The following is a 57,671-nucleotide window of genomic DNA, read 5'->3' on the forward strand; positions in this document are numbered from 1 at the left end:
CCAGCACATCCAGTCCCAGCTCCAGGGCCAGGTCATTCAGGCTGGTGAGCTGCGCATCGTCCAGGCAGGCGGCAATCAGCAGGATACAGTCGGCACCGATCGCGCGCGCCTCGTACACCTGATAGGGATCGACGATAAAATCCTTGCGGATCACCGGCAGGCGCACCGAATTGCGGGCCTGCTGCAGATACTCGTCGGCACCCTGGAAAAAGTCCACATCGGTCAGCACCGACAGACAGGCGGCACCGCCCTTTTCATAGCTGGTGGCGATTTCCGCAGGGATAAAATCTTCGCGGATTACGCCCTTGCTGGGGGATGCCTTTTTGATCTCGGCAATCACCGCCGCCTCACCGGCGTCGCGTTTGGCTTCGATGGCCTTTACAAAACCGCGGCAGGGAGGCTGCTGCAGTGCGCGCTGCTGCATTTCATCCTGGCTGACCAACTGCTTGCGCTCGGCCACTTCTTCCCATTTGCGCTCGACGATGGTCTTCAGAATTGTTGGTGTATTCATTACTTCACTCTTTGAATGCACTGGTAAAGGCGGCCAGCTCGTTTATTTTTTCCCCGGCGAGACCACTGTAAATGGCGTCCTGAGCCATGCTGACTCCCTCTTCCCGGCTCGCGGCAACGCCACTCACATAGATGGCCATGCCCGCATTGAGCGCAATGATATCAGCTGCCTTGCTGCCAGCGGCAGTTTCGCGCTTGCCGAGCGCATCGCGGATCAGCGCGAGGGACGCCTCGGAACCGTCCACACACAGCCCGTCGAGGTTCTGGCGCTCGATACCGAAGTCTTCCGGCGCAATGGTCACTTTTTCCAGCTCACCGTTCCTCAGCTCCCAGCCACGGGTCTCCGCAGCGAGACTGATTTCGTCGAGGCCGTCATCGCTGTGCAGTACCAGCACGTGCTCGGAACCCAGTGTCTGCAGGACTTCCGCCAGCATACGGCAGTAGTGGGGGGCGAACACGCCGATCACCTGGCGTTTTACCCCGGCGGGGTTGGTCAGCGGACCCAGCAGATTGAATATGGTGCGCAGCCCCAGTGCCTTGCGCGGGCCAATGGCGTGGCGCATGGCACTGTGATAACTGGGGGCGAACATAAAACCTACCCCGACGCCGTCGATACAGCGAGCGACCTGCTCCGGGGTGAGCGGCAGATAGATACCAGCTTTTTCCAGCAGGTCGGCAGCGCCGGAAGAGGACGATACGGAGCGATTGCCGTGCTTGGCCACGCGCGCGCCGGCGGCGGCGGCGACAAAACTGGATGCGCTGGAGACATTGAACAGGTTGGCACCGTCACCGCCTGTGCCGACGATATCCACCGCATTGGTCAGATCCACTTCGACCTTGGTGGCCAGTTCGCGCATCACTTCCACCGCACCGGTGATTTCCTCAACGGACTCACCGGCCATACGCAGCGCTACCAGAAATGCACCAATCTGCGCATCATCCGCTTCCCCGCGCATGATCTGGCCCATGGCCCCGCGCATTTCTTCGCGGGTGAGATGTTCACCTTCGACCAGTTTGGCAATGGCCTGCTGGATATTCATTATTCTTCCCCTTCCCTAAGCTTAGTTTCCTGGGGTTCGCAATTTCTCCGGTACTCAAAGCTAAGGGGCTGATACCGGGATCCGTTTGCGAGACCTTCTAAAACAGGGATGTTTTAGAAGAGCCCCCATGGACGGGTTCACGGCGTGTCTCGCAAACGGATCCCGGTAGCAGCATCGCCACCAGACCATCCACGGAGCACACCAGCTAAAACCTCAAGACTCCAAAAAGTTCCGCAACATATCGTGCCCGTGCTGAGTCAGGATCGACTCCGGGTGGAACTGCACTCCTTCCACCGGCAACTCGCGGTGACGCAGGCCCATGATCTCATCGATCTCACCGTTAGCATTTTCGGTCCAGGCGGTGATTTCCAGGCAATCCGGCAGACTGCCCTTGTCCACCACCAGCGAGTGGTAACGGGTCGCCTCGAACGGGTTCGACAGGCCGTGGAACACCCCCAGGTTATTGTGAATAATCGGCGAAGTCTTGCCGTGCATTACCTCACCGGCACGCACCACACGGCCGCCGAATACCTGGCCAATACTCTGGTGGCCGAGACAGATACCAAGGATCGGCACCTTGCCCGCGTAAGCGCGAATGGTATCCATGGAAATACCCGCCTCGTTCGGCGTACAGGGCCCCGGAGAAATCACGATTTTTTCCGGGTTCAGCTGTTCGATATCCGCAACGGCAATTTCATCGTTGCGCTTCACCACGACGTCTGCCCCCAACTCCGCAAGGTACTGCACGATGTTGAAGGTGAAAGAGTCGTAGTTGTCGATCATCAGGATCATGATTCGGTTCCTTTATCCTGTGTCGCCTCACCCAGTCGTTTCTGCAAACGGGCAAGGGAGTCCTGGGTTGCGCGCAGTTCGCGCAGAATTTCGGTCTGGCTCGGCGGCATCGCCAGCTCATCCAGACGGCGCAGCTTGGCCTCTTCCAGATTGTTCAGTACCACCCCGATAAACAGGTTGATCATCACAAACGCGCCCATCACCACAAAGCTGATAAAGTAAATCCATGCGTAAGGCATGGCATCCATCGCGGTGTACATGATGTCCGTCCAGTCCTCAAAGGTGACGATACGGAACAGGCTCAACAGCGCGATAGGCAAAGAACGCCAGTGCGTCGGATCAATCTCGTGGAACAGGAAATATCCGGCCACCCCGTAGATATAAAAAATAATTCCCATCAGCAAGCTGATATGAAACATGCTCGGCAGGCTTCTGAGCAGCGTATCCACCAGCAGGCGCAACTCCGGGAAAGCCGACACCAGGCGCAGCACCCGCAATACGCGCACCAGTCGCGCCAGCGTTGCCATGGGGCCCGCCGCCGGGATCAGGCTCAGTACGATGATGGAAAAATCAAAGCAGTTCCAACCATTGGCAAAGTAACGCCACGGGCGATTGCCGTGGGCGAAAATCTTGATCGCGGCCTCCACCATGAACGCGCCGAGAATCAGCTGGTTGATCCCATGCAGGCCGCCACTGAACCGCTCCAGCACCCAGGTGGAGGTTTCCAGGCCCACCACTGCGGCATTTACCGAGATCAGGGCAATGATGACCTGATTGAATATCGGCGCATCGACCAGGCGGCGGCACTGTTCAGCAAAACTGCTTTTCTGTCCTACTGAAATTTCACTACTCATCGGTTTAACTGCTTCCAATGGCTCAAAACAATTTGGTTATTTTCCGGTGGCGATGGCCACGGCGCGGAACAGTGCCCGCGCCTTGTTCATGGTTTCATCCCACTCGGATTGCGGATCGGAATCCGCCACCAGGCCGGCACCGGCCTGTACATAAACTTTCTCGTCCTTGATGACCGCCGTGCGAATGGCAATCGCGGTATCCATATTCCCGTTCCACGCCAGATAGCCCACGGCACCGCCATAGACACCGCGCTTTTCCGGCTCCAGCTCGTCGATGATTTCCATCGCGCGAATTTTCGGCGCACCGGACAAGGTGCCCGCCGGGTGCGCCGCGCGCAGGGCGTCGATAGCGGTAAATTCCGGGCGGATCCTGCCGGTTACATTGGACACGATGTGCATCACGTGGGAGTACCGCTCCACCACCATTTTATCGGTCACGCGGACACTGCCGGTTTCCGCCACCCGGCCCACATCATTGCGGCCCAGGTCGATCAGCATCAGGTGTTCGGCCACCTCTTTGGGGTCGGCCAGAAGATCTTTTTCCAGTGCCTGGTCCTGTTCCTCGGTGGCGCCGCGACGGCGCGTGCCGGCAATCGGGCGTACGGTCATATCGCCGTCTTCCAGGTGCACAAGAATCTCCGGACTGGACCCCACTACCTGGTGGTCACCGAGATCGAGGAAGTACATGTAGGGAGACGGGTTGAGGCTGCGCAGGGCGCGGTAGAGGTTGAGCGGCGGTACGGTAAACGGCGCGGACAGGCGCTGCGAGGGCACCACCTGCATCACGTCACCGGCGAGGATGTAATCCTTGACCTTGTGCACGCCCTGCTTGAATGCCTCCTCGCCGAAATGGGAGGTGAATTCCTCCTCCGCGGTGTGGTCGCCGTCGATTCCCAGGGGTTCTACCGCGGCGAGCGGCTGCGACAACTGCCCTACCAGTTCGTCCAGACGGCGCTGGGCCGCGGCAAACGCATCTTCCTGCTCCGGGTCGGCGTGCACGATAAAAATTACCGCACCGGCGAGGTTGTCGAATACCACCACTTCGTCGCTGACCATCAACAGGATATCCGGATTGCCGAGGGTATCCGGTGGGCAGCTGTGGGCCAGCTTGGGTTCGATATAGCGTACACAGTCGTAACCGAAGTAGCCCACGAGACCGCCATTAAATCGCGGCAGGCCTTCGATTTCCGGCACTTTGTAGCGCCCCTGGAATTCCTCGACGAAGGCCAGGGGATCCTCAACCTCGGCCTGCTCGACAATCTTGCCATCGCGCTCGACCGTTACCTCATGACCGGTCACCCTCAAGACGGTGCGCGCGGGCAACCCGATAATGGAGTAGCGCCCCCACTTTTCCCCGCCCTGTACCGATTCAAACAGGTAGCTGTAGCGGCCACCGTCGCGGGCGGCGAGCTTCATGTAGGTGGTGAGCGGGGTTTCGATATCTGCCAGTACGCGGCGGACGACCGGTATGCGGTTGTATCCTGCAGACGCAAGCTGGGTGTATTCGCTGGGGGTCATGGCGACTCCGGGTCTATGCAATGCTTAATTTTTTGTAATGGGGCCTGGATTTCGCTTCTGTTGTGGAATCCTACCCGCGGGAAAGGCGCCCGGAAGACCATTTGGCCTGCAGGCTTAGCGGATCAGTGGCGCCATCGCCAGCTGTTATTGAGGTGGGCAGTGCAGTTCAATGTCACTTTCTCGCAGCGTTGGGGTCGCAGCGTCGAGTTGCTTCCCTGTATTCCGGCGAGCAAGTTTACAAATGTCTTGTGGGGTGGGCAAGCGCCGGTATTCCGGCGCTGTCCGTGCTAGCCGTGGGGCTCAGGCCTGCGCCAGCTCCGTGCGCATGGCCTTGATGACTTCCGCGTAGTCGTCCTGGTTGAAGATGGCAGAGCCGGCAACAAAGCTGTCAGCGCCGGCCTGGGCGATTTCACGGATGTTGTCGCGGGTGACGCCACCGTCAATTTCCAGGCGAATATCGCAGCCGGAGTCGTCGATCAGCTCGCGTGCTTCGCGGAGCTTGTCGAGGGTGGCGGGGATGAATTTCTGGCCGCCGAAGCCGGGGTTCACAGACATGAGCAGGATCATGTCGAGCTTGTCCATGACGTATTTGGCGGCGTCGAGGCTGCTGGCCGGGTTGAATACGAGGCCGGCTTTACAGCCCAGGGATTGGATCAGCTGCAGGGAGCGGTCGACGTGCTTGCTGGCTTCCGGGTGGAAGGTGATGTAGCTGGCGCCGGCATCGGCGAACATACGGATCATGTCGTCGACGGGTTCGACCATGAGGTGCACGTCGATAGGGGCTTCCACGCCGTGGTTGCGCAGGGCTTTGCAGACCATGGGGCCGATGGTGAGGTTGGGAACGTAGTGGTTGTCCATCACGTCGAAATGCACCCAGTCGGCGCCAGCGGCGAGGACGTTGTCGACTTCTTCACCCAGGCGGGCGAAGTCGGCGGAGAGGATGGAGGGTGCAATTTTGTAGTCCGGCATTTTCTCGTCTCAGTGCTTGGAGGTTTTTTGCCCCGGAGCTTTGTTTGGGCCCGGTGGCGGCCGGACACCGGGTGGAGCTTTTCGGGACCGCTGTAAACCCATCCCTGGGCGCTTCGGCGCAAACATCCTGTTTGCGACGATCCCGAAAAGCTCCACCCGGCACCCGACCTTCAGTTTGTGCTTTTTCGCTTCGTTAGCGTTTTGGCTATTCCGACGTCAATCTCTCTTCCAGCTTTCTCAGCCTCTCCGGTGTCCCCACATCACACCAATCTCCCTCGTACACTTCCGCCTGCATCAAATCTTCGTTGTGGGCGAAAACCTCGCCGAGGCCGTAGCGCTCGCGGGTATGGGGATAGGCGGTGAGGATTTCCGGGCGCAAATAACTGATACCGGCAAAGGTATAGCGCGGTTTGGTGGTGCCGGAGAGCAACCCGTTGTCGATGCCGAAATCCCCCTCGGGATTGTGCGGCGGATTGGGCACCATCAGCAGGCGACCGGGACAACCCTCTGGCAGGGGAGTACTGACCCACCGGGAGAGGTCGAAGTCACACCAGACGTCGCCGTTGACCACCAGGAACGGGGCGTCGCCCAGCAGCGGCAGGGCTCTGGTGATGCCACCCGCAGTCTCCAGGGGCTCGTCTTCCGGTGAGTACTGGATATCGAGGCCCCAGCGATCGCCCTTGCCCAGATGTTCGCGAATCTGATCGCCGCGATAGGCAAGGTTGATCACCACATGTTTGATGCCGGCAGCGACGAGCCGCTCGAGGGCGTATTCGATCAGCGGTTTGTCCAGCACCGGGATCATCGGTTTGGGCATGCGATCGGTGAGCGGGCGCATGCGCTTACCGAATCCGGCGGCGAGCACCATGGCGGCGGGGACGTTGTTTTGTCTGGCAGTCATCTTCGCGCTTATTCGGGGAGTTCGGTTTCCACCGCCTGCCGTTCGCCGGCGGTGAGATAGTCGCGGTACCAGTCCTGCTGCTCGATCAATGGCAGGATTTCTTCGCGAAACCAGTTCGCGAAGGGCTGCAATTCGGCGTATTTGTCACACACTTCAAGAGTGTAACGGATCACCAGCGGCAGATCCGGCAGGTAGCCGTGTTTGCCATCACGCAGGTAAAGGCGCGGGAACAGGCCAAGTACTTTGAAGTGCCGCTGCAGGCCCATCCAGTCGAACCAGCGCAAGAAGGTTTCCGGAGCCACCGGCGGGATGACGCCAGCATCGACCGCCGATGAGGCGTAGGCGAGGGCCCAGTTTTCCACCTGGTCCTGTGGCCAGCGGATGTAACAGTCCCGCAACAGGGATGCCAGGTCGTAAGTGACCGGCCCCCACACGGCATCTTGGAAATCCACCACCCCCGGGCGCTCACCGTCGCGAATCATCAGGTTGCGGCTGTGATAGTCGCGGTGCACCAACACCTGCGGCTGGGCGCTGGCACTGTCCAGCAGGAGGGCGAAGGTACGCTCCAGCAGCTGGTTCTCCGCGTCACTCAGCTCCCGCTTCAGCAACTTGCCGATCAACCACTCCGGCAGCAGGCGCATTTCCATGTGCAGGAGTTCGCGATTGTAGGGAGGGAACAGGCCTTCGGCGCGCGTGATCTGCTGCAGGCCGAGCAGCTCGTTCATCACTTCTGCATACAGGCCGGACACGCTGTCGGCATTCAGCTCGCGTAACAACTGGGTGTCCCCGAGATCTTCGAGCAGCATGTAGCCCTGCTCTATATCCGCGGCGATCACCAGCGGGGTGTGGATACCGTTGCGACGCAGGTAGTCCGCCAGGGCGACAAAGCGCTTCACATTGGTTTTTTCCGGCGGGGAATCCACTGCGATCAGTGTCGGGCTGGTATCGGTGCGGAAATAACGGCGAAAGCCGGCGTCGCCGGAGAGCGGCAACAGGTGCAGACTATTCTCCAGCGGCGGCACTTGCAGTGCGTCGTGCCCGGATTGCAGGGCGCGCGCGGCCCACAAGCGCAATTGTTCGCGGCGCTCATCCGGGGCCTGGGTTACACATTCATTCATCCGCCACCTGTATACATCTTTACTATTTTCGACAGGCGTTGGGCCCGCCCGGTGCTCCGGCCGCCTAAAAACTGCGCATTGTAACTGCGCTGGCGCGACGGATCACCCGCTATTGTTTCCATGGGTACGGCCATTCAAGTAGAATCGACCGCTGATTTTTGCGCACCAGCCTTGTCGGCATCGTCACATTTTGCGGACTTCACCGCAGATTCTGTCTCACTGGCTGGAGTTCCCTGCAAACTCGGGAAGCGCAACCGCGCACTGACCGCGCAATCTCGCCAACGGAACAGACTCTAAAGATAGCTGGAACCAATCACTCGATGCTGGAAGCTTCCCGCTGGCGCCGCCTTGCGCTAGCCATTGGACAATTATCACGCCCGCGCTCCCTCGCTTTCGGCCTGCTCGCTGCCCAACCCCTGTGGTGTTCGGCAGCGGCAGTCGCAGAAGAGACCGCTGCGCCCCAGGCCACCCCGGACTCTGGCAGCGTACAGCAGGACAACGCCTACCTGTATCTGGACTGGTTTCCCAGATCCCAGCTGGATCCGGCCTCCCGCAGCACGCTGGCACCGATTTGTGGCGGTGCGTTTATCGAACCGCAGCGCTTCTACCCCAATTCGGACCAGTTACCGGAAGACGCCCCGCTGCGTGCTACCGCCGACAGCTCAAACTGGCTGGAGGACGGTACCGCCCAGCTGCGCGGCAATGTGCACATCACCCAGGGCTACCGCCAACTGTTTGCCGACGAGGTGAACGTCAACCGCGCAGAGAGCACCGCCTACCTGAGCGGCGCCATCGAAATGCGCGAGCCCAGTCTGCTGGTGCGCGGCAAGGCCGCGGAGGTCCACACCGACAGCAAGGCCGCTTCCATCGAAGACGCCACTTATGTGGTTCACGATGAGTTTGTGCACGGTTCGGCCCGCTTTGCTTCCCGCGAAGCCAGCGGGGAGCTGATTCTGACCCAAGGCAACTACACCCGCTGTGAACCGGACGACGTTTTCTGGCGAATGGTTGGCGGCGAAATCTCCATCGACAGCGTTGAGCGCCAGGGTACCGCGCGCAATGTGCGCCTGGAAATCGCAGATATCCCGGTGTTCTATTTCCCCTACCTGCGCTTTCCCGTGGGCGACGAGCGCATGTCCGGGCTGCTGTTTCCCGCCATCAGTAACAGCGAGGAAAATGGCTGGGATATCGCCATCCCCTACTACTGGAACATAGCCCCGCAGCTAGACGCCACCATCGTGCCGCGCTACGTGCAGTACCGCGGCACCGGCCTGGAGCTAGAGACCCGCCACCTGAGCAGCAAGTTCAATACCGAGTTGCGCATGGCCGGCCTGCCCAATGACAAGGGCGGCAACGATGAAGACGCCCGTCGCCTGATCAACGAGGGCTTTCCGGAAGACCTGGTGTTGCCGGCCAAGGGCGAGAATCGCTGGTACCTGAACCTGGATCAGGCCGGCGGCGACGGCGGCCTGTGGCGCACCCGCATCGACTACACCAAGGTCAGCGACCCGGACTATTTCCGCGACCTCGACAACGCCGACGTGCAGTCGCCCAAAAATGTCAGCTCGAGTGCCCTTACCAGCCTGAGCCAGTCGGCCCAAGCGAGCCTGACCAGCGAGCATTGGAACGCCAGTGTCCGCGCCCAGGAGTACCAGCAGCTGGTCAAGGACCGCTACGATACGTTCAGCCAGTTGCCGCGGGTGAATGTGAACGGCAACTACAAGTGGGGCGACTGGCAGCTGCTGATGGACCACGAGATCACCAGCTTCGATCACGCGGACACCCAAACCATCCGCTTTATCGATAATGTGGACGACCCCGATAGCGTCGTCGAACGCACCCGTAACTTTATCAACGCGAAACGCACTCGCGTGGATTACAGCTTCGGCTGGGACAAGCAGTGGCTGTGGGGCTTCTTCAACCCGGAGATCACCGGAATCTACCTGGGCTATGAACTGGCGGACACTTTCCTCGCGGATCCTGCGATGGACACTCCGGAAACCTCCGCCGGCCAGATCACCATCGACAGCGGCCTGTTCTTCGAGCGCAACGGCAACCTGTTCGAGCGAGAGTATGTGCAGACACTGGAACCGCGCCTGTTCCTGATGGGCAGCAGCGAAGCGGACCAGACCGATTTCCTGTCCGTCAGCGATATCCGCGGCACCGACCCCAAGAGCAACAACCTGCTCTACGATACATCGCTGTTCACCTTCAGTTATGACCAGCTGTTCCGCAGCAGCCGCTTCAACGGCAACGACCGTATCGACGACGCCGATCGCGCCGCCATCGGCCTGACCACCCGCTTTGTGGATCCGCGCAGCGGTCGCGACCTGTTCGCCGCCAGCGCCGGACAGATTTTCTATTCCCAGGCCAGCCGCATTGAACTGGCCCAATTTATCGAAGATGTGCCGCGCTCCGAGTTTGCCGCGCGCCTGGAGAGCCGGCCAACCGACTCCCTGCGTATCAGCAGCGAGGTCATCTACCACGACACCGACCACACCATCAATCGCGGCAACTTCACCCTGCGCTATCTGGACGACGACTTCCGCCTGTTCAACGTGGGCTACCGCTACCTGCGCAAGGAAGAGGTTTTCGACGCCACCAACACCTTCCTGATCCGCGGCCCCGTCCGGCAGGCAGACGTTTCCACTGCCTGGCCGATCAATGACCGGCTTTCCATCCTTGCCAGGGCCAACTACGATTTCACCTTTGACAGGGAACTGGAGTACCTTGCCGGACTCGAATATGACACCTGCTGTTACCGCACGCGTGTGCTGTGGCGGCGCGAGCTGGATAACGACCTGGCAGATGTGGTGCCCCCGGAAGAGCTGAAATACGACGAAGGCATCTATATTGAATTGCAATTGAAGGGACTGGCCGGCCTCGGCGGCTCGGTCACCCGTATGCTCAGCCAGGGCATTGCCAACTTTGAACAGAGAGAAGTACTGAAACAGTGATGACAATAATGCAGATGTTCACCTCCTCCCGCCGCGGACTGCTGACCCTGGCAGCCCTGTGCGCCCTCGCCCTCCCCGCGGTCGCGCAGGTGCAGAAACTCGACCGGGTTGTGGCCGTGGTGGACGACGATGTCGTTATGGCCAGTGAGCTGCAGCAGCGTCTGAATACCATCGCCCAGCAAATCGCCGCCCAGAACGTACAGGCGCCGCCGATCGATGTACTGCGCCGTCAGGTGCTGGAACAGCTGATTGTCGAACGCCTGCAGCTGCAGATGGGATCCCGCGCGGGTGTCACCATCTCCGAGGAAGAGCTGGACCAGGCCATTGCCCGGGTGCAGCAGAATATGGGCGCGTCACCGGAAGAGTTTCAGCGCAAACTGGAAGCCGACGGCATCTCCAACAACGCCTTCCGCCAACAGATTCGCCAGGAACTGATCATCCGCCGGGTCGAACAGGGCAGCGTGAGCCGCCGTATCCAGATTACCGATCAGGACATCAACAACTTCCTGCGCTCCAAAGAGGGCGAGTTCTGGAAATCCCCCCAGTACCAGCTGGGACATATCCTGATTGCGGTCAACTCCAGCGCGCCCGCCGAAGAAGTGACACAGGCCCGCGCCAAGGCCGAATCCATCTATGAAAAATCCAACGCCGGCGAAGACTTCCGCGCCCTGGCGATTTCCAACTCCGCGGGCCAGAACGCCCTGCAGGGCGGCGACCTGGGCTGGCGTAAAACCGTAGAATTGCCCACCCTGTTTGCCGATGCGCTGGAAGGCCTGGGTGTGGGCGACACCACCAAGCCATTCCGCAGTGATGCCGGCTTCCACCTGCTCAAGATCCACGAGCAGCGCGGCGCCACCGAGCAGGTGGTGGAGCAGACCAAGGTGCGTCATATCCTGGTCAAGACCTCCGCCATCCGCGATGACGATGCCGCCTACAAACTGCTGATGGACCTGCGGGAAAAAATTGCCGCCGGCGACCTGAAGTTTGAAGACGCGGCCAAGGACAACTCAGAAGACATCGGCACCATGTTGCAGGGTGGTGATCTGGGCTGGTCCAACCCCGGCCAGTTCGTACCCGAATTTACCCAAGCCATGAACAACACCCCAGTGGGTGAACTGAGCATGCCATTCCGCAGCCAGTTTGGCTGGCACCTGCTGCAGGTAGAAGGCCGTCGCCAACAGGACATGACCGACCAGTACATCCGCAATCAGGCGGCCAACCTGCTGCGCAATCGCCGCTATGAGGAAGAACTGCAGAACTGGCGCCAGGAAATCCGCGATCAGGCCTATGTGGAAATCAAGCTGCCGGAGCTGAAAGAGTCCGGCGAGAACCAGACTGAAGGTGAGGGCGAAAGCCAGTAACCGGATGATCCCGCGTATCGCATTTACTCCCGGCGAGCCCGCCGGAATCGGCCCGGAGCTGGCAGTCAAACTCGCCAGTTCCGGGCGCACTCCCGACATTGCAGGCACACAGATCGTCGCTATTGCCGATCCGGAGCTGCTGCTGCAGGAAGCCGCCCGCCAGGGCAAATCCCTGCAGCTATTACCGTTCGAGCCAATCGAACCCGCCACCGCCACTCCCGAGGGCGCCCTGCATATCCTGCCGGTATCCCTCGCCGCGCCTGCCAGTCCCGGGCGACTCGACGCCGCCAACGGCCCCTACGTACTGGAAACCCTGCGCCGGGCTGCCGAAGGCTGTACAGACCGCACCTTCGATGCCGTGGTGACGGGACCGGTACACAAAGGCGTGATCAATGACTCCGGGGTGCCGTTCAGCGGCCATACCGAATTCTTCGCGGAACAGGCGGGTGTGGAAAAAGTAGTGATGATGCTGGCCGCAGATGATCTGCGGGTAGCCCTGGCTACCACGCATATCCCGCTGAAAGATGTCAGCCAGGCAATCAACGGGGAGTCCCTGCAGCAGGTCCTCACCATTCTGCACCGCAGCCTGCAGCAGCAGTTCCGGATCGAGCGCCCGCGTATCGGCGTCTGCGGGCTCAACCCCCACGCGGGGGAAGGCGGCCATCTCGGGCGAGAGGAAATAGAGGTCATTGAGCCGGCACTGGATACCCTGCGTGCCCTGGGTCTCGAGCTGATCGGCCCCCTGCCCGCCGACACCCTGTTTACCCCACCACAACTGGCGCGCTGTGATGCGGTACTTGCGATGTACCACGATCAGGGCCTGCCGGTGTTAAAATTCAAGGGATTCGGGCGCGCCATCAATATCACCCTGGGACTGCCGTTTATTCGCACCTCCGTGGATCACGGCACCGCACTCAATATTGCCGGTACGGGAATTGCCGATACTGGCAGCCTCAACGCCGCCCTGAGCCAGGCCGTCGAGCTGGTACGACTGCGCGCCATTTGATTTTTGCGGCGCGCTGCAACCTATTACCCACACGAAAAGTTTCATGGACAATTTTTTCCAACACAAAGCGCGCAAGCGTTTCGGCCAGAATTTTCTCGTCGATGAGAACATCATCGAGCGCATTGTGCGCGCCATCGGCCCCAAGGATACCGACAAGCTGGTGGAGATCGGCCCTGGCCAGGGCGCAATCACCGCGCTGCTGCTGGACAAGTGCCCATCACTGACCGCTGTCGAACTGGACCGCGACCTGATCCCGATGCTGGAATTCAAATTCCGCGACTATCCGGATTTCACCATCATCGAGAAAGACGCACTGAAATTTGATTTTGGCAGTCTCGCCGAGGGAGAGGGTGATCAGCTGCGCATTGTGGGTAACCTGCCCTACAACATCTCGACGCCCCTGCTGTTCCACCTGCTGAGTTTTCGCGGCAAGATTCAGGACATGCATTTCATGCTGCAGAAGGAAGTGGTGGACCGCCTGAGCGCGGTGCCCGGCGTAAAATCTTTTGGCCGCCTGAGTGTCATGGCGCAGTACTACTGTCGGGTGCAGGGCCTGTTCCCTGTACCGCCGCAGTCCTTCCGCCCCGCACCCAAAGTGGACTCGGCCATTGTGCGCCTGGTACCCCACCAGACACTGCCGCACCCGGCACAAGATGAGCAGCTGTTGGAGCGTATCGTCAGCGTCGCCTTCCAGCAGCGCCGAAAAACCCTGCGCAATGCATTAAAGCCCCTGTTCCCGAACCTCGATCCGGAGCAGCTACCGGTGGACACCAGCCGCCGCCCGGAAACACTAAGCGTGAAAGAGTATGTGGAACTGGCCAACTACTGCAGCCAGATGACACCGCCAGAGTCTGCGACAGAATAACCGGGGAAAGCTTTTGGCCACCTACGCAATTGGCGACATCCAGGGTTGCCTGGAACCGCTTCAGAGACTACTGAAGAAAGTCCGCTTCAACGCCGACAAGGACAAGCTGTGGCTGGCCGGAGATATGGTGCACCGCGGTCCGGATAGTCTCGGCACCCTGCGCTTCCTGTACGAGCACCGCAGCCAGGTCACCGCAGTGCTCGGCAACCACGACCTGCACTTGCTCGCCATCGCCCACGGCGCCAAACGCCTGACCGATAAGGAATACGATCTGGCCGAAGTCCTGCGAGCCAAAGACGCAGATAAATTGCTCGGCTGGCTCCAGAAACAGCCGCTGATGGTGCACAAGAAAGTAAACGATAAATACTTTTCCATGGTGCATGCGGGCATCCCACCCATGTGGAGCATGAGCAAGGCACTGGAGCTGGCGGGAGAGGTACATCGGACCCTGCAGGATCCGGCCATGGCGGAGGCCTACTTCTTTGGCATGTACGGCAACGAACCGCACCTGTGGAGCGACCATCTGATCGGTCTGGAACGTCTGCGCTCCATCACCAATTACTTCACCCGCATGCGTTTCTGCAAGGAAGACGGCACCCTGGATCTGGTCACCAAACAGGGACCACTGGCCGCACACCATGACTACAAGCCGTGGTTCAGCTACAAAAACCGCAAAACCAAAAACGACCGGGTTATTTTCGGGCACTGGGCGGCCCTGGAAGGCGAGGCCAACACAAAGAATGTTTATGCGCTGGACACGGGTTGTGTGTGGGGTGGATATCTCACCGCCATGCGGCTGGAGGACGAAGCTTTTTTCTGCGCGGACTGCACAATTTAATCAAAAACCCATTCACTGCTGGCAAACGGCGACATACCGCCTGCCAGACTTATCTACTCAGTGGGTACTTACAAGACTCCCAGATAAAGAACCAAAACCGCTGCAGCAAGGTTGTTACCCAAGTGCAGCAACATCGGCAGCAATACCGAACCACTCTTTTCCCGCGCAAAACCCAAAATCAATGCGAGAGTGAATACAAAGCTCAGCTGAGCCAAGCTGTACTGCCCCCAGTGCAGCAGGGTGAACAACACAGAAGTCAGCAGCAGGGTACCGCTGAAGCCGAGCCGGGTATGGCGCCAGGCGCGGAACAGATAGCCGCGGAACACCAGTTCTTCCAATAGTGGCGCGGCAAATACGAGCACCAGCGCCAGTAGCAGGTGCTTGCTACCCGCCAGCATTTCCATGAACTCGCCCTGCTCGATATTGAACACGCGAGCTGCGGTAGTCTCCACGGCCAGAAATACCGCCAGTACACCCAGCCACGGCATGACCTGCTTCATTGAGAATGACTGAATACCCAGTGTCTGAGCCGCTGTCTGGCCGTTAAAACGGGATACCAGCAGCAGCACCGGCAGTATCAATACAAACTGGGCAAGGTACATGCCCGCCATGGCGCCCGGCTGGGTAACGTGCTCAGCTATCTGCGCCTGCACAGCCACCGGATCAACCACTTCACCCTGGGCGCCCAGTTGCGCGCCGAGGTAACCACCGTAGCCCGCTATGTAAAAAAACACCCCGAGCACGTGTAACAGGGCAAACACAACCAACCAGCCGGTCGCGCGCCAGGGGTTCGGCTGGATGTTCGTCGCAGCAGTGGCCTGACCCACCTCTCCCCCCGTTGATTCTTCAGTAGCTATTTCCATACTCAATATCCTTGTTTTATTGTGAGTTATCGTTTCGCGCCCGATGATTAAGTGAATTCTCTCGGAGATCAATAGTTCTGCGGTTACACGACATTACACGCCCCCTTTCAGCTGCGGGCGGATTTCACGCACAAAAAAACGGGCCTTGTGGCCCGTTTCTCTAACTGCGTTCAATACCCGGCGATCACTTCACATAGCCATTCGGGTTCTGTGATTGCCAGCGCCAGGTATCTTCCACCATCCGCTGCAGGTCCAGCTCGGTTTTCCAGCCCAGCTCCTGTTCGGCATAATTGGGGTCGGCATAACATTCGGCGATATCACCGGGACGACGGGGAACTATCTTGTAGGGAATTTCCCGGCCCGCCGCATCGGCAAACGCGCGCACGATTTCCAACACAGAGCTGCCGCGACCGGTGCCCAGGTTGTAGGTGTAACAGCCGGTTTCGGTTTCTGCTTTTTGCAGCTTGTTGAGCGCTGCCAAATGGCCGCGGGCCAGATCCACCACGTGGATGTAGTCGCGCACGCCGGTACCATCGGGCGTCGGGTAATCATCACCGAACACCTGCAGGCGGGGCAGACGCCCCACCGCAACCTGCGCCACATAGGGCAAGAGGTTATTGGGAATGCCCGCAGGGTCTTCGCCTATGGTGCCGCTCTCGTGGGCACCGATGGGGTTGAAGTAGCGCAACAGGCTGACCTTCCACTGATTGCCGGGTGCTTTGCACAGGTCCTGCAGGATCTCCTCAACCATCAATTTGCTGGCGCCGTAGGGGTTGGTGGCGCCGGTGGGGAAGTCTTCGCGGATGGGAACCGATTCCGGATCGCCGTAAACGGTGGCGGAAGAACTGAAGATCAGCTGGTGAACCCCGAACTCCGCCATTACCTCACAAAGGGTCAGGGTGCCGGCAACATTGTTCTGGTAATAACGCAAAGGAAGGGAAACGGATTCGCCAACGGCCTTTAGGCCAGCAAAGTGGATTACGGCAGACACGCTGTGCTGGCGAAAAACTTCCCGCAGAGCGTCGGCATCCTTGATATCCACACGGTGGAAGGGAACCGATTTTCCGGTAATGGCTTCGACCCGCTGCAGAGCCTCCTCGCTGCTGTTGCACAGGTTGTCTACCACCACGGGCTCGTAGCCCGCCTGCAGCAACTCGACACAGGTGTGGCTTCCAATATAGCCGGCGCCACCGGTTACCAGAACTTTCATGATCTTCCTTTGTTGTCCGTTTGTCTGTCGCGAAATGCATGCCAGGCGCAGTGATCGTCGCCCATCCCAGCAGGCCACATCACTTTACAACATATTTTACGCCGCGAACCAGCTTCGCAAAAATGGCGCCCCTCTCAACCCATCTTGTGCGGTTTACCCCTTTGAACCCGGAGCGCTGACTATCCTGAAAGTGCGGGACCTGATAGCAGGCCCCCTGTTGCGACAGCAGCATCGTCGCGCAATCCAATAGGTAATAAAGATAGCGTTCTCGCGCGTCAGCGCTCTTCAGCATTCGTTGCGAGATGTATTCGCGGTCATCACTACGCTGCAGCGCAGTAGGTACTCCACGGCAGGAGGCCGGTTACTGACGCGGTACGCTACAGGGAGTCGTACACCATGTCGATATTCAATCACTACCTGGAACGCTACGAGTCGATTCAGGAGGAAGAACTCACTATCCAGGAGTACCTGGAGCTGTGCAAAAACGACCGCAGCGCCTATGCCTCTCCCGCAGAGCGCATGCTAATGGCGATCGGTGAAGCCGAGCTGGTCGACACTTCCCGCGACCCCCGACTCTCGCGTATTTTTTCCAACAAGGTCATCAAGCGCTACAAGGCATTTGCCGAGTTCTATGGCATGGAAGATGCCATCGAGCAGATCGTGTCCTTTTTCCGGCACGCGGCCCAGGGCCTGGAAGAGAAGAAACAGATTCTGTACCTACTCGGCCCGGTAGGCGGCGGCAAGTCCTCGCTGGCGGAGCGTCTAAAGGCCATGATGGAGCAGATCCCCATCTATGCCATCAAGGGCTCGCCGGTGTTTGAGTCTCCACTGGCCCTGTTTTCCCCTTCCGAAGACGGCCAGATTCTGGAAGAGGATTACGGCATTCCGCGCCGCTACGTAAATACCATCATGTCGCCTTGGGCAGTGAAGCGCCTGCACGAGTACAAGGGCGACATCAGCAAATTCAAGGTCGTAAAGATCCGTCCGTCGATTCTCGATCAGGTGGCCATCGCCAAAACCGAGCCCGGCGACGAAAACAACCAGGATATTTCTTCGCTTGTGGGCAAGGTGGATATCCGCAAGCTGGAAGACTTCCCGCAAAATGATCCGGATGCCTATAGCTTCTCCGGCAGCCTGTGTCGCTCCAACCAGGGCCTGATGGAATTTGTGGAAATGTTCAAGGCGCCGATCAAGGTGCTGCACCCACTGCTGACGGCCACCCAGGAAGGCAACTACAACAGCACCGAAGGACTGGGGGCAATTCCATTCAACGGTGTGATCCTGGCGCACTCCAACGAGTCCGAATGGCAGTCTTTCCGCAACAACCGCAACAATGAGGCATTCCTAGACCGCATCTATATCGTGAAGGTGCCCTACTGTCTGCGGGTGAAGGAAGAAATCAAGATTTACGACAAACTCCTGGAACACAGCTCGCTGTCAAAAGCACCCTGTGCACCGGACACCCTGCGCATGCTGGCGCAGTTCTCGGTGCTTTCACGCATCAAAAATCCGGACAATTCCAGTGTGTTTTCGAAGATGCGGGTGTACGACGGGGAAAACCTGAAAGACACAGACCCTAAAGCAAAAACCATCCAGGAATACCGCGACAACGCCGGTGTAGACGAGGGCATGAATGGCCTCTCCACGCGCTTCGCGTTCAAAATTCTGTCCAAGGTATTCAACTTCGATGCCACGGAAGTAGCGGCCAACCCGGTACACCTGCTGTATGTACTGGAACAACAGATAGAGCAGGAGCAGTTCCCACCGGAATTGCATGAAAACTATCTGGGCTTTATCAAGGAATACCTGGCGCCGCGCTACGTCGACTTTATCGGCAAGGAAATCCAGACCGCGTATCTCGAGTCCTACGCAGAGTATGGCCAGAACCTGTTCGACCGCTATGTGACCTATGCCGATTTCTGGATTCAGGATCAGGAATACCGCGATCCGGAAACCGGCGAGATTCTCGACCGCGCAGCGCTGAACGAGGAACTGGAAAAAACCGAGAAACCTGCGGGCATTTCCAATCCAAAAGATTTCCGCAACGAGATCGTCAACTTCGTTCTGCGCGCCCGTGCCGGCAATCAGGGCAAAAACCCGGATTGGAGATCTTACGAGAAGCTGCGCGCGGTTATCGAGAAGAAAATGTTCTCCAATACCGAGGATCTGCTGCCGGTAATCTCGTTCAACACCAAGGCCTCTGCGGACGACAAGAAGAAGCACGCCGACTTCGTCGCCCGCATGGTCGAACGCGGTTACACCGAGAAGCAGGTACGACTGCTTTCCGAATGGTATCTGCGGGTGCGGAAGTCTCAGTAAGAGGCGACGGGTTAGTGTCTTTAAGTCCTACGGTGGCGGCCCTGCCACCGGTAGTGCTCTTCGAGACACGCCGTGAACCCATCCATGGGGGCTTGTCGAAAAGGTCCCTCTTTTCGACAGTCTCGAAGAGCACTACCGGTGCCAGGGCCTACAGCTCAACTTCTGGACTTCGCACTGAAAGGGTTGAGGAAGATTGCCGGACGTTATGCGAAAGCGCTGCTGCTGGGGGCAGTTTGTGAGACTGTCCGTCGGAGGGACCCGACGGACAAGCCCCCAGGGATGGGTTTACGGCGTGTCTCACAAACTGCCCCCAGCAGCAGCGCTGCCACCGAACAAGCAAGTGGCACTGCAGCGCACCGCAACATAAGGCAGTAAAGTAATGAGTTACATCATCGACCGCCGTCTCAACGGCAAGAAGAAAAGCACCGTCAATCGCCAGCGTTTTTTGCGGCGCTACAAGTCACATATCAAGAAAGCCGTCGGCGAAGCCATGAACAGCCGATCCATCACCGATATGGGTACCGGCGAAAAAATCAGCATTCCCACCCGCGATCTCAATGAGCCCACCTTTTCCAATGGCCGAGGCGGTCATATGGAGCAGGTATTGCCCGGCAACAAGGAGTTCATTACCGGCGACCGCATTCCCCGCCCCGGTCAGGGGCAAGGCCAGGGTAGCGGCGGCAGCGGGGCCAGCGACAGTGGCGAGGGGATGGACGAATTTGTTTTCCAGATTTCCCAAGAGGAATTTCTCGACTTCATGTTCGAAGGGTTAGAGCTGCCGAACATGGTCAAACGCAAGCTGGCCGGTAATGACTCTTTCCATGTCGTCCGCGCCGGTATCTGTAATGAAGGCACACCCGGCAGACTCAATGTCGTGCGCTCCATGCGCGCTGCCAACGCCCGTCGGATTGCACTCAGCGGCGGCAAGCGGCGCAACCTCAAGTTACTGCAACAGGAACTCGATCTAGAAGAAAGCAAGGATGCTGCGCTGCGCGACCAGCGCCGCGTAGATCAGTTGCGCCTCGAGATTGAAGACCTGCGCAGCCGCATCAAACGCATCCCGTTCCTCGACGACTTCGATCTCAAATACAACCTGCTGGTGAAGCAGCCGCGCCCTAGCTCCAAGGCGGTGATGTTCTGCCTGATGGATGTATCCGGCTCCATGAACCAGGCCACCAAGGATATGGCCAAACGGTTTTTCCTGCTGCTGTACCTGTTCCTGCAGCGCAGTTACGAGTACACCGAAGTGGTCTTTATCCGTCACCACACCAGCGCCAAAGAAGTGGATGAGCAGGAATTTTTCTACTCGCGTGAAACCGGCGGCACCATCGTGTCCAGTGCACTGAAAATGATGCGCGACATCATGGCCGAGCGCTATCCCGCGAGCGAATGGAATATTTACGGTGCACAGGCCTCCGATGGCGACAACTGGAACGACGACTCCAGTACCTGCCACAAAATCCTGATCGACGACATCATGCCCCACGTACAGTATTACTCCTACGTGGAAATCACCCCCAGAGACCACCAGGCCCTGTGGGATGAATACCGGAGTGTCGAGCAACTGTTTCCCGAACACTTCGCCATGGAGCAGATTATCGATGTAGGTGACATCTACCCGGTATTCCGCCAGTTATTTACCCAGAAGGTTGCAGCCTGATGCTAGATACAGCGATCACTAACAAGCAGCCCATCTCCACCACTTCCGAGTGGACTTTCGAGCTCATTCAGGAGTACGACCGGGAAATCGCGCTGCTGGCCAAGGAATTTGGTCTCGACACCTATCCCAACCAGATAGAAATCATCAGCTCCGAACAGATGATGGATGCCTACTCATCGGTGGGTATGCCGGTGGGCTATAACCACTGGTCTTTCGGCAAACAATTCATCAGTGTGGAGAATAACTACCAGCGCGGACGCATGGGGCTGGCATACGAGATTGTGATCAACTCCAATCCGTGTATCGCGTACCTGATGGAAGAGAACACCATGACCATGCAGGCGCTGGTCATCGCCCACGCCAGTTACGGTCACAACTCTTTCTTCAAGGGTAACTACCTGTTCCGCACCTGGACCGACGCCAGCAGTATCATCGACTACCTGCTGTTTGCGAAAAACTACATCACCCGCTGCGAGGAGCGCCACGGCGTGGATGAAGTGGAAGCGCTGCTGGATAGCTGCCACGCGCTGATGAACTACGGGGTGGATCGCTACAAGCGCCCCTATCCCATTTCCGCCCACGAAGAGGAACGCCGTCAGAAGGAGCGCGAGGAATATCGCCAGCGCCAGCTAAACGACCTGTGGCGAACCATTCCCAAACTGGGCGGAGCGGAAGAGAACGCGCAACCGCACCGCTTCCCGGAAGAGCCGCAGGAAAATATTCTCTACTTTATTGAAAAAAATGCACCGCTACTGGAAAACTGGCAGCGGGAGCTGGTGCGCATCGTACGCAAACTGGCGCAGTACTTTTACCCACAGCGCCAGACCCAAGTCATGAATGAAGGCTGGGCCACCTTCTGGCACTACACACTGCTGAACGAACTGCACGCGCGCGGCAAGGTGACCGACGGCTTCATGATGGAGTTCCTCACCAGCCACACCAGCGTGATTTACCAGCCGCCCTATGACAGCCCCTACTACAACGGCATCAATCCCTACGCGCTGGGCTTCAGCATCTTTACCGATCTGCGCAGAATCTGTGAAAACCCAACGGACGAAGACCGTGCGTGGTTCCCGGATATTGCCGGCAGTAACTGGAAAGAGACCCTGCAATTCGCCATGCGGGATTTCAAAGACGAAAGTTTCATCCTGCAGTTTCTGTCACCCAAGGTGATGCGGGATATGAAATTGTTCTGTATTTCCGACGACGACCGCGAAAAGGAAATTGAAGTGGGAGCCATTCACAACGAAGAGGGCTACCGGGAATTGAGGGCAAAGCTGGCAGGGCAATACAACCTGGGCAACCGCGAGCCGAATATCCAGGTCTACTCCGTGGACACTCGCGGCGACCGCTCCATTACCCTGCACCATACCCAGCACCAGCGTCGGCCGCTGGGCAAGGACACCACTGAGGTACTGAAACACCTGCATCGTCTGTGGGGGTTTGACGTGCACCTGCACAGCCTCAATGGCGATGAGATTACCGAGAGCTACCACTGCCCGGAAAAGGGCAGAGACAGATCGGAAGAAGAGGAATCCATGCTGGTACCCAAGCCGATCTGATGATCGGCGACCGGCAACAGGGGGGCAATCCCCTCGTACCCGAGGCGATGCCCCGTAACGACGCTCGTGCGTCAGCCAGCGGTATAAGGATCAGGCGTCCAGCAACAGATTGATGCGGCCCACCAGCTCGTTGCGATCGCAACCGGCGGCAACCACCGCATCTGCACCAGCATCCAGCCAGCGCTGCTGATTGGTCTCACCCGTTGGCGCCACTACCAGCACACTCAGAGATGAGAAATCACTGCGGGAACGCACAAAGTCCAGCACCTGGAAACCATTTACGCCTTCCAGGTTCGCATCCAGTACCAGCATCCCCGGTTTACCGGTCACCATCATGGCGCCGGCGGTAAAGCTATCGCCAGCAATATCCACTTCCACACCTGCCTGCTGCAGCAACTGACGGCCGGCAGCCAACTCCAGTGAGTCAGCAACCAGCAGCACCTTGCGGGTTGCACAGCCCAGTTCGGCCGGCACCGGCATGGCGTTGTCCCGCAGGAAAGTGACAAAGTCTTCCACACAGATACGGTGATCACCGCGCCCTGGGAGCTTGTAGGCCTTCAGCTGACCTCGCTCAATCCAGCGGATTACCGTGCGGAAATTTACCCCACAATACCGGGCTGCTTCCCCGGTAGTCAGAACATGCACTTCGCTCATTTTATTACTATCCCCCACGAATCGCGCATTTAGTTATTTATTATGCTGAATTAAACCAAACTTACAGGCGTTAATTCTATGCCTATATAGGTTTAACGAACCAACGGACAGTTCCCTCAATAAAAGTTTGATAGCCATGGTTGACAGCTATGACAGGTTAAATAGAATGGACAGTATGTTACGTAGGGTCATCTAACCATCTGTAACAGGCGCTATCTGTGCCGACTCTGTAGGCTTTTGTAACTAACTACAGAGAGATCGGCTGAAACTGGCGCAAGCGAGCTTGTTGGGATTCTCTCTCTACGAATACCCTAAGACCCTGGGCCCCCTTGAACTTTCGGGGCCTTTTTTTTATCTTCCCCGCCCTCCAATTTCCTACTATTTACCTGTCTCCGCGCCTTTTTGGCGACGCGCCCGTCAGGTACAGCAGTATTTATGGCAATCTTCGCCCTCCCGTTTTTTATCGATACGACCGGCATCGCCTCGGGAGTCACACAATGAAATGCTATCTGGTCGGCGGCGCGGTACGCGATCACCTGCTGCAACGCACCGTACACGAGCGCGACTGGGTCGTCGTCGGCGCTACCGAATCCGAGATGCTCGAGCAGGGGTTTCGCCCGGTGGGCAAAGATTTCCCCGTTTTCCTGCACCCGGAAAGCGGAGAGGAATACGCCCTCGCCCGCACCGAGCGTAAAAGCGGCCACGGTTACGGCGGCTTTACCGTCTACGCCAGCCCCGAGGTCACCCTCGAACAGGATCTGCAGCGCCGCGACCTCACCGTTAACGCCATGGCGCAAACCGAGGACGGCGAAATTGTCGATCCCTACGGTGGCCGCGCCGACCTGGATGCGCGCAAACTGCGCCACGTCTCCCCCGCATTCAGCGAAGATCCGCTGCGTATTCTGCGTGTTGCCCGCTTCGCCGCGCGCTATGCGCCCCTGGGATTTCACGTCGCCGATGAAACTATGACGCTGATGCGAGGCATGGTGGATGCAGGGGAAGTCGAACATCTGGTACCGGAGAGGGTATGGAAGGAGGTCAGCCGCGCCCTGACTGAGCCACGACCGGATGTATTTATCCGCGTGCTGCGGGAATGCGGCGCGCTCAAGGTGCTATTGCCGGAAGTAGACTGCCTGTTCGGGGTACCGCAGCCACCGCTCCACCACCCTGAAATCGACACCGGCGACCACGTACTGCGCGCCCTGTGTGAGGCGCCGGCGGAGTTACCAGTACGCTTTGCGGTACTGGTACACGATCTCGGCAAAGGCGTTACCCCCGACGATGTACTGCCCAGCCACCGCGGGCACGAAGCTGCCGGTTTGCCGCTGGTAAAAGACGTGTGCAAGCGACTGCGGGTGCCCAATCCCATCACCGCGCTGTCGCTCGGCGTATGCGAGTACCACCTGCACTGCCACCGGGCATTTGAATTGCGGCCACAGACCATTATGAAGATGCTGCGCGCCCTCGATGCCCTGCGCCGGCCGGAGCGGTTTGAGCAGTTCCTGGACAGCTGCGAAGCGGACGCCCGCGGGCGCAAAGGACTCGAAGACCGGGAATACCCCCAGGTGGATTACCTGCGCGCAGCCCGCAAGGCCGCGGCCAATGTGGATCCGCAAGCGCTGATCGCCGAGGGGTTTGAAGGCGCCGAGCTGGGCAAGGCCCTGGAACGCGCGCGCCTCGAGGCCGTCACCCACGTGAAAAGCAGCTACGGCGCGCCGGGCCAGGACTGATATCCTGCCGCGACTCACAAGAGGGCAGTAACATCGGCTTACCGGCCGACGTCCGCCACAATTTTATCCAGACTGGAAAACCACCATGGCCACCGCCCTGATTACCGGCGCTGCCGCCCGACTGGGACGCGCCATTGCCGAAGAACTGCACCGGGACCACCAGGTCGTCATCCACTACCGGAATTCCGCCGAGGCTGCGCAAAGCCTGGTTGAAACACTCAATTCGCGACGCCCCGGCTCCGCCGCCGCGGTGCAGAGCGAACTGCGCTCGGCAGCGGACTGCCAGAAGCTGGCGCAGGCCGCCCTGGAATGCTTCGGCGAACTGAACCTACTGGTCAACAATGCCTCCGCGTTCTACCCCACCCCCATTGGCAGCGCCACCGAGCAGCAGTGGGAAGAGTTGATGGGCAGCAACCTCAAGGCCCCCTTCTTTCTCAGCCAGGCACTGGCGCCGGCGCTATCCAGCGCGCACGGCTGCATCGTCAACCTGGCAGATATTCACGCCGACAAACCCATGCCCAGCCACACCATATACAGTGCCGCCAAGGCCGGACTGGTGATGCTGACCAAGAGCCTGGCGCGGGAACTCGCCCCGCAGGTGCGGGTGAATGCGGTGGCCCCGGGTGCTATTCTGTGGCCAGAACAGGAGAGTGAAGGCTATAACAAGGAACAGATACTGGCGCGCATCCCCATGCAACGCAGTGGTGACCCGTCAGACATCGCCCGCACAGTGCGCTTTCTCGCCGCTGACGCCCCCTATATCACCGGCCAGATCATCGCCGTAGACGGCGGCCGCAGTCTCAATATCTGAAAACCCGAACAAAGAGAGTGAGGAACAACCTCGTGAGCGAAAAGCAGTTTATTTCCGCCCAGTCATTGCTGGAGGACTCCTTCACCCTGGCGCTGAAGGTAGTCGAAAGTGGTTTTATGCCGGACTACATCGTCGGCGTCTGGCGCGGTGGTGCCCCTATCGGCATCGCGGTGCAGGAGATGTTCGACTTCCTCGGGTTTCACGCCGACCATATTGCGATACGCACTTCGTCCTATACGGGCGTCAACCAGCGGCAAAAAGAGGTAAAAGTGCACGGACTCACTTACCTGATCAAACAGGTAGAGTCGCACGAGAAAATGCTGATCGTGGACGACGTCTACGATACCGGGCTCAGTATCCAGCAGGCTATCAGTGACCTGCGCAAGGCGTGTAAGAAAAACACCCCGGAAATTCGCACGGCCTGCCCCTATTTCAAACCCAATCGCAATCAGACCGATTGCGAGCCAGATTATTACCTGCACAAAACCGACGAATGGCTGGTGTTCCCCCATGAATTGAAGGGACTGACGGAAGCGGAAATTCTGGAGAACAAACCGGAACTGCGCCGACATCAGGCGCTGCTTGAGAAAGTGATGAACCGGGAAAAATAAGCAGGCAGCAGGCAAGAAAACAGAAACACAATCAGGGCGACCGCGGTCGCCCGCAGGGATCAGCCGACCTGCTCCAGCGGGTCCCCATTCTCATCCACAAACAGCACATCGCGCACGCTGAGCGCTTCCCCAGCGGTATTCTGTACCGCTACCTGTGCAATCGCTTCGCCGTTGCCGCGCTCCACCAGCTGCATGGAGTCCTTGCTGCCGTTCCAGCGCTCGCTCCACTGACGCAGCGCAACCACCACCGCAAACAGATCCCGGCCCTTTTCGGTCAGGCGGTACTCGTAACGGGTACCGTGCTCCCCCACATCCACACGGATCATCACACCATTTTCGACCAGGCGGGACAGCCGGTCACACAGGATATTCTTGGCAATTCCCAGGCTTTTCTGGAAATCCCCATAACGCCGCGTACCCAGCATCGCCTGCTTGATTACCAGCAGGGACCACCAGTCGCCCACTTCATTCAGGGCGCAGGCCACCGAGCAGCCAAGATCATCAAATCGTTTACGTGTCATACAAATCAGTATAAGCGAAATGGTTGCATTAAAAAACCAAATGAAGTTTCATAACGCAACCTAATTGGCGGGCAGCCCGGAATCCGGCCCCGCCACCGGCTAACTGAAGCATCTGTAAACGAGATTTCGGAGAGTGTTATGAGCGGCAACCTGGACAGCCTTTTGCGTCCTTTTGAACACAAATCCCTGAAGCTGCGCAATCGCGTGGCCATGGCCCCCATGACCCGCACCGCGTCCCCCGGCTACGTTCCCAACGACCAGGTGGCCGGCTATTACCGCCGCCGCGCGGAAGGTGAAGTGGGCCTGATCATCACCGAGGGCACCTTCGTTGATGGCAAGGCAGCCAACGGCTACGAGAATGTCCCGGCCATCTATGGCGAAGAAGCCCTGGCCGGCTGGAAAAAGGTGGTCGAGGAAGTTCACGCCGCCGGTGGCCAGATTATTCCCCAGCTCTGGCATGTGGGCTCCGTACGCAAAGAGGGAACCGGACCGGATAAATCCGTACCCGGCTATTCCCCCTCCGGCTTGTTCAAGCCCGGCAAGGCCAACGGCCACGCCATGACCAAAGAAGATATCCAGGATGTGGTGCGCGCGTTCGCGGATGCCGCCAAGGCAGCCAAGGTAGTGGGCTTTGACGGGGTGGAAATCCACGGCGCCCACGGTTACCTGATCGACCAGTTCTTCTGGGAAGGCACCAACGTGCGCGATGACGAGTACGGTGGCTCTATTGAAAACCGCACCCGCTTCGCGGTGGAAATTGTCAAAGCAGTACGCGAAGCGGTCGGCGAAGACTTTGCCATCGTACTGCGCTACTCACAGTGGAAACAGCAGGACTATGAAGCCAGACTGGCACATACCCCCGAAGAGCTGAAACGTTTCCTGACCCCGCTGGTGGACGCCGGTGTGGATATCTTCCACGCCTCTACACGCCGTTTCTGGGTGCCGGAGTTCGAAGGTTCCGATATGAACCTGGCGGGCTGGACCAAGGAACTCACCGGCAAGCCGGTTATTTCCGTGGGCAGTGTAGGCCTCGACGATGATTTTATCGGCGGCAACAACCAGGGCATGGGCGGCACCGCCAACCCCACCGGCCTGGACGAATTGGTGCGCCGCATGGACACCAACGAGTTCGACATGATCGCGGTTGGCCGCGCACTGCTGCAGGACCCGAACTGGCTGCAGAAAGTGAAACAAGGTCGCGAGGAAGAAATCGTTCCGTTCACCAAGGAAGCTTTAGCAAGCCTGAGCTGATCGGCATCGCGACCGGAATCCGGTCGCGTCCAAATTTCACTTCAAATTCACCGGCAGCTTGTCACAATGTCCACTTACTTCGCATAAGTGGACAGGCACCTGCCGGTGAACAGACTCAAAATTCTTCTGGTTGAAGACAATCCTACGCTCGCACTCCAGACCGGTGAATTTTTGGAGCAGCACGACTGGCAGGTAGATTTCGCCAACTGCGGGCAACTCGGCCTGCAACTGGCCCTGACAGAGATCTACGACCTGATTCTGCTGGACCTGAACCTACCGGACATCGATGGCCTCGAGGTTTGCCGCCAGCTCCGCCAGCGAGCCCCCGTTGTCACCCCAATTCTTATGCTTACTGCGCTTGATGCCTTTACCGACAAAGCGCAGGGGTTCCACTCGGGTGCAGACGATTACCTTTGCAAGCCCTTCGACCCGCGCGAGCTGGCCCTGCGTTGCGAAGCCCTTGCACGGCGCCGAGAATTGCACCGCAGTGATGAGGTTTGTATCGGTGCCCTGAAGATTTCCGGGCGCCGTCGCGAAGCCACGAGAAACGGACAACCGCTTAAACTCACCACAATTGCGTTCAATATTCTGTGGGAACTAGCCTGCGCCTACCCGGAGCCACTCAGCCGCAGTGAACTCAGCCACCGCATTTGGGGGGACAATCCACCGGACAGCGATGCATTGAAATCCCATATCTACAGCCTTCGGCGCCAACTCGATCGGCCATTTCCCGAAACCATGCTGAAAACCATCAGCAATATCGGCTTCAAACTGGAGCAGCCCGATGCAAACTGAAAGGCCGAAGGGAAGACTGAAGCGCAAAGTGCTCACCTTGTTCGGTGGATTCACACTGCTAATTTGCCTGATCTATTCAGGCATTGGGATAATCGCCGCCTATGTGATTGAAGACCAGTTGATCGACAACCTGATCAACAACGAAGTTGACTATATCGAGCGACATTTCCGGGAACACGGTGAACTGCCATCCCCCAGACTGCCACAGTTCACGCTCTACCCCTCACCAGACGAAACTCCACAAGCATTTATCACTGCACTGGACGGTGAGCGGCGCAAGGCCGAATTATTTGTGGCAGGACATCAGCATTTCCATCTGCGTGAGCTGACACCAGACACAGGGGCAATCCTCGCCTCAGAAGTCGGCAACCTGCTTACAGTGTCAAGCCAGTCGGAACGACTGATCTGGATGCTAGTCGCCACTTTCCTGTGCACAACGGCGCTGGCACTTTGTCTGGCCCATCGCCTGATCACCGGTACCGTGCGACCAATACTCTCCCTCGCAAGCGAGGTCGAATCGCAAGCGGCCAATACACCGTCACTGAAGCTGACGAGTAGCAATCGCAATGACGAAATCGGGTTTCTCGCACGCACTCTGGAACGGAATGTGCGCGAACTTCAGAACGCTCGACAGAGGGAAGTGGAATTCACCCGCGATGTCAGCCACGAGTTCCGCACCAATCTCGCAGTCGCATCCAACACTTTAACCCTGTCAGGTAACAGAGGCCTGAAGGCATCGGAAGCCCACGAGCTGAGTGCAATACTGGCAAACATGAACCGGACGGTAACCACCCTGTTGGCGCTGGCAAGATCGGAATCGTTCGAGCGCAAAATGTTTGACCTGCGCCCGCTGCTGGAAAACCGACTGCTGGCTCGCCCTGAAATATCGATTAAGGAAAGCTTCGAGATAAACCTTACCCTCGCAGAGACAATTCATGTCACAGGCAATCCGCACCTCACGGAGTTACTTCTGGATATCCTGCTGGATAATGCCATCCGGCACGCCTCGCAACCCAATCTGAATATTTATCAAGATGGCGATGCCCTTGTGTTTGAAAATCCAGTGCAGACTACGTTTGATACCAAGCCCCTGTTTAACGCTGGTATTCGCGGCGAGAATAGTGAAGGAATTGGGCAGGGCCTTTATCTGGCCAGCAGGATTTTGACCGCACAGGAGTGGCATTACTCGGCTCACTGTGAGAACCAGGCTTTTTCCCTCTCTATATCTGTCTTTCCTGGCGCACAGAGCCAAGCCTGATTAGCGGTCGCACTATTATTCCGGCGATTTTCACCTGAATTTCACCACCTGCTTTGTAGAGTGCCCCCTTTCATTTAGGAGGCATTCAACATGAACAAAAAGCTAACCCAAACAATCAAGGTATGCGCTATTGCAGGCCTGGCGCTCTGCTCTGTCATTCTATTCTGGTACGCCTTTATCGCGCTGAAAGTGCAACCACTTCCACAGGGTAAAATCCTGGATTCCTATGCCTTTCCCGCGCCGGAAAACATCGAAATGACCCTAACAGAGATTGGTGAAACGGATTTCTCATTTTCCTATAAGAGCTTTGACGGCGCAGTGGTGAATGGACAAATCAGCTACCCGTCGATAGAACAGGAAACCTACCCCGTACTCATCGGCATCTCCGCCATGGGCAGGGGGTACCAACGGTGGTGGACGGACGCATACAAGGGGCGCCCGACGGTTACCCGGGTCAACGAGATTAGCCGTAGCGCCACGGAAAAAGGTTATGTAGTGATAGCTATAGACGCCAGGTATCACGGTACGAGAAAGGACCCGAACAAACCACTTAGTTCAATAATGAACAACCTCCACCTTTTCGGAGACAAGAGTGACTATGAAGAGATGATTCGAAGTACAGTCCTGGACTACCGGGTTCTTATCGACTGGGTTCGTACTCAGAAAGAGCTGAATGAGAACAACCTGAATCTGGTGGGCTACAGCATGGGCGCCCAGGTTGCCCTACTGATCGGGGGGCTCGACGCACAGATAAAACGGATTTTCGCCGTGGTACCGCCTTATTTAGACGACAAGACAGCGGCGGTAGCGCCAAAAAACCTCGCGCCCCTGATTGTGGACCCCGAGGTGCTTCTGATCACTGCCAGCGATGATGAGTACGCATCGCAAGAGGAAAATAAATCTCTCTTTAGCGCGATCGCAAGCAAGAAGAAGGAGCACCTGACCTTTACCGGCAGCCACATCCTTCCCGGTAATTACGTCGATTCACTGGTTGATCGGTTATAGGTGTACGCCGCTCTACTCAGGCGGCCGGCCAATCAAACGTGACCGGCCACAATTTTTGTGCAGCCTGATCATACTCCTCCCAGAGCTGTTGATAGGTTTTGCCTGCAACAGGATGCTGGGTATCTGGCGCCAGTTCAGATAGCGGTAACAACACGAACGCATTCTTGAGGATCTCACCGCGCGGCAACTTTACCCCATCCACTTCGCCGGTGAGATCATCGTAGGTCAGGATATCGATATCCAGGGTGCGCGCGCTGAACTTGGGTCCGCTCCGCAGGCGGCCGTTGTCGTCTTCGATATGGCGCAAACGCAGCGCCAGCTCGCCGACGGACAAATCGGTTTCAATGGCGGCGACCAGGTTGTAGAAATTGTCGCCGTCGAAGCCCACCGCTTCGCTCTCATACACCTGTGACATGCGCAGATCGCCGAACGCTGCTACCAACGCGTCCAGTCCGGCGCTCAGGTGTTTCTCGCGATCGATATTGCTGCCGAGACTCAGGTAAACGGTTGCCATTGCTCAGGCCTCCGAGGTCTGTGTATTGCTGCGCACACCGCGCTCGATAATAACCCCCACGTCGCGCGCACCGCGCACCGCACCGGGTTTCGACAGACGCAGGCGCAGCCAGCTTACATTGAATTCTTTGCGCACAATTTCTGCGGCCTGCTCGGCCATGGTTTCCACCAGCAGGAACTCGCTGCCCTCGATAAACGCGATCAGGCGCTTGGCTACCGCCTTGTAGTTGAGGGTGTGCTCGATATTGTCAGTGCGCGCAGCCTCGCGGATATCGAATGCCATTTCGATATCCAGGCTTACGGTCTGGCGAACTTCCCGTTCCCAGTCGTAAATGCCGATAATCGTATCGACCTTGAGATCGCGGATATAAACGATATCCAAAAGTAGTCTCCTTTTATTGGTCTCTTAATCCGCGCCCAAAGTGCCGGTCAATTCAGTGAGGGGCCAGCGTGGGCGGACTTCTATATCGAGATCTGCACGCTGGCCGGCCTGCAGGCGCAGGCAGCCGGCATAGGCGATCATGGCACCATTATCGGTACAGAATTCGTGGCGCGGGTAGAACACGCTGCAACCATCCTCGGCCAGTCGCGCTTCCAGGCGCTCGCGCAGCAGCTTGTTGGCGGAGACACCGCCGGCAATCACCAGGGTCTTGCGCTTTGCCTGTTTGAGCGCACGGCGGCACTTGATTACCAGGGTATCCACCACCGCCTCCTGGAAGGCCGCGGCAATATCCGCGCAGGTCTGCTCGTCCGGCAGGCCGTCTTCCAGTGCGTGTTTCTGCACGGTGGTCAGGGTGAACGTCTTGAGACCGGAAAAACTGAAATCGAGCCCCGGGCGATCCGTCATCGGACGCGGGAAGGTGAAGCGCAGCGGGTCACCCTGCTCCGCCAGCGCCGCCAGGCGCGGGCCACCGGGATAGTCGAGGTCGAGCATCTTGGCCGCCTTGTCGAAGGCTTCGCCGGCGGCGTCATCGAGGGACTCCCCCAGCAGCTCGTACTGGCCGAGCCCCTGTACATCCACCAGCTGGGTGTGGCCGCCGGAAACCAGCAGAGCCACGAACGGGAATGCCGGCGGCTTGTCCTCCAGCATTGGCGCCAGTAGATGCCCCTCCATATGGTGCACACCAATGGCGGGCACACCCCAACCGTAAGCCAGGGCGCGACCGGCGCAGGCGCCCACCATCAGCGCGCCGATCAGGCCCGGGCCGGCAGTGTAGGCGACGCCGTCGATGTCCGCCGGCAGCGTGTCACTCTGGGCCATGACTTCGCGGATCAGGGGCAGCAGTTTGCGCACATGGTCGCGACTGGCCAGTTCCGGCACCACGCCACCGTAATCGGCGTGCAGCTTCACCTGACTGAACAGGGTGTGCCCAAGCAGGCCCTGTTCGCTGTCGTACAGGGCGACACCGGTTTCGTCACAGGAAGTTTCTATTCCGAGTACTCGCACGGGAATTCAAAGGTCCTCAACAGAAGTGTCCGGGTCAGCGCGATAAAAGGACAAATGACCGGTGCTGACCGGGTTTCAGGGGCGCTATCATACTCTTTAGAGCCTTTTCCGCCTAAGGAGAATTGCCGCCCGAGGCGCGTCGAGCCCCGTCAGGTGGCGGCCCCGGCAGAGGCCCGTGTCGCGACTGTTATAGCGACTATAGTTACAAGCCCGGTATCACACCCGGTCGACTGCGACGAAACCCGAAACGATTGCGCTCGCAGGCTTGCGAAGGCCAGATCATCTGTATAGAATTTGCGCCCTCGCTGTGAACCGGCCTCCGGATTGCATCTGCGAGAAGAGCAATTTGCCGGAAAGGCCGCCAGGATCCAGATGATCAAAGTAGATACATCTGGCCGAGAGAAACGAATTTTACAGGTAATCTAATGCCCTCAGTACGCATCAAAGACAACGAACCTTTTGACATCGCCCTGCGCCGTTTCAAGCGCTCCTGCGAAAAGGCTGGTGTACTCTCCGAAGTACGTCGCCGCGAGTTCTACGAAAAGCCGACTGCCGTTCGCAAGCGCAAGGCTGCCGCTGCTGTTAAGCGTCACGCCAAAAAACTGCAGCGCGAAAACCGCAAGTTCCAGCGTCTCTACTGAGTTCGAGCTTTCTCTCTCGATCACAGCACGCTGACGCGAATGCGGTTCGCGGCCAAAACGGCGCCCGAGTTTACTCGCGCGCCGTTTTTTATTGCCCGCAGATAGGCCAACTGCCCCCGCCTGCGCGCGCAAGCCTTGCCAAATTGCCCCTTTGCGCCAAATATTGACCATCCGACTGATAACTCCCAATAGCCAAAAAATTCCGGACGACCCAATGAGCACACTCAAGGAAACCCTCGCCGCCGCCACCAAAGACGCCATGAAAGCCCGTGAAAAGGCGCGTCTTGCCACCCTGCGACTGGTCAATGCCGAGATCAAACGCGTGGAAGTGGACGAGCGCATCGAGCTGGATGACGCCCGCATCCTCGCCCTGCTGGACAAAATGACCAAGCAGCGCCGCGACTCCATCACCCAGTACGAAAAGGCTGGCCGCCCGGAGCTCGCAGAAGTGGAGCAGCAGGAAATCGACGTGATCCAGGAGTTCCTGCCGGAACAGCTGAGCGAAGCGGAAATTCAGGAAATCGTCGCCGCCGCGGTCAAAGAGACCGGCGCCAGCAGCATGGCCGATATGGGCAAGGTGATGGCACTGGTAAAACCCCAGGTGCAGGGCCGCGCCGATATGGGTGCCGTCAGCAAGTTTGTGAAAGCGTCCTTTTAAGGCCGCCTGAAGCATTTCTATGGCAGGCAAGATCCCGCAGTATTTTATCGACGACCTGTTGGCCCGCGCCGACATCGTTCCGGTCGTCGATAGCCGGGTAAAACTGCGCAAAACCGGGAAAAACTATTCCGCCTGCTGCCCATTTCACGATGAAAAAACACCGTCTTTCACGGTAAGCCCGGACAAACAGTTCTACTACTGCTTTGGCTGCGGTGCCAGCGGCAACGCGGTCGGCTTCCTCATGGAATACGATCGCCTGCCCTTTCCGGAAGCGGTGGAAAAGCTCGCCGCCAGCCTGAGCCTGGAAGTGCCCCGCGAGCAGCTGGCCCCGGCGCAGATCAAGCGCCAGCAGGAGAGCCAGTCGCTCTACCAGCTCACCGAGAAAGCGGCCGAGTTCTATCGCGAGAAGCTGCGCGACCACAAGGTCTCCGCCCGCGCCATCACCTACCTGAAGAACCGCGGACTCTCCGGCGCTGTCGCCAAGGAGTTCGGGATCGGCCTGGCGCCGCCCGGTTGGGACAACCTGCTCAACCATCTCGGCACCAGCTCGGAAAAAGCCGAGCAGCTGGAGCTTGCCGGCCTCGCCATCCGCCGCCAGGACAGCGATGGCAACCCGGGCAAAGCCGAACCCGGCAAGCGCCACCACTATGACCGCTTCCGCAACCGCATCATGTTTCCGATCCGCGATCAGCGCGGGCGCACCATCGCTTTTGGCGGCCGGGTGCTGGGCGACGACAAGCCCAAATACCTGAACTCCCCGGAAACTCCGATCTTCCACAAGGGCCGCGAACTCTACGGCCTCTGGGAAGCCCGCCAGGCCAACCGCGAGCTGAAGCGGCTGATCGTGGTTGAGGGATACATGGATGTGGTGGCCCTGGCCCAGTACGGCATCCGCTGCGCCGTGGCCACCCTCGGCACCGCCTGTGGCGAAGATCACATCCAGCTGGCTTTCCGCCACACCGGTGAAATCGTGTTCTGTTTCGACGGCGACCAGGCCGGGCGCACCGCCGCCCGCCGTGCCCTGGAAGCCGGCCTGCCACATATGCAGGACGGCCGCAGCCTGCGCTTTCTGTTGCTGCCGGAAGGAGAAGACCCGGACACCTTGGTGCGCCAGATCGGCGGCGAGCGCTTCGACCAGCTGATCGATGAACAGGGGCGCCCCCTGGAGGACTTCCTGTTCGACCTGCTCGGCGAAGGCATCAATATCCAGACCATGGACGGCCGTGCGCGCCTGTCCAAGGCCGCTGCCCCCCTGCTCGACCTGCTGCCCGCCGGCGTCTACCGCCAGCTGATGTTCCAGCAACTGGCCCGTCGCACCGGCCTCGAGCAGGACATGCTGGAAGAGATCATCGCCGCGGAAAAAGCCCGCACTGCCAAACTCGCCCAGCAGGCACCATCCGCTGCTGCACCGGCAAAAGCGCCCCCCAAGCCGACATCTGCGCAACCATCCGCGGAGGGAGAGCGCCCGCAGCAACCCCACACCACCGAATACCCGGATATGGGCGGCGACGCCCCTCCACCGGGCTACGACGAGCCGCCACCGGACTACGATTTGGCGGACCTGCCACCCCAGGGCGAGGACGAGCCTGCAGCGCAGCAACCCGCGCGCCGACACAGCGGCCAGTATCGCCTGCCCGCCGAACGTATGCTGATCGCCCTGCTGCTGCACCATCCCCAGCTGGCACAGCTGATCGCTGACCCGGCACGTTTTCGCAACAGTAACGATGCAGATTTGCAGCTTTTCGGCGAAATTCTCCAGGTTTTGCATAAAAACCCTGGCCTCAACAGCAATCAGCTATTCGGCCGCCTGCTGAACCTAGAGAGCAAGGAAGCCCGCGAACTGCTGCCTCACCTCGCCATGAGCCACCCCATTGTGGGCAGTGCCGGGCAGGCGCTGGAATACGACCCGGAGACCGAATTCAACGACTGCCTGCGCACCCTGGAAACCGCCGCGGAAAAGCAGCGCAAGCGCGGACTGCTGGACCAGCTCAAAAGCAACGGCAACCAGCTGAGCCCCGAGCAGCTGGCACTGCTCGCACAGTTTCGTCGAAAACAGGACTAGATTTAGAAGCAAAGGTGCTGGTGCCGAGCTTTTGCCCTTGAAATCCCGGACAGCATCACCATATACACAGACCCGTCAGCCAAAGCCGGCGGGAAACCCAAAGACAAGCGCGCCCGAATACCCTGAACCACGCTACCTGCCTTGACAGTCACAGTGGTTATTGCTTACGCAAATACGCTATAATCCCGCGTCTTTGTCCAGACAAAAGTCCCGACTATCAATCCCCAGAATTCAGGGTTGTGCATGACCGACAAAACCCAGCAGCAAAAGACCACCTCCCGCATCAGAGAACTGATCGCCCGCGGCAAAGAGCAGGGCTATCTGACCTATGCGGAAGTGAATGATCACCTGCCCGAAGACATCTCCGATCCCGATCAGGTGGAAGACATCATCGGCATGATCAACGACATGGGCATCAAGGTGTTCGAACAGGCACCCGATGCCGAAGAACTGTTGATGGCCGAAGGCGACAGCTCCGCCGATGAAATCGCCGCAGCTGAAGCCGCCGCCGCACTCGCCGCAGTTGAATCCGATGTAGGCCGCACCACCGACCCGGTGCGCATGTACATGCGCGAAATGGGCACCGTAGAGCTGCTCACCCGCGAAGGCGAGATCGCCATTGCCAAGCGCATCGAAGAAGGCCTGCGCGAGCTCATGGCCGCTCTCGCCTACTGGCCCGGCGCCGTGCAGCACATCATCGACGAATACGCGCTGATCGAGAAAGAAGAGCGCCGTATTCCCGACGTCATCGCCGGCTGGCTCGACCCCGCCGACGAAGTACCTCCGGGTGCCCAGGCTGGTCAGGCTGCGGAAGCGCAGAAGAAAGACGACAGCAAAGACGATGACGACAGCGACGATGACGATGACGACTCCTCTGAGGAAGAGGAAGAGAACGTCGGCGGTATCGATCCGGAAGAACTCGCCGAGCGCATGAACGCGCTGATCGCTGCTCAGAAGAAAGCTGACGCGGCCATCAAGAAGCACGGCCGCGATTCCAAAGAGGCCGGCGAGGCCATGGAAGCCGTGGGCGAAGTATTCCGCTTCTTCAAACTGGCTCCGCGCCAGTTCGACCCGCTGTATAACGCGGTACGCGATATTCTCGACGACGTTCGCGCGCAAGAGCGCCTGGTGATGAACCTGTGCATCAAGCGTGCCCGTATGCCGCGCAAGACCTTTATCAAGGAATTCCCTGGCAACGAGACCAACGAAGACTGGATCCCCGCGATCATCAAGAAGAAGCGCGACTACTCCGACGCCCTGCGCCAGGTAGCCGAAGAGATCCAGCGCGCTCAGCGCAAACTGCAGCAGGCTCAGGACAAAGCCCAGCTGGACGTCGGCCAGATCAAAGAGATCAACCGTCGCATGTCCATTGGTGAGGCACGCTCTCGCCGCGCCAAGAAGGAAATGGTCGAGGCCAACCTGCGCCTGGTGATCTCCATCGCCAAGAAGTACACCAACCGCGGCCTGCAGTTCCTGGACCTGATCCAGGAGGGCAACATCGGCCTGATGAAAGCGGTAGACAAGTTCGAATACCGTCGTGGCTACAAGTTCTCCACTTACGCTACCTGGTGGATTCGCCAGGCGATTACCCGCTCCATTGCAGACCAGGCACGCACCATCCGTATTCCGGTGCATATGATTGAGACCATCAACAAGCTCAACCGTATCAGCCGTCAGATGCTGCAGGAAATGGGTCGCGAGCCCACCCCGGAAGAACTGGGTGAGCGTATGGAAATGCCGGAAGACAAGGTGCGCAAGGTCCTGAAGATCGCCAAAGAGCCGATCTCCATGGAAACCCCGATCGGCGACGATGAAGACTCCCATCTGGGCGACTTTATCGAAGACCAGAACCAGTCTTCCCCGATCGACACCGCAACGTCCACCGGCCTGCACGACGCTACCCGCTCCGTGCTGTCCGGGCTGACCGCGCGGGAAGCCAAGGTTCTGCGCATGCGCTTCGGTATCGATATGAACACTGACCACACCCTCGAGGAAGTGGGCAAGCAGTTCGACGTTACCCGCGAGCGTATCCGTCAGATCGAAGCCAAGGCGTTGCGCAAACTGCGCCACCCCTCGCGCTCCGAGCACCTGCGCAGCTTCCTGGACGAATAATTTTTGTTGTCGGTTCTCGACAATAAATCTTCGTCCATACTGAAAAAGCCCGGCTCGCCGGGCTTTTTTGTGGGTTACGTTTTTATGTCAAACAGATGAACCAGCGGAGTTATACACAGAGCAATGGAAGAGCAGTTTGTGAATAAACCCGGAAAAACCGGTATCTCTCGCCTGATCGACGCCACCGAATACTCCCGCCAGGGACTCATCGCCACCTGGCGCAACGAAGCCGCCTTCCGCCAGGAAGTCTCCCTCGCGATTTTCCTGATTCCCGCTGCAATCTGGCTGGGAGAGTCCGGCGTTGAACGTGCGCTGCTGATCGGTGTGACCATGCTGGTCATGATCGTCGAACTGCTCAACAGCGCCGTAGAAGCGGTCGTGGACCGGGTCGGCCCGGAAAAACATCCGCTGTCAAAAATCGCCAAAGACACCGGCTCCGCCGCCGTGTCCATTTCCCTGCTGCTGTGGGTTTCCACCTGGGCCTGCATCCTGCTGCCGCGCTGGATCGGCTGACCCCTCCCTCTCGGGCGAGATTGCCCGTCAAAATTTGTGACCGCCGACAGCCAGCTCCGGCAGTCCCGGTCGATTCAACTAAAATAATGGCACGATAGTACTAGTTAGCGCGCAACGGATCTGCGCGCCTGAATAACGGCCAGAATCGACCAATAACGAACCAGGGATGGAATCATGTCGTTTCCCCGCGCGGGTCGTGCGTTTGACGCCGGCGCCCCCGGGCTGTGCACGCTGGCACTGCCCCTTTTCCTGATCATTATGCTCCCGCCCAGTGCCGACGCCCAGGTCGCTTTCGGCGGTGGCGACGACCACTATCGCCTCAATACCAACAGCCCAAGCGGTCGCAGTAGCAGCGCCATTGTCGACGGCGGCGGAGGCAATGACACCCTCACCATCGAGGGACTCAGCCTCGGCAATCCGACACGCCTGAAACACTGGGAAACAGTCTCACTGGAGCAGAGCAGCAGACTCACCCTGGACCAATACCTGACACTGGGCGGCAGCGATTACCTGCCCGGGCGCCTGCAGATCGGCGTCGACAGCCATGTGTTGATGCCCTATTACAGCGCCGGTATCCGCGCCAGCGGCGATCAGGCGCTGACCGTATTCAATAGCGGCACCATCGATATACGTGGCGGCACTGCCAACCAGCTCTGGATTCACGGAAACTACGTGGGTAGTAGCGGCAGCGTGATCCTCATGGACATGGTGGCAGGGGACGACGACAGCCTCGCCGATCGCCTGGTCCTCGATGGCGGCCGCGCCGGCGGCAGCACCCGGCTGCTGTTCGAGAGAGCAGGGGGAACGGGCACAGATACCCGGGACGGAATTCTGGTAGTACAGGCACGCAACGGTGGCAGCACCGCCCCGGGCGCCTTCTACATGCCGGAACCCATCTCCGCAGGGCCCTACGAATATTTCCTGTTCCGCGGCACCGGCGACCCGGAAAACGAAGACAACTGGTACCTGCGCTCAAACCTGAAACCGGGAGACGCGCCCGCCATCGCCCCGGGCACCCAGGGACTTGCCTTCAGCAGTGTCAGCGACACCATCACCACCGGCAACAACACCGCTGCAGCGAACCTCGTCGGCCCGGCACCCGCCGCCGGCGAAGCCCCGATTCCGCTGTACCGCCCGGAGATCCCGCTCTACGCCCAGGCAAAATCCCTCGCCCGCCTCACCTCGCTGCAGGAGATTGGCAGCTACCACCGCCGGCGCGGGGAACAGCGCAGCTGGTTCGACGGCGTCAATGACGACTGGCTGCGCGTGCATCACATGAGCGCCGACTACAACTGGAGCGGCGATATCAGCAACCGCTTTGATGGCAGCATCACCGGCTTGCAGGTGGGCACCAACATCTGGTCGGCCCCCACCTGTACCGGCGGCGCGCGGGAAATGGGGTTGTTTGTGGGCAGCACCCGTGCCAGTGGTGACGTGACTGGCTTTGCCCGCGGCTTCAGCGACTACAGCTCAGGGCAGAATGACCTTACCAGCTACCACATCGGCTATTACTTCAACGACTACCGCCCGGACATGGGCTACTTCGATATCACCGCCAAGGTGGCCTACCTGGAACTGGAGAGCCGCTCATACCGCGGTATCGGCGCCACGGTAACCGGCCCCCAGCTCACCATCTCTGTGGAAAAGGGGTTTACCTGGCAGGCATCGGAGCATTTCAATATCGAGCCACAGCTTCAGGCAGTGGCCAACTACAGCAACCTCAGCGCTTACGAAGACGGAATTTCCTGGGTGGAACCGGACATGACCCCGGAGGCCAACTTCCGAGCGGGTATGCGCGCCTACAACACCGACAGTAAGTGGCTCGACGGCAACCTGCGCGGCTACCTGTTCGGCAACGTGTGGCACACCCTCGGCGGCAACGACCAGCTGCTGTTCGACACCGAACTCCAGCTCAATCTGGAGCGCCGGGCGACCTGGGGAGAATTCGGCGGGGGCGTGGTACTGCTGCAGAGCAAACTGGGCAGCGCCTTCCTCAATGTGGGATACCAGCGCTCACTGGACGACCTGGACTGGTCCGGCGCAAACGCAAGTCTGGGCTTCAACTGGGCCTGGTAAGGCCAACACAACCGGGCAAAGCGTTGATTTGACACAAAAAATCGAGTACTTTGCCCATCCGCTCGCAGGTCCCTGCGAGCCCCGGTGGGGGCCCTTAGCTCAGTTGGTTAGAGCATCCGACTCATAATCGGCAGGTCCTGGGTTCAAGTCCCGGAGGGCCCACCATTTTTCCCGTAAATACCCCTTGTAACCCAGCATCCACCTTCCTCTGGATCATTGCCCACATACGCAAATCCACCTCAGAGCGGCAATGACGCTTGGCTTGCACGAAAATCCCCGAAGCGACCAGTTACAGTTACCGCTCCGGGAATTTTGCGCAGGGTACCCGTCTAAATAAGCACTACAGCGCTGTACATAAGGGTGCTCACTTCATGCGTTGACACGAGTTTTAGTAAGCATAGCCATCGTGGCTGTTCTCTAATGAATAGAACGTGGCTTCCACATAGTCACTACCGCTACCAGTATTATTCTGGTTATACACGCCGGCCTTGAAGTACTGGTACTGGTCAGCGACATCGTAACCACTGTTTCCCATATCCACGACCTGAATCACATCGGCCTTACCCTCACGGGAGATGGTAACAGTGAGCGTATTGCCCACCACCTTGATCTCGTAGCTCCAGATTTCATCCAGAGAGATACCATCGGAAGGATTTGAAGCACTGCTGGAGCGGCTACCAATCATTTCATACCAGGTGTCGCTGCCACCGTTCGGCTCATGCGCGATGTACACAGAGCCTTTGCTATTACCCGGTAGTTTGCGGTAATAAAGACGTAAAGGCTCATCGTTGTTGGCGTGAATCTGCCCCACAATTACGCGCCCTACTTGGCCGCTATCACCAGTGGTGGTTACATGGTTAACAGCCAACGTTGCGCGCAAGATACCATCGACACCACCCGCGGCATTACGTGCAGACGCCGGTGCGGAACCGAATACCCAGTTATTTCCGTTGACACCCTGAGTGCTGATACTTGTATCGCCACGGCGCAGCATCTCGCGTAGCTCGGTACGGGTATAGGACGTATTTGTCGACGTCTTGTAGCCGTCAACGGGGCAACGGAATACCATGCCGCCATCAGTACCCGTATAGAAATAGCTACTGTTTTCGTAACCTCCATTTAACTCGACTTCTTTGATTGAGTCCGCGGTCCCACTGCCATCATTGTCACTGGGTACGCTCAGGTACCAATCTGCGAGATCGAAATTACTGGAAGGAGGTAGATTTGGATCCAGAAAACCTCCCGAACTGGAGCCTGAACCCGAGCTCCCGCCGGAGCTGCCGCTAGAACTGCTTCCCGAACCACTGCCGTCACTACACCCGATTACGTCCATTTCCAGGATGCTATTCCAGTTATTGGCGGAATTGCCACTGCCGGTCAGACGCACATAGCGGGCACTGGAGTCACTCAAATCATAGCCTTCCAGATCAGTACTGGTGCCACTGGACTGCCCAGCGGACAGCACCGTGGTCCAGTTGCTGTTGTCGACTGAGGTTTCAATGGAGAAAAAGCTAGTGCGTTGATCGCCCTTATACCAGGCGATATCCACCCCCTCCACAGTCTGTACACTGCCAAGGTCCAGGGTGATCCACTTGATCCCCAGGGACGACCAACGGGATTCATCAGCAAGGCTTCCGTCGAGTACGTTGCCCGGACCGTGCCCGTCGTTAGTGCCGTCGTCAGAGGCCGCTGACACAGTCAGGTTGCTGCCAGATGTACAACCGCCGCCCGAACTAGATGAACCGCTACCACCGCTGGACCCAGATCCAGAGCCGAGGTTTTCCAGTGCAAAACTATCGAATCGGCCCTCACCACCATTGTAGGTACCGAATACCGTAATGCTGCTCGCGCTACCGGAATTGAACTCGACAGAAACCTGTTGCCAGTCTGAACTGTCAGCACTGCTATCGAAGGTACTGCCATTCACCTTCGCACCTACGGTACCGGCACCGTGCACATATGCGCTTAGCCGATAATTGGTATTACTGCTCACATAAACCAGCTGCTCCAGCTTACCGCCGCTACCGGAAATTTTCGCAGACTTGCCGCCGCTATAGGCAACGCCAGAAATGGCCGACGGATCGGTATCATTCCAGCTGTCCCAGTCGCTTTCGAAACCGGGATTTTGTATGGATGCGCTGGCTGTAGCCATACAGGCTGACAACGCCATTACACAACTGATTTTCATCGCCAAGGATTTAGCTTTCATTGGACCCTCATTATTTTTTTGTAGGGTGTGGATAATTACAGCGATTACTGGCTGCTGCGGTTTCTCTACAGATAGACAACCACGATGAAGCCGCCGCAACATCGGAAGGCTATCTCGTGCTGCACCGAAGATTCTGCTTTTGCAGAAGGTGACCGGTAGCGGAGCGCCTCCGGTCACTATGACCAATTAGAACTTGGCACGAATACCCAGTACGTAGCGGCGATCGGTTTCCATTATCTGGAAGGCCGTACCATTGGCACCGGTATTGATGGTGGGTTCTGCAGTCAGGTTGGTGACATTGGCGATGACAGTGATGTCATCGGTCACGTCGTAGCTGGCAGAGAGGTCGAGTTGCGACAGGTCTTCGCGGTAGTCGTTACCGAGCGTAGGGTCGTCATCAACGGTCGCACCTGGGATCACAAGCTCACCGAGTGGCAGCACACGCTTGGTCTGACCTTCATCCAGGAAGCGATCGCGGTAGGTGTATGCCAGACGGATTCCGAAGCCTTCGTACTCGTAGTAAAACTGTGTATTGAAGGTATTTTCGGAAATATCCGTCAGCGGTACGCCGTTCGGATCTTCGCTATCTGCGTAGGTGTAGTTGGCGCTCATGCCGAGGCCAGACCAGCGACCGGGCAGGAAGTCGAACGCCTGCTGGTAACCCAGCTCCAGCCCCTGAATCTTGCCATTTTCACCATTGGTGATGAAATCGGTGAGGATGCCCATCTGTGAAGTCGGTGTGCTGGCGTTGGCATACTGGATACCATCCGCCTGCCACAGACAGATTTTGTCGTAGTCGGAAACGTTGGTCAGGGTGCTGACTACTTCGGGCAGGTTCTTACATTCGTAGGTGCGGGTCAGGAAGGATTCCACGTCCTTGTAGAACAGGGTCGCAGAAACCATATTGCTATCCCAGTAATGCTCCGCCGCGATATCGAACTGGGTGGCACGGTACGGCTCGAGCTCAGGGTTACCACGACTGGCAGCGATGTAGGCGTCGCGGAACTCGTACGCGGGGCTCAGCTCGTTGAAGTCCGCGCGGCGCATAACCTTGGCCGCGGCAAACCGCATCAGGGTGTCTTCACTCAGGTCCCAGGTCACATTCAGGCTGGGCAGGAAGTCATTGTAGCTGGCGCCGTCGGAGACAATTTCACCTTCCTGGTAAGCCTTTGACGTGATGTCGGTCGATACGTAGCGACCACCGACAACAGCACGTACGTCGCCGAAGTCCAGGTTGGCCTGTATGTACACAGCCGAGGTGTCCTCATTCACTTCGGAGTAACCACCTTCCTGGTACTCGAGATTGTCCGCGAGACTACCGGTGATTTCCATATTGGTACCGGCCAGCAGCTGCTTGACGATATCGAAGGTCGCCTGCTGGTTCTGCAGCAGGCGCGCATCGTATGCGGTAAATTTCGCCAGATCGTAGGCGCCGCTACGACCTGTGTGCTCGAACGCATCACCGGTGAAGTCGTAGTTGGTCATGGCCTGGGGGAACTGGGCCACAATGTCTTCCATCCAGATAATGTCCGGATTTCCGTCGGCGTCCTCAAGATTCTTGAAAATGTTGGTGATGCGGAACTGCTCGCGGCTCTGTTCATAATCGCGCGCGGTCACACGCACACCCGTCTTGACTGCCGACACCCAGTTCAAACCGAAGGGTTCAGCGTACTCCAGGTCGAAACGGAACGCGTCCTCCTGGTTGGTAACGTAGTTACGGGTATCCTCGTAGCGACGGAAGGCCTGGTTCTGCTGATCGGTAAATACATATCCGTCTGCAAAATCAATAACCGGAGCGCTGTTATTACTGTTCTCGAAGGTAACCGGAATCAACCACTTGTTTTCTCCATCAGCGCCCTGCCCTTCGATCGAGCGATCAATACCGCGAAAGCGGAATTCGGAGAAGGGGGTATAGCTGTCAGACTTGGCGGTGGAGTACTCACCGCTAACGCTCAGTTGTTCAGTGAAGTTCCACTCACCACCAAATGCGTGACTGTAGGAGTCACTGGTGCGGAAGCTCGAGCCGGTGGTCAGCAAGGGCTGGACCTCGTCATACATGAAGTTCTGCAGCTGGCCGTTTCCGTCCTCGTAGGTTTGCCCTGGGATCACGGTCGGATCATCGAGGATATGCAGCAGTGAAAAGGTTTCCTGTGCGCCGTCGCGCTCCACTGCGTTCAAGTCCAGGTAAAACTGCCCCTGTTCGGAAGCCGGCGCCCACTGGAAGGAAAGATTCAGCGCAGTGCGTTCCCGCTCTTCGGTACGCGGATTGAAGGTGTGCTCGCGACCGTAAACGTACGCACCGCTCGGGGTGTTTTTCGCCGCGTCCGCAGCGTTGATAACGCCATCGCCATTGAAATCGACCTCGCCCACTTGTAGCTGGACCAGAGATTCGTCGCGGCGCAGCGTGCGGTCCTGGTATGCCAGTGACGCGATGGCACCGAAGGTGCCAGCCTCGCCCAGATCCCAGGTATTGCCCACACCGGAACTGATGATCGGTGCCCAATTATCCGCCTTGTCCGCGTACTCACCCTGAACAGAGATAGCTGCCAGGGGCGCATTCAAATCCAGCGGGCGCGCCATCTTCAGGCTGATGGTGCCACCGAGCGCGCCTTCGGTCATTTCCGGGGTTGGCGACTTGATCACTTCCACTTTCTGCAGAAAGGCGGCGGGAAAATCCTGGAAGTCGATTCCGCTACGGCTATCGCCGAGTACGGAGCGACCGTTGACTTCGACCCTGTTTTGCGGGAGGCCCCGAATCGAGACCTCGGAACCCACACCAAATTCGCGATTGATGGAAACTCCGGTAACACGCTGCAGCGCTTCTGCGATGTTGTTGTCGGGCAGCTTGCCGATGTCTTCCGCCACCACCGCGTCAACAACACGCGCATCATCGCGCTTGGCATCGGCTGCGGCCTCCAGACTGGCGCGGATACCGGTGACGCTTACCTCTTCCAGCGCGGCAGCGTCTTCTCCCTGTGAAAAAACCATGGGGGCAAATGCCATGGTGGAGGCGGAAAGCATCAGCAGGCTGAGGTCTTTCAGCGCGCTCTGCTTATCGAACTTCTTATGGTTATTCATCGACGTTTTCCTCTCATCGTAAGAAAAATTTATTTTTATAGGCGTCTATCGGGTGGAGTTAAACCAATTGCGAAAAATCTGTCAACGAGCTTGGTAGCCCAATTGGTAAGACGGGTTAAGAATTTTTTCCGTAACCCGTTGTTATATAAGGAAATATCTAAATGAATTTTTTGGCGCTTTTTTTAACCTGGTAGCTTCTAACTTCTGGAATCCACGAAAACCATATATTGGTAATACAGATTGGTAATATCCAGAGGACGAAAAAGCGCAATACAGACCCGCGCAGGCAACATGCATCACCGGCAAAAAAATAAACGTGAATCTGGATCTGGAAGACTTGGCGTCAAGCGAGACTCGCGCCAGCAAACTGACGAAAACGTTGGACGGGAGAATAAAAAGAACAGCAGTGCTGCACGAAAAGAGAATAAAAAGGCTGTGCGCAAGATAAACCTGCACACAGTGTATTTTCTTGAAACGAGCTCTGATATTTACATGGCTGACATGTCGGGCATTGCCGATACGGGAATGACGGCACCGCGATACTGGATAACAGTAGACGCCAGGCGATGGCCGCTTTCCGCAGACTGCTCAATGGATTTACCAGCAAGGCGCGCCGCCAAGTAGCCGGCATTAAACGAATCGCCCGCGGCAGTGGTATCTACCGGCATCACCTTGTTTGACGGCACCTGCTTGGCTCCGGTGCGGTTGGCGGCAACCAGACAGCCATCGGGCCCCATCTTCAACACTATTTCGGCAACGCCCCAGTTTTGCAGACGCTCGAGCACCTGTTCTGCACTCGCGCTATCGCTGCCAAACAAAGCTTGCTCGTCTTCCAGCGTGGGAAGGGCAATATCTGAGAGCCGGTATATTTTCTCATAGGCTTTTCGGGTGAGCATTTCACTCCCCCACAACCGCGGGCGATAGTTGCCATCAAAAATGATTTTGCCCCCTTCCTGGCGATACTCTGCCAGAAAATCGAACAGACATTCCCGTGCATACGGCGACAATATCGCCAGCGAAATACCAGAAAGATAAATCGCTGAAACCTGCCTCAATTGCGAGAATACATCACGAGCTGCTTTAGGGTTATCCAGAAGACGCCGGGCAGGAGATCGATCTCGCCAGTAATGGAAAGTGCGCTCACCGTCGCCATCGGTTTCAATCAGGTACAGCCCGGGCGTTGCATTTGCCTCGCGTTTCACCAGATCACACCCGATTCCCTCGGCCCGCCACTGGCGGATCATCCAATCACTCAGATGATCGTCCCCCAGCGCGGTAACATATTCGACAGCCGCGCCCAACCGCGCCATGTAAAGCGCGGTATTCAGGGTATCCCCCCCGAAAGACAACCCCGCTGCCAAGCAGGGCTCACTGTGATGACTGCGACAGTCGTCCTCCAGGTTCATTTCCAGCATACACTCGCCGATAATTGCGATGCGCTTTTCCATGATGGGATCCGCCTTCTACCTCAGGTAATACTCGCGCCGGTCACTCCTCGAAATCAGGAGAAGAACAGGCCACCATTGATATCGATATTGGTTCCGGTGATGAAGGAAGCTTCCTCAGAGGCCAGATAAGCCACCGCATCAGCTACTTCCGGAGCCTTACCTTCGCGCTTCAGCGGCGTCGCATTGGCAACATTTTCGCGCACGGTATCTTTGGTGAAGGTGTCGTGAAAGGTCGTACTGATCATGCCCGGACACAGCGAGTTGACACGAATGTTTTTCGGACCCAGCTCTTTTGCCATGGCTCGGGTAAAGGTCATTACCGCACCTTTCGAAGTCGCATAAGCAGAAGCACCCGGGCCACCACCATCGCGGCCCGCCTGGGAAGCGAGGTTTACAATAGCACCGCCATCCATATGCGGAACAACCGCTTTGGTCAGCAGGAAGGTGCTGTTCAGGTTAAGCGAGATGACTTTATTGAAGAAATCCTCGTCCATTTCTTCGATGGTTTTACGCTCTACCAGACCGCCGGCGACATTTACCAGGATATCAATGGTTTTGCCGTAAGCTGCTTGCGCCGCGGCAACGACGCTGGCCACGTCTGCTTGCTTGGTCATATCGCCCTTGGCGATGATCGCTTCGCCACCGGCCGCTTTGATCTCGGCCAGGGTTTCTTCTGCAGTCTGCGCATTGCTGAAGTAGTTTACTACCACCTTTGCACCTTCCGCCGCCAGCTTCAGGGATACCGCTTTTCCGATATCCCGCGCCCCACCGCTGACGATGGCTACTTTACCTTGAAGTTTCATACCTACTCCTAACTGTAATTGTGTGTTCCGATTTTTATCGAAGATATTTCAAGCTTGATTTAGTTCGCTGCTTCAGCGAGTGTTTTTTTTTCCTGTTTGCTACGCACTGGCTTGATACGTCCCCCAACAAACAGAACCGAAATCAACATCAGCGGGACCAAAGAAGCACCGAGAATGAAGAATGGCGGGTAATAGGTGCCATCGTTGGTGATAATCGGCACCAACTGAATCGCAGTAATCACACTGATTACACCAACGGCGCCACTGATACCGGCGAGGCTGGCAACACTCTTGCCAGAGAAATAGTCACTGGGCAGCGTCTGGATATTGTTGATAGCGGCCTGGAAGCCGAACAGGATGACGGTAATCAGGGCCAACGCTGTAGCAGGTGTTGCTGCTACCGTTGTAGCGAGCAGGGCGGGGAGCATACAGCAGCCGCCAAACAGCACCGCAAACTTACGGGCCTTGTTCACACTCCAGCCACTGCTCATCAGCTTACCGGACAACCAGCCGCCGAATAGCGCACCGGCTGCCGCGCCGCAGTAAGGAATCCATGCAGAAGCACCGATTGCCTTCACGTCAAAGCCAAACTTGTCGTTCAGGTAGAGCGGCAGCCATGCTACAAACAACCACCAGATCGGTTCGATAAAGAACCTTGCAGAGATTACGCTCCAGCTTTGGCGGTGAGACAGCAGCTCGCGCAACGTCGGAACATACTCGTCTTCGTTTTCTTCCGCGGTAATCTGCCCAGAGAGAATCAGTTCGCGCTCTTCCGCTGTAATCCACGGGTGGGCGTCGGGACCGCTCTTGTAAATGATCAACCATGGCACCAGCCAGATAAAACCCAGCAGCGCGACCACAACAAAGGTTGCCTGCCAACCCAGGAACGCATACAGGAATGCCACAAGAGGTGGCGCGATAATACTGCCCGCAGACGCACCTGCGCCGAAGATCCCCTGGGCCAGAGCGCGCTCCTTCGCCGGGAACCACTCCGCATTGGCCTTGGTTGCACCAGGCCAGTTGCCCGCCTCACCAAAGCCCAACAGGGTACGAAAAATACTGAACGACGTTACCGAACTGGCCAGTGCGTGCAGCGCGATGGAAATGGACCAAACCACAATCGACAACATAAATCCGAGACGCGTGCCGATTGCGTCGAATACGCGCCCAAAAACTGCCTGACCGATAGCGTAAGCGATCAGGAATACACTCATAATGTTGGCGTAATCGTGACTGTCCATCCCCAGATCATCAGCGATACCCGGCCACATTACCGACAGCGCGGTTCGGTCGATGTAGTTGATGATGGTGGCCAGGGCCACCAGGGACACAATAGTCCAGCGTAAGTTCTTCATTATTATTGTCCTGTTTAACTACCCAGAAAGTCTTCCCGGTAGGGGCTGAAAGTATCGAGCAGCACTCCGGCCTTTTTACACACAGCACCATGTTCCAGATGGGGCGCAATATAGAAGCTGTCGCCAGCTTTCAGCAGTTTTGTGCGGCCATCTACCTGCACCTCGAACTCGCCACTTTCCACGTAGCTCACCTGGGTGTGCGGGTGTTTGTGAACATAGCCGATACTGCCTTCCTCAAACCAAACGCGAACAATCATCAAATTGTCGTCGTGGCCGAGAATCTGTCGCTTGATACCGCCGCCGAGATCTTCGACGTCAACATCCTGGGCCTGAACAAATGCATCAGTTGCGGGCATAACCTTTCCGTCTTATTCAATTTTTAATCTGAAAGAGCCTGGCGCGGCCGGTGAATCTGTATTCACTGCCACGAAACTCAAAGGTGTTCTTGATATCTGGCGCGATATCACTATCGCGGTTATACGCCAGTAACTGCGTAGTACCCTCTTGGGTGCTGATCACAATCAGCTCAAGAGCTCCGCTGCGCAGGTGTGCCAATGCCTTTACCCGGCTTTCCGCTCTCACTGTGTATTCCCGGGATGGGTTGTACTCACCGTGGGGCTCAAGCACGCTCAGGAAAGTGTGCGAACGGGTATTGTCACGACGGGCAATAAAGCTTCTTTCGGAGCGCAGGTTGAAGTCCGGGTCATTGGCTCCAAGTTCGGTAAACAGCAGCTCAGTTTCACCATCGACCAGACTGGACAGGGTGTAGAACCGGCCGTTGTCGTTCAGCCAGGTTATCTGCGCAAGGCCGGATTCCGGTTTGCCGCGGGCTTTCAACCAAAGATGCTGATAACCGTTATCAGCACCCAGCGCTTTCAGGCTATCGGTGTAGCCCTGTAGCTTGAAATTGGTGTCCACCAGCTGACCGTTATAGTGCAACGGCAGATCAAACTGAGATTGCTTCTTGGATTCAACATTAAACAAGTCGATGGCGAAGGCACTGCCACTTTGCGGATCATTCACTAACGCCAGAGTGCGCTTAAGCCTCACGCCCGGGTAGGCCGAGTCAATTTCGGCAGAGCTGATCTTGACCTGATCATCCGCCTGGAAGAACAGCAGATCCGGATGATTCTGGTTGGCCACTTTCAGGTTGTTGTCGAAGTGTGAAGTTTCGCCGATCACAACCGTATTGTGGGCCACGGTCTGCTTGGCCCAGGTTTCGTTTTCTTTCAGATAGCGACCGCCGTTCTTGGCCTCCACATTCAGGAAGCGCGCGGCACCATAGTCCGTAACAATTTCTGCTCCGCGGTCGTAAAACTGCCACGTAAGCTTGTCGAAGTGACCATGCCCCATGCCTTGTGCGGCAGGCTTGAAAACCAACGCCTGATCACCATCGGCCTGCTGGCGCAGTACGACCAGCGCGCCTTCATCACCGTTTTTTCCATCGCGGAAGGCGAATGACTTGAATTCATAGGGCTGCTGCTCGCCGGCATCCAGCGCCTGGGCAACTTTGAGACCATCACCGGAAAGTAGAATCTGATCCTGCCGGGCGGCAATATCGAGCAGCTGCGGATTACCGGACTCGCCAAAAGCAATGGTCACACCGAGCACCAGCTCCGAAGTATCGATCCCCTTACTCTTGATCGCATCGTTAATCGGGAAGAACAGGTTGTTGTAGCTTAGCTGGATGGTGGTATCGATGGCTTTCAGCACGATACCGTCACGGTATTCGAAAATGCGCCGCTCTGGCTCATTATTTTCGATTGCCTTGGCAAAGGTCACGAACGGCATCAGTGCGTAGCGCTGATAGTAGGGCCCTTCGTTATAGTAACCGTCCGGTGAAAACAGGGTGCTTAGCTGGCGAAGAAAGCCGCCCTTGCCAGACTTCTCCAGGTCCAACAGCGCCTGCTCAACCCACTCCTGCTCATCCAGCACATAACCGGCCATACCGACGCCAGCGGTCAGCCAGGTACCGTGGTTGTGCACCTTATTGAAAGTTTTCGGTGAATCTACTGAAAGAAACCTGGCCACGGGACGCAGTGCACCCTGCTCGATCTTTTTCGCTTCCGCATCAGAAAGAGAAGAACGAATCAAGTCGTAGGCCTGAATGGTGTAAACCAGCCATACGGCTTCATTCAGGCTCTGCCAGAATAGCTTACCCGGATTGGTCGCCCCCGCACGGCGCTTGGGGTGCAAGGGCAGGTTTGGGTACAGCTCAGCGTAAGCCAGTAACATATCCCGTACGCGTTCCGCATACTTCGGATCCTCGGTGATCTGATACAGCACGCCGGCGTTGTACATCAGCTGGTAATTCTTCTTGTGCTGCTCGTGGGTATAACCACCGCCCGCGTCAGCCGGGACCGGCACCGCCAGCGGTGCCTCCAGTGCACGATTAACCGCCGACTGAGTAGCAAGGAAGGCTTCGCGAAAACGACCAGGCTTCTCAACCGCGCCCTGCATGGCATCTACATCTGCAGCGTTGATCACCAGGTTGGGGTGATCTGCCGCAAATGCGACCAGGGGATTCATCGCAAGAACTGCGGCAGACACCCCCGCGGCGAGCGCGACGCCGGCGGCGAATATCTTTTGCTGATTAAAAACAGAATGGCCAAACATGGATTTACTTCTTCTTTTTAATTAGTTCTTGACTTCATTGTTGGCGAGCACTGCCGTGTGCGGACCTTTCGCCACTAGCTCTGTTATTTCAGGCAAGGACGCATTGAAGAACTGGTTATTGGCAATATGCGTTACCGGCTCACCCACGGTGTGCTCCACCACGATGCCCGCACTGTCTTCAATACGGTTTGCATGGATATCAGCCACCTGGGTGCCATGCAGCTTGATCAGCGCCTGCGCCTTGTTGCGTTTGCCCTGGCCGGAACTGGTAACGGTGTTGTCGCTGAAATCGATATGCGGCCCGAACGTGCTTTCGTCGGTGCCGCCGCGGTACAGGTCAATCAACGCGCCCCGCACGTTTTTGATCGTATTTCCGGTAACGATCACATATTCCGCGTTGTAAATACCGAGGTCATCGGTCTCTTTGTTGAGTTTGAGCAGGTCGCCGGAGATGTTTTCAAACTGGTTGTTGGCCAGGGTGATGGTATCGGCAAAGGCGCGCAGGCCCGAGTCGAAAAAATGGTATGAGTGGTTGATATCCAGATTTTCCACGCGACTATTGGTCATGGAAAAGCGGTAGTTCTTCAGCATGCCCCACACCGCGGTACGGATCAGGATATTACCCGCATTGTCCGGGCTGTTGGCCCCGCTGATGACCAGACCATCCAGAGACAGGCTGCCGCCGTCCTGGATTTCAAACATCACTGGACGTCCACTGGTCAGGGTAACCTTGCCCTGCTTTTTCGCCCTGATGGTCAGAGTCTTGTTGATATCCAGGCGCTTGGTTGCGCTGTAGACGCCGCTTTCGAGCACAAGAGTATCGCCATCGGCCGCGCTGGCGATGGCATCGAACAAGGCATTCTCACCGGGTCGCACCCGGACGGTTTTACCACTATCAAACGGGGTAACCGGTTCGGACTTCGGATACCAGGAGGCACCGGTCATTTCCCGGGTGGTGACCACCAGGTCTTTGCTAGCGCCCTTGTCTGCCGCTGATTTGCTGGCTGGATAGAGCAGACCATTGTCGGCGCGCTTCAGTTTGCCAACACCCCGATCAATACCTTCGTGGATTTTCTTGTCCACAAACCCGTTGGAAATATTGTTGGCAAAGGTAATACCGGAAATATCGTCGAATACGGAAAATGGCGACTTGCCGCTCTCGGTATAAAAAATATTGTCGGCAATAGTGGAGTCTTGCGGTACCGCAGTGCGTTCCTGGTCACTGCCGGCGGCCAGGTGTATATGCTCCACATTGATAAAGCTGTTGTTCTCAATCTGCGCGTTCACCACCTGGTGATAGCGATTGATGGGAGAATTGGGAACACCGTTCATCACGGTGAACCCACTCCCAAACCGGTAGCCTGTGAGACCTTCGAGATAATTGTTGCGAATTACCTGGTCCGCATTGATCACGCGAATACCACCGGTGTGATCCACACCGTTACCCAGGAACACGTTGCCTTCTATCAGGTTGCCGTTACCGTGACGCATGGTCAGGGTGCCACGGGACTCAAAGAAGGTGTTGTTACGCAGAATATTTTTGCCAGACTTGACGGAGATGATTTCCACCTCTCCGTCACAACGGTCGAAGAAATTATTCTCGACCACTGTCAGAGAATCAGTCAGGGAGTAGTGGCTGGTGCCAATGCGCAGAGTCTCGCCACCATTGGAACCAAGCACCGGGCGCGGACCAAAATAGTTGTGATCGATACGGTGACGGTTTTCCTGGCTGTCTTCGCTATTCAGGCGCACCGCCATGGTCACGCCCTTATTGCGCTTGCCGGCAAGATGACTGTGGTCGAAGCGATTGTTCTTACCGTAGATACCGACCCAGTAATCAGAATCCATGCGCTCCGGCTTACTGAAGTCTTCAATCACAATTTCGGTCACACGTGAATGGTTGGCCAGATGCTCCTTGTTGCGCCGGAAGGCAACCACCTCACTGCTCGGGGTGTATCCATCCTTAAATACGAGGCCGGACACCACCAGATACTCCCCTGCCAGACGCAGATTGGACTGCCCGCTGAGAACTACCTTGCCCTTTTCTTGCGATGTGAGCGTAATCGGGTTCCCTTTTTCACCATTTCCGGTGAACAGAATTTCAAAATTCTTCCAGATGCCATTTGCGAGCACCACGCTATCGCCAGCTTCAAGATTCTTGGCTACCTTCGCGTACTCCTCCTGGTCGTGTACCAGGTACTCCTCAGCAGAAGCCTGAACACAGAACAGGGATGCTTGCCCGAAGGTAAGCAGCGTGGCGGCCAGCAGTGGCTTGATTCCTGAAGCTCTCATGATCACCTGAATCTTTTTTCTGGGTTTTCGTTATTCCGGATTACCTGCCCGTGCGCCCGTCTCACGCTTGCACCACAGCGGGGCACCAAATGGAACACCGGAGTTATTATGGGGCCAGACTAAATTGGTCAAAAATAATTGTCAACCAATCAAGCTAACCAGTTATGCGAGAAACCTTGTTCCGATTTGGTGCGGCGCCCGAAAACCTCCACTTTAACGCACAAAAAACAGGCAGGGGTCAGTCCAAAATGTGAACTTTTCCTTAAAATTGGTTGACTGCCTTGCAGACTGGTGAGAGTTTGTGCTGGCGAGATCGTGGGTGGTCGACCAAAAGCGGTTGTCACCGGTCAAAAGGCTTATAAAAAATTCCGCGATATGAGCGATGAAGAAGGCGCCAATAAAGGGTGCCCTTGTTACTATCAACTAGCGCAGACATCCTTGGGGGTAATCATGCGTGATAATAATAAAGACGAGAGAGATGTAATGGCTAAAGAAGAAAGCTTTTCCGGGAAATGCTTTAAGAAGTCCATCCTGGTGACCGCAGTGGCCGCTGCGTCCTATATGGGTATGGCCCATGCACAGGAATCAGCGACCGCAGAATCCGACCAGGCGCTCGAAGAGGTTGTCGTAACCGGCACTCGCGCCACCATCCAAACCACGATTGATATCAAGCGTAACTCCACCACGATTGTAGACGGCATGTCCGCCAACGAGATCGGTGACCTTCCCGCTCTGTCGATCGGTGAAGCACTGGAAAACGTAACCGGCGCTTCCTCCCACCGTGAAAACGGCGGTGCCACCGAAATTTCCATCCGTGGCATGGGCCCTTACCTGAGCGCGACGACGATTAATGGTCGTGCAGCTTCCAATGGCAGTGGTGACCGCTCGGTGAACTTCTCCCAGTTTCCATCCGAGCTGATGAATAAGATCGCAATTTACAAGACCCAGGATGCCAGCCTGATTGAAGGCGGCGTTGCAGGCCTGATCGCATTGGAAACACTGAAGCCGCTGGAATACGGCGAGCAGCGCTTCCAGATTGATGCCAAGGCCAATATCAACCCGAACCAGGCCAACCTGGATGACCCAATGGCCGGAGATATGGGCTTCCGTGGCAGCGCCAGCTATGTAGACCAGTTCGAGTTCGATAACGGCATGGCATTCGGTGTTTCTCTCGGCTTCGAGAAGAGCGACATCTCCCAGCCAGAATCCGAGATGCGCTCTTCCAGCCCTAGCGGCTCATCCCGCTTTGCGTGTCTTTATGATCCGAACAACACCAACGAAGGCTTCTTCCGTGCCTCTGCCGGTGACTGTGAAGATCAAATCGATGGCTCCAGCAATCAGGGTTACCAGACCGCTGTAGATCCAGAAACAGGCAAGGCTGAAAGTGACGGCACCCGGTATGCGTTCGCACCAAGCTCCAACGGCTACCGCCAGAACGACACCTCGGACGAGCGCGATGCTGTATTTGTTGCTCTGCAGTTCCAGCCCAATGACAAGACCGATATCAACTTCGACCTGCAGCAGTCAGAGCGTGTTCAGTCTGAACAGCGCCATGACCTGAACTTTGCAAACCAGAAGCGTACAACTCCCGGAGTTACTGCCGAGAACCTCGTATTTACAGATACCGGCACCGTTCTCGAGTGGGCAGGTGAAACCGCGATCGAATCCAACAGTGAAACCTACGCGCGTACAGAGGATTACCTGGGTTACGGGCTTAACGTATCTTACGATTTCACTGACAACCTGACTGTATCCGCGGACTACTCATTCTCTGAGACGACCCGTGACGAAAAGCAGATACTGCTGCGCACTCAGTCCGACAACAGCAACATCTTCGGGGATTCCACAGCTGCTGGATACCGTCCACTCGTTTACTGGGATATGGACTCCGAGATCCGTCAGTACACCATTACTGATTTTGACGTAAACGACCACAGCCTGTTCTCTGACGAATACCGCATTCGCGTCGATAACGATGTCGACCGGCGCAACAGTAACGAAGCTTTCCGCACCGACTTCGATCTGCGCCTGGATGGCAACTTCATTACTGCGGTTCGCGGTGGTCTCCGCTTCTCGGAACAGGAATATGTAGACCTGGGTAGCGCCCGCGACACCTACGAAATCGATCGCGGTGACGACGAGAGCGAAGCTGCGCTACTGGCAATCAACGAAGCCTGTGCAATCGCCTTCCCGGAAAGCGATTTCATGAACGCGGAGAGCGATGGCAGCCTCATAACCACCGTGGATGAGAACGGTAACGTCATCGGTCGCACCAGTGAGTGGGCCACTTTCGATACCAATTGTGTTGCGGACATGGTCCTCAATCATCTGGGTGAAAGCTTTGCCTACCCGGAACTGGACGAGAAAAGTGCCAATCTCACCGACGTGACTGAAACCACCACCGCCGCCTATGTGATGGCGGACTTCTTTAGCTCACTCGCGGGCACCCCGGTGCATGGCAATGTTGGCGTACGCGTGGTGCAGACTGAAGTGGAGTCTGTCGGTTACCGCACTCCCTACACTATCATCACCAATTCTGATGGCACCTACGCCATGGAAGAAGTTGAAGGTGCTGATCTCGAACGAGTGAGCGCCGGTGGTGATTACACCGAGTTCTTACCGAGCTTCAACCTGGTAGCCGATGTCAGAGATGATTTGCTGGTTCGCGGTGCTGTTTATCGCGGTCTGTCCCGTCCGGATCCCGCCGACCTCGGCTACAAGCGCGCATTCGACACTAACGGGTCGGACGACATCGTCGATGTTGCCGACCTGCTGGATGGTGTTAGCGGCGATGGCAATCCGAACATGAAGCCGCTGACCTCATGGAATTTCGACACTGCAATCGAGTGGTACCCGAACGACGACACCA

At 57.5% G+C, this 57,671-nt stretch carries 45 protein-coding genes and 1 tRNA gene (2 of these 46 only partly in view); 23 read left to right on the top strand and 23 right to left on the bottom strand.

The genetic code is table 11. The features are described 5' to 3' along the window. The 8 genes from trpC to ACONT6_RS15430 form a co-directional block, all read right to left on the bottom strand. Nucleotides 1–511: the 5' portion of an indole-3-glycerol phosphate synthase TrpC gene (trpC, locus tag ACONT6_RS15395; protein WP_181255172.1), read on the bottom strand. 284 nt of this gene lie to the left of the window's left edge; the window shows 511 of its 795 coding nt (coding positions 1–511); it begins with the start codon at nt 509–511; its stop codon lies beyond the left edge, outside the window. A gap of 4 nt (nt 512–515) precedes the next feature. Then, complete coding sequence (gene trpD, locus ACONT6_RS15400) at nt 516–1,550, bottom strand: anthranilate phosphoribosyltransferase (protein WP_428819315.1); 1,035 nt, start codon at nt 1,548–1,550, stop codon at nt 516–518. Between the two features lie 213 nt (nt 1,551–1,763). Next, nucleotides 1,764–2,342: an anthranilate synthase component II gene (locus tag ACONT6_RS15405; RefSeq protein ID WP_428819316.1), complete on the bottom strand. Its 579-nt coding sequence runs from the start codon at nt 2,340–2,342 to the stop codon at nt 1,764–1,766. Continuing rightward, complete coding sequence (locus ACONT6_RS15410) at nt 2,339–3,196, bottom strand: ion transporter (protein ID WP_428819317.1); 858 nt, start codon at nt 3,194–3,196, stop codon at nt 2,339–2,341. Before ACONT6_RS15410 ends, ACONT6_RS15405 begins: the two co-directional genes overlap by 4 nt. 36 nt (nt 3,197–3,232) lie before the next feature. Further along, complete coding sequence (gene trpE / locus ACONT6_RS15415; RefSeq protein WP_428819318.1) at nt 3,233–4,714, bottom strand: anthranilate synthase component I; 1,482 nt, start codon at nt 4,712–4,714, stop codon at nt 3,233–3,235. A gap of 300 nt (nt 4,715–5,014) precedes the next feature. Beyond that, entirely contained in the window at nt 5,015–5,683 is a 669-nt protein-coding gene (rpe, locus tag ACONT6_RS15420) for a ribulose-phosphate 3-epimerase (RefSeq protein ID WP_428819319.1), read from the bottom strand. 205 nt (nt 5,684–5,888) lie between these two features. Next, nucleotides 5,889–6,584 (bottom strand): N-acetylmuramate alpha-1-phosphate uridylyltransferase MurU, encoded by a 696-nt coding sequence (gene murU / locus ACONT6_RS15425; RefSeq protein ID WP_428819320.1) that lies wholly within the window; start codon nt 6,582–6,584, stop codon nt 5,889–5,891. An 8-nt stretch (nt 6,585–6,592) separates the two neighbouring features. Then, on the bottom strand, nt 6,593–7,702 hold the full coding sequence (locus tag ACONT6_RS15430; RefSeq protein WP_428819321.1) for an aminoglycoside phosphotransferase family protein: 1,110 nt from the start codon (nt 7,700–7,702) through the stop codon (nt 6,593–6,595). Nucleotides 7,703–8,022: 320 nt separating this feature from the next. Here ACONT6_RS15430 and ACONT6_RS15435 point away from each other — a divergent pair, with 320 nt between their 5' ends. The 5 genes from ACONT6_RS15435 to ACONT6_RS15455 are packed head-to-tail and all read left to right on the top strand — an operon-like array spanning nt 8,023 to nt 14,729. Beyond that, nucleotides 8,023–10,659: an LPS-assembly protein LptD gene (locus tag ACONT6_RS15435; RefSeq protein WP_428819322.1), complete on the top strand. Its 2,637-nt coding sequence runs from the start codon at nt 8,023–8,025 to the stop codon at nt 10,657–10,659. Next, nucleotides 10,659–12,020, top strand: a complete 1,362-nt coding sequence (locus ACONT6_RS15440) for a peptidylprolyl isomerase (RefSeq protein ID WP_428819323.1) — start codon at nt 10,659–10,661, stop codon at nt 12,018–12,020. The genes ACONT6_RS15435 and ACONT6_RS15440 overlap by 1 nt, the downstream gene beginning before the upstream one ends. 4 nt (nt 12,021–12,024) lie before the next feature. Beyond that, nucleotides 12,025–13,026, top strand: a complete 1,002-nt coding sequence (gene pdxA, locus ACONT6_RS15445; protein ID WP_428819324.1) for a 4-hydroxythreonine-4-phosphate dehydrogenase PdxA — start codon at nt 12,025–12,027, stop codon at nt 13,024–13,026. A 43-nt stretch (nt 13,027–13,069) separates the two neighbouring features. Beyond that, nucleotides 13,070–13,891 (top strand): 16S rRNA (adenine(1518)-N(6)/adenine(1519)-N(6))-dimethyltransferase RsmA, encoded by an 822-nt coding sequence (gene rsmA / locus ACONT6_RS15450; RefSeq protein WP_428819325.1) that lies wholly within the window; start codon nt 13,070–13,072, stop codon nt 13,889–13,891. A gap of 13 nt (nt 13,892–13,904) precedes the next feature. Beyond that, nucleotides 13,905–14,729 carry a symmetrical bis(5'-nucleosyl)-tetraphosphatase gene (locus ACONT6_RS15455; protein WP_428819326.1) on the top strand — a complete coding sequence of 275 codons (825 nt, stop codon included), beginning with the start codon at nt 13,905–13,907 and terminating at the stop codon, nt 14,727–14,729. Nucleotides 14,730–14,797: 68 nt separating this feature from the next. On the opposite strand, the gene ACONT6_RS15460 is transcribed toward ACONT6_RS15455, so the two are convergent. After that, nucleotides 14,798–15,592 (bottom strand): lysostaphin resistance A-like protein, encoded by a 795-nt coding sequence (locus ACONT6_RS15460; protein ID WP_428819327.1) that lies wholly within the window; start codon nt 15,590–15,592, stop codon nt 14,798–14,800. Between the two features lie 184 nt (nt 15,593–15,776). Further along, a complete protein-coding gene (gene galE, locus ACONT6_RS15465) occupies nt 15,777–16,802 on the bottom strand; it encodes a UDP-glucose 4-epimerase GalE (protein ID WP_428819328.1) in 1,026 nt (341 codons plus the stop codon). A gap of 396 nt (nt 16,803–17,198) precedes the next feature. Between galE and ACONT6_RS15470 the strand changes: the two genes are divergently transcribed. From ACONT6_RS15470 to ACONT6_RS15480, 3 genes are all read left to right on the top strand, one after another. After that, nucleotides 17,199–19,121, top strand: a complete 1,923-nt coding sequence (locus ACONT6_RS15470) for a PrkA family serine protein kinase (protein WP_181255157.1) — start codon at nt 17,199–17,201, stop codon at nt 19,119–19,121. A gap of 379 nt (nt 19,122–19,500) precedes the next feature. Next, nucleotides 19,501–20,781: a YeaH/YhbH family protein gene (locus ACONT6_RS15475; RefSeq protein WP_428819329.1), complete on the top strand. Its 1,281-nt coding sequence runs from the start codon at nt 19,501–19,503 to the stop codon at nt 20,779–20,781. After that, the gene (locus ACONT6_RS15480) at nt 20,781–22,343 is read left to right on the top strand and encodes a SpoVR family protein (RefSeq protein ID WP_428819330.1); all 1,563 of its coding nucleotides are present in this window, start codon (nt 20,781–20,783) and stop codon (nt 22,341–22,343) included. The genes ACONT6_RS15475 and ACONT6_RS15480 overlap by 1 nt, the downstream gene beginning before the upstream one ends. Before the next feature lie 90 nt (nt 22,344–22,433). On the opposite strand, the gene ACONT6_RS15485 is transcribed toward ACONT6_RS15480, so the two are convergent. Further along, nucleotides 22,434–22,997: a helix-turn-helix domain-containing protein gene (locus tag ACONT6_RS15485; RefSeq protein ID WP_428819331.1), complete on the bottom strand. Its 564-nt coding sequence runs from the start codon at nt 22,995–22,997 to the stop codon at nt 22,434–22,436. A 497-nt stretch (nt 22,998–23,494) separates the two neighbouring features. Here ACONT6_RS15485 and ACONT6_RS15490 point away from each other — a divergent pair, with 497 nt between their 5' ends. The 3 genes from ACONT6_RS15490 (at nt 23,495) to ACONT6_RS15500 (ending at nt 26,149) form a co-directional block, all read left to right on the top strand. Then, complete coding sequence (locus tag ACONT6_RS15490) at nt 23,495–24,727, top strand: multifunctional CCA addition/repair protein (RefSeq protein WP_428819332.1); 1,233 nt, start codon at nt 23,495–23,497, stop codon at nt 24,725–24,727. 85 nt (nt 24,728–24,812) lie between these two features. Continuing rightward, on the top strand, nt 24,813–25,538 hold the full coding sequence (locus ACONT6_RS15495) for a pteridine reductase (RefSeq protein ID WP_428819333.1): 726 nt from the start codon (nt 24,813–24,815) through the stop codon (nt 25,536–25,538). Nucleotides 25,539–25,570: 32 nt separating this feature from the next. Continuing rightward, the gene (locus ACONT6_RS15500; protein ID WP_078082863.1) at nt 25,571–26,149 is read left to right on the top strand and encodes a phosphoribosyltransferase; all 579 of its coding nucleotides are present in this window, start codon (nt 25,571–25,573) and stop codon (nt 26,147–26,149) included. Between the two features lie 59 nt (nt 26,150–26,208). On the opposite strand, the gene ACONT6_RS15505 is transcribed toward ACONT6_RS15500, so the two are convergent. Beyond that, nucleotides 26,209–26,670 (bottom strand): winged helix-turn-helix transcriptional regulator, encoded by a 462-nt coding sequence (locus tag ACONT6_RS15505; protein WP_428819334.1) that lies wholly within the window; start codon nt 26,668–26,670, stop codon nt 26,209–26,211. A gap of 138 nt (nt 26,671–26,808) precedes the next feature. Here ACONT6_RS15505 and ACONT6_RS15510 point away from each other — a divergent pair, with 138 nt between their 5' ends. The 4 genes from ACONT6_RS15510 (at nt 26,809) to ACONT6_RS15525 (ending at nt 30,979) form a co-directional block, all read left to right on the top strand. Further along, the gene (locus ACONT6_RS15510; RefSeq protein ID WP_428819335.1) at nt 26,809–27,921 is read left to right on the top strand and encodes an NADH:flavin oxidoreductase; all 1,113 of its coding nucleotides are present in this window, start codon (nt 26,809–26,811) and stop codon (nt 27,919–27,921) included. A 105-nt stretch (nt 27,922–28,026) separates the two neighbouring features. Continuing rightward, on the top strand, nt 28,027–28,716 hold the full coding sequence (locus ACONT6_RS15515) for a response regulator transcription factor (protein WP_428819336.1): 690 nt from the start codon (nt 28,027–28,029) through the stop codon (nt 28,714–28,716). Then, nucleotides 28,706–29,974: a sensor histidine kinase gene (locus ACONT6_RS15520; protein ID WP_428819337.1), complete on the top strand. Its 1,269-nt coding sequence runs from the start codon at nt 28,706–28,708 to the stop codon at nt 29,972–29,974. The genes ACONT6_RS15515 and ACONT6_RS15520 overlap by 11 nt, the downstream gene beginning before the upstream one ends. 90 nt (nt 29,975–30,064) lie before the next feature. Then, the gene (locus ACONT6_RS15525) at nt 30,065–30,979 is read left to right on the top strand and encodes a dienelactone hydrolase family protein (RefSeq protein ID WP_428819338.1); all 915 of its coding nucleotides are present in this window, start codon (nt 30,065–30,067) and stop codon (nt 30,977–30,979) included. 16 nt (nt 30,980–30,995) lie between these two features. Here the strand turns inward: ACONT6_RS15525 and folK are convergent, their stop codons facing one another. Genes folK through tsaD form a run of 3 tightly spaced genes read right to left on the bottom strand, consistent with a single transcriptional unit; the run spans nt 30,996 to nt 32,939 of the window. Next, complete coding sequence (folK, locus tag ACONT6_RS15530) at nt 30,996–31,493, bottom strand: 2-amino-4-hydroxy-6-hydroxymethyldihydropteridine diphosphokinase (RefSeq protein WP_428819339.1); 498 nt, start codon at nt 31,491–31,493, stop codon at nt 30,996–30,998. Between the two features lie 3 nt (nt 31,494–31,496). Next, nucleotides 31,497–31,874: a dihydroneopterin aldolase gene (gene folB / locus ACONT6_RS15535; protein WP_181255145.1), complete on the bottom strand. Its 378-nt coding sequence runs from the start codon at nt 31,872–31,874 to the stop codon at nt 31,497–31,499. A 24-nt stretch (nt 31,875–31,898) separates the two neighbouring features. Continuing rightward, nucleotides 31,899–32,939, bottom strand: a complete 1,041-nt coding sequence (tsaD, locus tag ACONT6_RS15540) for a tRNA (adenosine(37)-N6)-threonylcarbamoyltransferase complex transferase subunit TsaD (RefSeq protein WP_428819340.1) — start codon at nt 32,937–32,939, stop codon at nt 31,899–31,901. A gap of 425 nt (nt 32,940–33,364) precedes the next feature. On the opposite strand from tsaD, the gene rpsU reads away from it, so the two are divergent. The 7 genes from rpsU to ACONT6_RS15575 all read left to right on the top strand — a co-directional run bounded on the left by rpsU (nt 33,365) and on the right by ACONT6_RS15575 (nt 41,166). Continuing rightward, the gene (gene rpsU / locus ACONT6_RS15545; protein ID WP_020411530.1) at nt 33,365–33,580 is read left to right on the top strand and encodes a 30S ribosomal protein S21; all 216 of its coding nucleotides are present in this window, start codon (nt 33,365–33,367) and stop codon (nt 33,578–33,580) included. 214 nt (nt 33,581–33,794) lie between these two features. Next, a complete protein-coding gene (locus tag ACONT6_RS15550; RefSeq protein WP_181255143.1) occupies nt 33,795–34,238 on the top strand; it encodes a GatB/YqeY domain-containing protein in 444 nt (147 codons plus the stop codon). 19 nt (nt 34,239–34,257) lie between these two features. Then, complete coding sequence (gene dnaG, locus ACONT6_RS15555; RefSeq protein ID WP_428819341.1) at nt 34,258–36,300, top strand: DNA primase; 2,043 nt, start codon at nt 34,258–34,260, stop codon at nt 36,298–36,300. 243 nt (nt 36,301–36,543) lie between these two features. Next, the gene (gene rpoD / locus ACONT6_RS15560; RefSeq protein WP_428819342.1) at nt 36,544–38,412 is read left to right on the top strand and encodes an RNA polymerase sigma factor RpoD; all 1,869 of its coding nucleotides are present in this window, start codon (nt 36,544–36,546) and stop codon (nt 38,410–38,412) included. 123 nt (nt 38,413–38,535) lie between these two features. Next, complete coding sequence (locus ACONT6_RS15565; protein WP_181255140.1) at nt 38,536–38,925, top strand: diacylglycerol kinase; 390 nt, start codon at nt 38,536–38,538, stop codon at nt 38,923–38,925. A 174-nt stretch (nt 38,926–39,099) separates the two neighbouring features. Beyond that, nucleotides 39,100–41,001, top strand: a complete 1,902-nt coding sequence (locus ACONT6_RS15570) for an autotransporter outer membrane beta-barrel domain-containing protein (RefSeq protein WP_428819343.1) — start codon at nt 39,100–39,102, stop codon at nt 40,999–41,001. Between the two features lie 88 nt (nt 41,002–41,089). After that, nucleotides 41,090–41,166: transfer RNA gene (locus ACONT6_RS15575), tRNA-Ile, on the top strand. Between the two features lie 223 nt (nt 41,167–41,389). Here the strand turns inward: ACONT6_RS15575 and ACONT6_RS15580 are convergent. The 8 genes from ACONT6_RS15580 to ACONT6_RS15615 form a co-directional block, all read right to left on the bottom strand. Continuing rightward, a complete protein-coding gene (locus tag ACONT6_RS15580) occupies nt 41,390–43,210 on the bottom strand; it encodes a polysaccharide lyase family 7 protein (protein WP_428819344.1) in 1,821 nt (606 codons plus the stop codon). A gap of 186 nt (nt 43,211–43,396) precedes the next feature. Continuing rightward, the gene (locus tag ACONT6_RS15585; RefSeq protein ID WP_428819345.1) at nt 43,397–46,288 is read right to left on the bottom strand and encodes a TonB-dependent receptor; all 2,892 of its coding nucleotides are present in this window, start codon (nt 46,286–46,288) and stop codon (nt 43,397–43,399) included. 488 nt (nt 46,289–46,776) lie between these two features. Beyond that, a complete protein-coding gene (locus ACONT6_RS15590) occupies nt 46,777–47,736 on the bottom strand; it encodes a sugar kinase (RefSeq protein WP_428819346.1) in 960 nt (319 codons plus the stop codon). A gap of 53 nt (nt 47,737–47,789) precedes the next feature. Continuing rightward, nucleotides 47,790–48,539 (bottom strand): SDR family NAD(P)-dependent oxidoreductase, encoded by a 750-nt coding sequence (locus ACONT6_RS15595; RefSeq protein ID WP_428819347.1) that lies wholly within the window; start codon nt 48,537–48,539, stop codon nt 47,790–47,792. 59 nt (nt 48,540–48,598) lie between these two features. Continuing rightward, complete coding sequence (locus ACONT6_RS15600) at nt 48,599–49,894, bottom strand: MFS transporter (RefSeq protein ID WP_428819348.1); 1,296 nt, start codon at nt 49,892–49,894, stop codon at nt 48,599–48,601. A gap of 14 nt (nt 49,895–49,908) precedes the next feature. Next, nucleotides 49,909–50,250, bottom strand: a complete 342-nt coding sequence (locus ACONT6_RS15605; RefSeq protein WP_181255134.1) for a cupin domain-containing protein — start codon at nt 50,248–50,250, stop codon at nt 49,909–49,911. A gap of 16 nt (nt 50,251–50,266) precedes the next feature. Further along, entirely contained in the window at nt 50,267–52,510 is a 2,244-nt protein-coding gene (locus ACONT6_RS15610) for a heparinase II/III domain-containing protein (RefSeq protein ID WP_428819349.1), read from the bottom strand. Nucleotides 52,511–52,531: 21 nt separating this feature from the next. After that, nucleotides 52,532–54,802 carry a chondroitinase-B domain-containing protein gene (locus ACONT6_RS15615; RefSeq protein ID WP_428819350.1) on the bottom strand — a complete coding sequence of 757 codons (2,271 nt, stop codon included), beginning with the start codon at nt 54,800–54,802 and terminating at the stop codon, nt 52,532–52,534. Nucleotides 54,803–55,252: 450 nt separating this feature from the next. Here ACONT6_RS15615 and ACONT6_RS15620 point away from each other — a divergent pair, with 450 nt between their 5' ends. Further along, a protein-coding gene (locus tag ACONT6_RS15620; protein ID WP_428819351.1) for a TonB-dependent receptor crosses the window boundary here: on the top strand, nt 55,253–57,671 show its 5' portion. Its footprint extends 656 nt past the window's final position; only the first 2,419 of its 3,075 coding nucleotides appear in the window; it begins with the start codon at nt 55,253–55,255; its stop codon lies off the right edge, out of view.

It is taken from the genome of Microbulbifer sp. MCCC 1A16149 (genome assembly GCF_050368945.1).
Classification (GTDB): domain Bacteria; phylum Pseudomonadota; class Gammaproteobacteria; order Pseudomonadales; family Cellvibrionaceae; genus Microbulbifer.

What these genes read in the sequence shown, in the direction of transcription:
- rsmA (WP_428819325.1), top strand. Translation starts at nt 13,070, where the DNA reads ATGGACAATTTTTTCCAACACAAAGCGCGCAAGCGTTTCGGCCAGAAT.
- ACONT6_RS15460 (WP_428819327.1), bottom strand. Translation starts at nt 15,592, where the DNA reads ATGGAAATAGCTACTGAAGAATCAACGGGGGGAGAGGTGGGTCAGGCC.
- ACONT6_RS15525 (WP_428819338.1), top strand. Translation starts at nt 30,065, where the DNA reads ATGAACAAAAAGCTAACCCAAACAATCAAGGTATGCGCTATTGCAGGC.
- ACONT6_RS15505 (WP_428819334.1), bottom strand. Translation starts at nt 26,670, where the DNA reads ATGACACGTAAACGATTTGATGATCTTGGCTGCTCGGTGGCCTGCGCC.
- ACONT6_RS15595 (WP_428819347.1), bottom strand. Translation starts at nt 48,539, where the DNA reads ATGAAACTTCAAGGTAAAGTAGCCATCGTCAGCGGTGGGGCGCGGGAT.
- ACONT6_RS15580 (WP_428819344.1), bottom strand. Translation starts at nt 43,210, where the DNA reads ATGAAAGCTAAATCCTTGGCGATGAAAATCAGTTGTGTAATGGCGTTG.
- ACONT6_RS15405 (WP_428819316.1), bottom strand. Translation starts at nt 2,342, where the DNA reads ATGATCCTGATGATCGACAACTACGACTCTTTCACCTTCAACATCGTG.
- ACONT6_RS15585 (WP_428819345.1), bottom strand. Translation starts at nt 46,288, where the DNA reads ATGAATAACCATAAGAAGTTCGATAAGCAGAGCGCGCTGAAAGACCTC.
- ACONT6_RS15565 (WP_181255140.1), top strand. Translation starts at nt 38,536, where the DNA reads ATGGAAGAGCAGTTTGTGAATAAACCCGGAAAAACCGGTATCTCTCGC.
- ACONT6_RS15490 (WP_428819332.1), top strand. Translation starts at nt 23,495, where the DNA reads ATGAAATGCTATCTGGTCGGCGGCGCGGTACGCGATCACCTGCTGCAA.
- ACONT6_RS15470 (WP_181255157.1), top strand. Translation starts at nt 17,199, where the DNA reads ATGTCGATATTCAATCACTACCTGGAACGCTACGAGTCGATTCAGGAG.
- ACONT6_RS15605 (WP_181255134.1), bottom strand. Translation starts at nt 50,250, where the DNA reads ATGCCCGCAACTGATGCATTTGTTCAGGCCCAGGATGTTGACGTCGAA.
- ACONT6_RS15610 (WP_428819349.1), bottom strand. Translation starts at nt 52,510, where the DNA reads ATGTTTGGCCATTCTGTTTTTAATCAGCAAAAGATATTCGCCGCCGGC.
- rpe (WP_428819319.1), bottom strand. Translation starts at nt 5,683, where the DNA reads ATGCCGGACTACAAAATTGCACCCTCCATCCTCTCCGCCGACTTCGCC.
- ACONT6_RS15435 (WP_428819322.1), top strand. Translation starts at nt 8,023, where the DNA reads ATGCTGGAAGCTTCCCGCTGGCGCCGCCTTGCGCTAGCCATTGGACAA.
- pdxA (WP_428819324.1), top strand. Translation starts at nt 12,025, where the DNA reads ATGATCCCGCGTATCGCATTTACTCCCGGCGAGCCCGCCGGAATCGGC.
- ACONT6_RS15615 (WP_428819350.1), bottom strand. Translation starts at nt 54,802, where the DNA reads ATGAGAGCTTCAGGAATCAAGCCACTGCTGGCCGCCACGCTGCTTACC.
- rpoD (WP_428819342.1), top strand. Translation starts at nt 36,544, where the DNA reads ATGACCGACAAAACCCAGCAGCAAAAGACCACCTCCCGCATCAGAGAA.
- ACONT6_RS15430 (WP_428819321.1), bottom strand. Translation starts at nt 7,702, where the DNA reads ATGAATGAATGTGTAACCCAGGCCCCGGATGAGCGCCGCGAACAATTG.
- ACONT6_RS15590 (WP_428819346.1), bottom strand. Translation starts at nt 47,736, where the DNA reads ATGGAAAAGCGCATCGCAATTATCGGCGAGTGTATGCTGGAAATGAAC.
- rpsU (WP_020411530.1), top strand. Translation starts at nt 33,365, where the DNA reads ATGCCCTCAGTACGCATCAAAGACAACGAACCTTTTGACATCGCCCTG.
- ACONT6_RS15570 (WP_428819343.1), top strand. Translation starts at nt 39,100, where the DNA reads ATGTCGTTTCCCCGCGCGGGTCGTGCGTTTGACGCCGGCGCCCCCGGG.
- folK (WP_428819339.1), bottom strand. Translation starts at nt 31,493, where the DNA reads ATGGCAACCGTTTACCTGAGTCTCGGCAGCAATATCGATCGCGAGAAA.
- ACONT6_RS15510 (WP_428819335.1), top strand. Translation starts at nt 26,809, where the DNA reads ATGAGCGGCAACCTGGACAGCCTTTTGCGTCCTTTTGAACACAAATCC.
- galE (WP_428819328.1), bottom strand. Translation starts at nt 16,802, where the DNA reads ATGAAAGTTCTGGTAACCGGTGGCGCCGGCTATATTGGAAGCCACACC.
- ACONT6_RS15495 (WP_428819333.1), top strand. Translation starts at nt 24,813, where the DNA reads ATGGCCACCGCCCTGATTACCGGCGCTGCCGCCCGACTGGGACGCGCC.
- murU (WP_428819320.1), bottom strand. Translation starts at nt 6,584, where the DNA reads ATGACTGCCAGACAAAACAACGTCCCCGCCGCCATGGTGCTCGCCGCC.
- ACONT6_RS15550 (WP_181255143.1), top strand. Translation starts at nt 33,795, where the DNA reads ATGAGCACACTCAAGGAAACCCTCGCCGCCGCCACCAAAGACGCCATG.
- ACONT6_RS15475 (WP_428819329.1), top strand. Translation starts at nt 19,501, where the DNA reads ATGAGTTACATCATCGACCGCCGTCTCAACGGCAAGAAGAAAAGCACC.
- ACONT6_RS15480 (WP_428819330.1), top strand. Translation starts at nt 20,781, where the DNA reads ATGCTAGATACAGCGATCACTAACAAGCAGCCCATCTCCACCACTTCC.
- ACONT6_RS15600 (WP_428819348.1), bottom strand. Translation starts at nt 49,894, where the DNA reads ATGAAGAACTTACGCTGGACTATTGTGTCCCTGGTGGCCCTGGCCACC.
- dnaG (WP_428819341.1), top strand. Translation starts at nt 34,258, where the DNA reads ATGGCAGGCAAGATCCCGCAGTATTTTATCGACGACCTGTTGGCCCGC.
- ACONT6_RS15410 (WP_428819317.1), bottom strand. Translation starts at nt 3,196, where the DNA reads ATGAGTAGTGAAATTTCAGTAGGACAGAAAAGCAGTTTTGCTGAACAG.
- ACONT6_RS15520 (WP_428819337.1), top strand. Translation starts at nt 28,706, where the DNA reads ATGCAAACTGAAAGGCCGAAGGGAAGACTGAAGCGCAAAGTGCTCACC.
- trpE (WP_428819318.1), bottom strand. Translation starts at nt 4,714, where the DNA reads ATGACCCCCAGCGAATACACCCAGCTTGCGTCTGCAGGATACAACCGC.
- ACONT6_RS15485 (WP_428819331.1), bottom strand. Translation starts at nt 22,997, where the DNA reads ATGAGCGAAGTGCATGTTCTGACTACCGGGGAAGCAGCCCGGTATTGT.
- trpD (WP_428819315.1), bottom strand. Translation starts at nt 1,550, where the DNA reads ATGAATATCCAGCAGGCCATTGCCAAACTGGTCGAAGGTGAACATCTC.
- ACONT6_RS15440 (WP_428819323.1), top strand. Translation starts at nt 10,659, where the DNA reads ATGACAATAATGCAGATGTTCACCTCCTCCCGCCGCGGACTGCTGACC.